Origin of the sequence: Streptomyces sp. NPDC001750, assembly GCF_042892615.1 — a bacterium.
Classification (GTDB): domain Bacteria; phylum Actinomycetota; class Actinomycetes; order Streptomycetales; family Streptomycetaceae; genus Streptomyces.
The window spans coordinates 288,358-345,233 of the sequence record NZ_JBIAUE010000005.1; the positions used below are offsets into that span (position 1 = coordinate 288,358).

Here is a 56,876-nt window from a genome sequence, read left to right on the forward strand (position 1 = left end):
TACCGGACGCGCTCCTTGACGGGCAAACGTTGCCTGGCGCGGCCCTAGTGCCGGGAGCGGACCTAGTGCCGTGACCGGCACTAGGCGCCCGCGGACTGATCAACTGACGGGAGAACAGGGCCGGGACGACCGAGGCCGTGGAAAAAAGGTGACATTGTATTCTGAGGGCCCGTACGGCGCTGGAGGAATGCATATGGCTCCCCTGACGACGCTCAACGCCCTCTCGGCGCACGAGCACTTGCGCGACCGGGTGGCCAGCGCGCTCAGGGCGGCTCTGATCGCCGGAGACCTGCGGCCGGGTGTGGTCTACTCCGCTCCGACTCTCGCCGCCCAGTTCGGAGTGTCCGCCACGCCGGTGCGCGAAGCGATGCTCGATCTGGCGCGGGAGGGGCTGGTCGAAGCGGTCCGCAACAAGGGCTTCCGTGTGACGGAGCTGACCGGGCAGGACCTCGACGACTTCACCGAACTGCGCGCCATGATCGAGGTCCCCACCGTCGGCCGGATTGCCAGAATGGGCAAGACCGCGGAGTTGAGGGCGCTGCGACCGCTGGCCGAGGCGATCGTGGCAGCCGCCGCCGAGCACGACATCATCGGGTACCTGGAGGCCGACCGGCGTTTCCATCTCGAACTGCTCGGTCTGGCGGGCAACCGCAGACTGGTGGAGGAGGTCGGCAACCTGCGCAAGCGGTCTCGGCTCTTCGGCCTCAACCGGCTGTCGGAATCGGGGCAGTTGACCGCGTCCGCCGAGGAGCACATCCAGCTGCTCGATCTCATGATCGCCGGTGACGCACAGGGTGCCGAGAAGCGCATGCTGACGCACATGTCCCATGTCAGATCGATCTGGGCCGACGACGGCGACGAGCCGGGCGCGGTCGTGCAAGCCACCGGGTCCGAAACGGCGTCCCGGCCGACGGCCGAGGGCTGATCGCCGGACGCCGTCCCCGGCGTCCGCGGCCGCTCCTCGACAGCAGGTGCGGTTCCTCCGGACCGGCCGTCCAGCAGGGCGGCCATCCACTTCTCGATCCCGTCGGCGGCGCGTGGCGGCGTGGACGACATCACCCGGGCACCGTCGGCCGCGATCAGCGGATCGTCCTCGATCCACACGTCGATCCCGCGCGGGGACGGCGGAAGCGTGCTCGTCGTCGCCCGGTCTCCCGGCGCTCCTCCAGGAGACGGAGTTCGCCGAGCACCGTTCCCATAGTGACCGCTGCCGTGTGTGCGGGCTGCGGCGGGCCCACGGATGGCAGGAGTCCACCGACAGGGGCGCGTCGCTCGGCATCCGGGTCGGCCGGCCGCGCCCCGGACAGCGGCCTCTCCCGAGCGTCCGGACGGGCTCGGCGCGAGAGGCGTGGGGCGGCGATCGTCACTCCTCGGCTTCTCGGCGGGGTACGAAGCCCCGGTCCAGGAGGCGGGGTGCGGGATCCGGCCCGGACGACTGCTCCTCGGTGAGGCGTCCGGCGGCGACCGGTGCGTACCGACGGTCGAGCGAAGTCCCTCGCACGAGCCGCGAGTTGTTCTGAAGAGCAATGTGCGCGAGAGGGGTTCCTAAGGACATGTGACATGTGCCATTGTACAGCCCGCGAAGGAAGTGGGTGTGCTCATGCCATCCCCCGTCCGCTTCCTCGCGTCCCCCCACCCGCGCAGTCGCGCGGTTGACACACCGCTGGGAGGCGGCACGTGAAGAACCGAACGGTTCGACAACGATTCACTGGATTGTCCACTGCGGTCCTGGCAGCATGCCTGGGCCTGGGCCTGCTCTCCGCGCCGAGCCAGGCCGTCGAGCAGCGCTCGACCGTATCGTCGGCGACCGGTCGCGCCCAGGCCGGCGACGCCGGTCCGGTCCGTACGGGCGGCGGGCCTGCCGCGAGGCCCGTCGGCCCCTCGGCCGAGGCGCCGACCGCACCTGCGGACGACGCCGACCACTTCGGCCGCAAGGCCCTCAAGGCCGCCGACCGCCCGCCGTTGTCCGCATCCAAGGACGCACTGCGGCGGGACTACGACGACCCCGGAGCGACGCTCCCGAGCCACCCGGCGCCGTCGATGAAGGCCGACTCCAAGGCCAAGGCCGGATCCAAGGCCCGGACCGCGGCCGAGTGCAACGTCAGCGACTTCACCAGCCGCACCGGAAGCGACCTGGTCCAGCAGATCAAGTCGTCGACGACCGACTGCGTCAACACGCTGTTCCGCGTCAAGGGCAACGACGGCAATCTGGCCTTCCGTGAGGCGCAGATGGTCACCGTCGCCAATGCCATGCGCGAGGGATCGGCCGCCTACCCCGGCGACAGCAGTACCGGCATGCCCCAGCTGGTCCTCTATCTCCGAGCCGGGTACTACGTGCAGTTCTACGACCCCGACACGGTGGGCAGCTACGGGCCGGAACTGCGTACGGCCATCCAGGGCGCGCTCGACGCGTTCTTCGCCTCCTCGCACGCCTTCGACGTCACCGACGCCAACGGGCAGACCCTGTCCGAGGCCGTCATATTGATCGACAGCGCCGTGGAGAACGCCCGCTACCTGTCCGTCGTCAAGCGGCTGCTGGCCGACTACGACTCCTCGTACAACGAGTTCTGGTACATGGTCAACGCCGTGAACAGCGTGTACACGGTGTTCTTCCGCGGTCACCAGGTGCCGGAGTTCATCGCCGCGGTGGAGGCCGACCCCAGCGTGCTGGAGGCCCTCAGCGACTTCGCGTCGCGCCATCTCGACCTGCTGGGCACCAAGCAGTCGTTCCTCGCTTCCAACGCGGGACTTGAGCTCGGTCGCTTCCTCAAGGAAGACTCCCTGCGCCCCAAGGCGAGCCCGTTGGCCGCCGGACTGCTCGGCAAGAGTTCCATCACCGGACCCACCGCCCCGCTCTGGGTCGCCGTGGCGCAGATGGTCGAGGCCTACGACAAGGCGAACTGCTCGTATTACGGCACCTGTGACCTCGCGGAGCGTCTCGAGAAGGCCGTCCTGCCGGTGAAGCACACCTGCAGCGACAGCATCACCATCCGGGCGCAGGACATGGCCGCGGAGGAACTCGAGGCCAGCTGTACCAGCCTGCGCAACCAGGACGCCTACTTCCACGAGGTGGCCCGGGACAACGGCCCGGTCGCCGACGACAACAACAAGACCATCGAGGTCGTGGTCTTCGACTCCAGCACCGACTACCAGACCTACGCCGGCGCGATCTACGGCATCAACACGAACAACGGCGGCATGTACCTGGAAGGCGACCCCGCCGCGGAAGGCAATCAGCCCCGGTTCATCGCCTACGAGGCCGAGTGGGTCCGCCCCGACTTCCAGATCTGGAACCTGAACCACGAGTACACGCACTACCTCGACGGCCGCTTCAACATGCACGGCGACTTCGAGGACGGACTGACCACGCCGACCGTCTGGTGGGTCGAGGGCTTCGCGGAGTACGTCTCCTACTCGTACCGCAAGGTCAACTACGACGACGCCGCCACCCAGGCCGCGAACCACACCTACACCCTGCGGACCCTGTTCGACACCACCTACGAGAACGCCGACCAGACCCGAGTCTACAACTGGGGCTATCTGGCCGTCCGTTACATGCTGGAGTCCCACCGCGCGGACATCGACACGCTCCTCGGCCTCTACCGCAAGGGTGACTGGGACGGTGGCCGCACCCTGCTCACATCGACCATCGGCGACCGTTACGAAGCCGACTGGAACACTTGGCTGACCGCCTGCGCGGCCGGCAGCTGCGGCGGCGGCACGCCCACCGAGCCCGGGGGCGAGTGCGCCGGGAAGGACACCAGGGAGCTGGGCAAGGACTGCAAGCGCAGCGGGCTGAAGGCGGTCAAGGACGACTACGCCTATCTGTACGTACGCATCCCGGCGGGCACCGCTCAGCTGCAGATCACCGTGACCGGCGGCACGGGCGACGCCGACCTCTACTACAACGCGGACAAGTGGGCGACCACCACCGCCTACACCAGCCGGGCCGTCGGCGCCGGGAACGAGCACACGCTGACCATCGACCACCCGGAAGCCGGAGACCGCTTCATCAGCCTGCACGCCGTTGAGGGATTCGACGGTGTGACCGTCTCCACCAAGTACTGAGACCTTCGGACACAGGACAATGGCCTGCCCGCAGAGGGATTCCCCTCCGCGGGCAGGCCGGCCGTCGCCGTCGGTTCACAGCAGTCTGAGCGCGCCGGGCCGCGTCCCGGCCGTGAGGACGTCCACGAGCAGGTCGAACAGGGTCGGCCCCCGCCCGGCCAGCGCGTCGTCGAGCCGGCGCCGCACCTCGGCCCGGTTGCTCTCGTGCACGCGTGCGAGGCTCTCCCGCAGGTAACGGGCCGTCTCCTCGTGGCCCAGGGCCTGCGCCGACCGTTCGTGGTCCCGCCATTCGATGACGAAGTCCCCGTCCTCCGGAGTGCCCATCCCGCCGCCCAGACAGTCCGCCAGGGCGTCGAAGTTGCGGCCGAAGTATCCGCCGGGGCCGTTCACGGCCTCGCCGATGACGGTCCAGAACCGCTCCAGGCCGGTGACCCGGGAGCCGTCGATCACATAGGTCACGGTCATGACCGGAGGCTACAGGTCCGAGGGCCGGGAGCGGGCCGGGCCGCCCGTGCGGACGGCGATCCGCGCCGCAGGTGGGGGGCTACGGCGCGGATCGGTTCGGGGCCGGGCTTCAGCAGCCGCGGTCGATCAGGTCGAAGGTGGCGTAGTGGTCGCTGGTGTAGTAGTCCTCCCGCACCCGATCGCCCGTGACGACGCGTCGCGCGCCGCGGGTCGGGGAGCCGGGGGTGATGACCGTGTACTCGTGGTAGTAGCCGGTGCTCTGCTTGGGCAGGACGCCTTCACGGTTCTGGAATACGGAACCGTCCTGCGAGTACGGGAAGGGCCCGCCCGCCGCGATCAGGCGGAGGGTGTCGTGCGCCTGGGTCGGCAGATCCGAGTAGCAGATGCTGCCGACCGAGGCGGGGGCGGCGGTGGCGGCCGTGACGACGGGGCCGCCGACGAGGAGCGCGGACACGAGGGCGGCGGCGCCGCCGAGTGTGGTGATCCGTGGGGGGATTCTCATGCCCTCCATGATGACGCGCGTAGACATGGACTCGTCAACGCCGATCCATGGGAATTCTGTGGAAGTTCACCGCAGGGTCGGAAAGACGACGCCGATGTGCACCCGAGGGCTCGGATTGCTCGTGCGCGCATTCACATAGGGGTGGTCCTACAAGCGTGACGGTCCTCCCCGGGGGCATGCATCCCCGTGACCGTGTTCCGAGAAGGAGTCCGACGAGACGACGAAAAGGGGGCGATTCACTGTGCGCGCGGGGGAGAAGACGCAGCGTCAGGAAGAGGCCGGTCCGAAGAGCGAGGGGGTGGGGCCGCGACGGGAGGCGTGGGGGCCGGCCCGGATGCGGAGACGGCTGGCACACACCGAACTGGCGGCCGTGAGCGAAGTCCGTCGCGCGCTGCGGGAGCTGCTCCGCCACCGCTGGCGGGCCGAGCCGGCCGAAGCGGCGGAGCTCCTGCTCAGCGAGCTGGTGACCAACGCGCTGATCCACACGAGGCACGGGGCCGTCGTCACGGCGAGCGTGGGTCCCGCCGGACTCCGGGTGGAAGTGCGGGACTTCGGGCCGTTGCCGTCCCCGCCGTACGTACCGGACGCCGACGACGGTACGCACGGCCGGGGGCTGATTCTGGTCCGGAGTCTCGCGGACGCCTGGGGAATCGACGCACGAGCCCTGGGCAAGGTCGTCTGGTTCGAGCTGGACGGCGAGAGGCCCTGAGAGCCCGGAAGCAACCGGGCCGTCAGGGCCTCTCGCGACGGAGCGTCAGCCGAACTGCTGCTCCAGATCCTTCAGTTTCCGCTCCAGCGAGTCGAGCCGGGGCAGCGCCTGGGTGTCGTCCTCGGCGGTGAGGTCGACGGTGACCGGCTCACCCGCCTTCCGGTCCTGGTCGCTCCGGGGCGCCCCCGTGACGGCCTGCAGGGACGGCCGCAAGGGCAGCTGTCCTTGTTCCGGTATCACCGGCTCCGCCGTCGATGGGGCGGCTCCGGTCGTAGGAGGGAGCTGCTGGACCTCCACCTGGGTGCCGCCCCGGCCGAGTCGGCCCCAGGCCCGGTGCTGCCGGTTCAGTGCCTTGATGTGGGCCCGGTCCAGCTTGGCCTGTTCCTTCCTGCGGAGGCGTTCCTGCTCCTTCTCCCGCCGGTCCTCGCGTACCTCCTCGACCGCTTCGTCCAGTGTGCGCACGCCCTCGAGCAGCATCAGCGACCAGGCGCCGAAGGTCTCCCGGGGGGCACGCAGCCACCGCACGATCCGGATCTGCGGCAGCGGGCGGGGCACCAGGCCCTGCTCACGCAGCGCGGCCCGGCGGGTCTGCTTCAGCGCGCGGTCGAAGAGCACGGCCGCCGAGAGCGACATCCCCGCGAAGAACTGCGGGGCGCCCGCGTGGTCCACACCCCGGGGGGCGTGCACCCAGTTGAACCAGGCCGCGGCACCGGCGAACAGCCACACGAGCAGTCGCGAACCGAGCGCCGCGTCACCGTGGCTGGCCTCGCGCACGGCGAGGACGGAACAGAACATCGCGGCCCCGTCGAGGCCGAACGGAACGAGGTACTCCCAGCCCCCGGAGAGGCCGAGGTTCTGCTTGCCGAAGCCCACGAGCCCATGGAAGGAGAGGGCGGCGGCGACGGCCGCGCAGCAGAAGAGCAGGACGTACGAGGCGATGGCGTACACCGCCTCCTTGCGCCTGCGGCGCTCCTCGCTGCGCTCCCAGCTGTCGTCGGCGGCGGACTTGTCGGCGGCGCGCTTGCCGCGTACGACCACCGCCACCGCCGCCAGGACTCCCACGAGCAGCACGGCGCCCGGAAGCAGCCAATTCAGCGATATGTCGGTCAGTCTCATGCGCGGTCCCTTGCGTCACGTAGGGCATTTCGGGCGCCATGATTGCCGAAACCTCATCACACACAGGGGGTTTCGGGACAAGAGAACGCCATTGGGTTGGCAGCGCATACGGATAGCCGGGATCTGGTCGAATACCCGTACACGGCCAGTGAACTGCGTTCGAATACTACTACCCGTTCGAGGGGTGTCGTTCAGTGAGTGGGCGTCAGTTTCCGTACCCGCTCCGCGTCACAGGTGCGGGGGCAGGTGACACAGGTGTCCTCGGGGCGCAGGGTGTAGAAGAGGCAGCAGCTCACCCGGTCCCGGGTGGGGAGCGGTTCGCCGTTCGGCCCGGTCAGTTCACGGAAGCCCGGCGTGCCCACGTACGGCTTCTCGGTGCCCGGCAGCAGCGCCTCCAGCTCGGTCATCGCGCGCCGCTCCTCGCCGAGCAGCGAGGCGATGTACCAGAGCCCCTCGACGACCTCGTCCGTCGCCATGCCCCACAGCGCCCGGCTGCCGCGCCGCATCCGCGGCCGGAAACCGTCCAGCACCGGGCCGATGTGCTCGGCCACGGCGGCGAGGACCTCGGCCCGCAGTGCCGCCTCGTCCGGGACTGGCCGGGCGCCCGGCAGTACGGCTGCCGGATCGTCCGGGAGGCAGGCGAATTCCGTGACGCGGACGGTCATGCGGCCCACTGCCCGCTGGAACGCCACGTCCTCGACGGGGATCCGGGGCACTCGGCGGTGCAGGAACCACGGCACCGTCACCAGCAGGCAGGCGGGCCAGGCATAGCGGTGCAGCCCGAAACCGGCGACCACGTCCGGACGCGGCTGCTGCCCGTAGTCCCGCACCATCTGCGCGTGGTCCCAGGAGAGGAAGAGGTCGAGCGCGTCGCCGCCCGCCGCGAGCTCGTCCGCGCGCACCCAGCCGTCGCCCCGGGGCATGTCCTCGCCGTCCGGCAGCACGTCCGCGCGCAGCCCGGGGAAGGCCTCGGCCAGGCGCGTGTACGCGTCCGCCACGGCGGACGCGGAGGTGCCGGAACACAGGGCGGGGAGTGTCATGCGGGACCGCCGAATCACGATGTTTGCAGGTAAGGCTTACCTTACCCGAGTCGATCGAGGTGTGAACTGTCACCCGTTCCGCCTATCGTGCACGGGGGCATGGCGCACGCGAGCCGCGCCCACGGCAGGCCGAGGAGGTCCGGGTGGAGCAGGTCAGAGCGTGTGGACAGGCGCGTCCGCCGTCCGTGCCCGCCTCCGTACCCGCGCGGGTGCCCGGGCAGGCGCGGGGGGAGCAGTCACGCCCCGACCGCGTGCCGGACCAGGCGCGCGGCGAGCACACCCATGCCGAGCCGGCCCGGTCGTCCGCATCGTCCGTCCCGCCCGCTCCGTCCGTCCCGGCCGCCGCACCGCCCCCGCGTCCGGCGGTGCGGCGCCACTCGGTGCGCGGCCAGGTGCTGGAGGCACTGCGGGCCGCCCTGGCCGACGGTCAGCTGGTTCCGGGGGAGGTGTACTCCGCCCCGGCCCTCGGCGCCCGCTTCGGGGTCTCCGCGACCCCGGTGCGCGAGGCGATGCAGCGACTGGCCGTCGAGGGCGCCGTCGAGGTCGTGCCGAACCGCGGCTTCCGGGTGTCGCGGCGCGGCCCCCGCGAGCTCGCCCAACTGGCCGAGGTGCGGGCCCTGATAGAGGTCCCCGTCGTGCTGCGGCTGGCCCGGACCGTCCCGCCCGCCCGCTGGCGCGCCCTGCGCCCGCTCGCCGAGGCCACCGCGACCGCCGCCGCCGTGGGGGACCTAGCGGGCTACGCGGAGTCCGACCGGGCGTTCCACGGCGCGATCCTCGCGCTCTGCGACAACGAACAGCTGGTGATGGTCGCCGACGACCTGCACCGCCGTGCCCAGTGGCCGGCCGCGAACAACCCCGCCACCCGTCGCGCCGATCTCCTGGCCGACGCCGCCGAGCACGCCGCCCTGCTCGACGCGCTCATCGCCCAGGACCTCACCGCCGTGCAGTCGTTGGTGCGCGAGCACTTCACGGGAGCCGCGGGCTGAGCCGGGTACGGATGCGAACCGCCCCGGCCCGCTCGGGCCGGACCGCTGCGGACCTGAACCGTCCCGGCCCGTACGCCCCGCCCCCGGCCCGTGCCGTGCGGCCCGGACCGCCCGGGGCCCGGTGGGGCTGCCCGGGGCGGTTCGCGCGTGGACGGTGCCGCGCTGCTCAGTTCGCCTCGGCGGTCCTCGGGGACGGCGGGTCCAGATGCGGGGCCAGCCATGTCGGTACGCCTCCGAGCAGCCGGAACAGCCGGCCCGCCTCGGCGCGCAGCCGGGTCGCCGTCTCCGGCTCCGGCTCGGCGTCGGCGAGGGCAATGAGGGCCGGAGCCGTACCGATCAGGTAGCCCAACTCCTCCCGCAGCCGCAGGGACTCGGCGAAGCCGTGTCGCGCCTCCGCCGTCTCGCCCTCCCGCAGGGCGAGCAGTGCGAGATGGCGCCAGGTGGAGGAGAGCAGTAACGCGTCGTCCTGTGCGAGGGCACCGGCGTGGGCCCTGCGGTACGCGGCACGCGCCGCCTGGGGCGAGTCGGCGATGTTGTGGGCGATCAGGCCGCGGCGGAAGTCCAGCAGCGGGCGGCCCGGCGCGGTCGGGGAGAGGAGCGCGGCGGCGCGGCTCAGGGCGACACTGGCCTCGTCCGCCCGGTCCCGCACCCCCAGGAGCGTCGACGCGTACGCCAGGTGGCCGCGCTCGCAGGCGGCGGCGCCGCGCTCGGCGTCGTCGTGGGCGAGCGCCTCCGCGGTGCGCAGGGCGTCCTCGGCGTCGGTCCAGCCCTGCCCGGTGTACAGACAGCGCTCGGTCAGCAGCGCGGTCCGCTGGAGCGCCGCGGCCGGGTCGGTGGCGGCGTCGTCTTCGAGCAACGCGGCGGCGTCCGTCCAGCAGGCGCGTGACCGCAGCCGCCATACCGCGGTCTGGAGCGGCGGATCGTCATCTGCTGTCGTGCCGGAACCAGACATGGCGGTATGCGCCACATTGCCCTCCCCTAGCGCGCCATCGAGCAGTTGAGTCTGGGCGGCATCTCAGCACGGATGGGCACGCCGGGCCAAGAGGTCGTCGCGATGTCAGGTGAAAGATTTCACAAACCACCGCATCGGCCGACGGGCCCGGCAGGGGGCGGGAATCAGCTCATACGCAGGGCGAGGAAGAAGTCGAGCTTGTCCTCCAGGCGCGAGAGGTCACGCCCCGTCAACTGCTCGATTCGCCCGACCCGGTAGCGCAGTGTGTTGACGTGGAGGTGGAGCCGGGAGGCGCAGCGGGTCCACGAACCGTCGCAGTCCAGGAACGCCTCCAGCGTCGGGATCAGCTCCGCTCGGTGGCGCCGGTCGTAGTCGCGCAACGGGTCGAGCAACCGTGCGGTGAACGCGCGGCGCACGTCGTCCGGGACGAACGGCAGCAGCAGCACGTGCGAGGCCAGTTCGTGGTGCCCGGCGGCGCAGACCCGGCCCGGACGGGCCGCCGCCACCCGGCGCGCGTGCCGGGCCTCCTCCAGCGCCCCGCGCAGGCCCTCGGGCGAGTGCACGGCCGCGCTGACACCGAGGGTGAGCCGGCCGTCTTCGGCCAGGCCCGCGGAGAGGGGCTCGCGCACGGCCCCGAGCAGCACCTCGGCGTGCAGCGAGACGTCCTCGCCGACGGGCTCCGGGCCGCCGCCCGCGCCCTGGGCGGACCCGGACGGGGCGGGCAGGGGCACGAGGGCCACCGCCTCGTCGCCCGTGTCGGCGACGGCCGTTCGGTCGGCGGACTCGGCGCCGGTGACCGCGGGGTCGACCAGGATCTCCTCCAGCAGCGCCTGGGCGGTCGTGCCGCCCGTGACGGCGGTGCCGGCTCCGGGGCCCGCCGAGGGCCCGCCCCCCGCGCCGCCCCATTCGACCCGCGCCACCACGACCTGCCAACGCGGTGCCGCCCCCAGACCCGGCAGCAGCACCGGGGCGGCGACCCGCAGCCGGGCGGCGATCTCGGCGGGCGGCGCCCCCGTCTGGACCAGCTCCACGACTTCCTGGGCGAGCCTGCGGCGTACCGTGCGGGCCGCGTCGCGCCGGTCCCGTTCGACCGCGATCAGCTGGGTGACGCCCTGGAGCAGGTCCAGCCGGGCCGCGGGCCAGTCGCCCGGGTCCGCCTCGACCGCGAGCAGCCAGTCCGACAGCACCGAGGCGCGCACGTCCCCCGGGACCTCGGCCGTGCCCCGTCCGGTGTTCCGGATCGGGAAGAGGGCGTACGCGGTGCCGTCGACCACGGTCCGGTACGGGGCCCGTCGGCCGCCGCGGGCGGCGGCCATGTGGTGCCCGGCGAGCGCCGCGCCGACCGGCGCCGGCAGCGGGTCGTCACCGGCGCCCGCGATCTGCCGCCCGGTGGGGGAGAGCACCCAGGCGCGCAGGTCGAGGTCGGAACCGAGCAGATCGAGGACCACGTCCGGACCGCCGCCCGCCGGACCCGAGGTCATCAGCCTGCGGTGCCGCTCCACGACCGCGGCCAGATCGCCCGCGCGTTCGCCCGACACCTGGCGCACCACGTGCTCGGTGATCGTCGCGAATGCGACGGTCTCGTGGACGGCGAAGAGCGGCAGACGGTGCCGGGCGCAGGCGTCGACCAGATCGGCGGGGACGGCCCCCAGCTCCGCCTCGCCCGCCGCCAGCCCGGCGACCCCGGAGCGCACCAGGATGCGTACGAACGGTTCCGAGTCCGACGCGTCGCGACGCCAGGCCAGCCCCGTCAGGACCAGCTCGCCGCCCGACAGATAGCGGCTGGGGTCGCGCAGGTCCGTGGTCATCACACCGCGTACGGGCCGGTCCAGCTCGTCCTCGCCGCCGAGCAGTCGCAGGCCCAGCGCGTCGGTCTCCAGCAGTGCGCGCAGCCGCATCTCGTCGCCGCCGATCTCTTTCGTTGGTGAGGGTGAATTCCGGGTGAAACGGTGAGACCACCGCTCCCCGCCATTCGTTCGAATCTACAAGACGACGGGAACGGCCGGCCAACGCCTTCATGGTTTCGGTGACTGCACCGGGTGGAGCACCCCTTGTGTACTGGGGCCCGTGCCGCGATAACCACACAGGGACGATCCGACGACGACCGGCCGCCCCGCCCCGCGCCTCCGGCCCCGGCTTCCGCCCGCCCCCCGGCTCCCCGCCCGGCGGACGACGACCCCGATCGAGGAGAGAGCCGCCCATGGACTTCCTTCGCCCCGCCGACTGGGAGGAGGCGCTCGCCGCCAAGGCCGCGCACCCGACGGCCGTGCCCATCGCGGGCGGCACCGATGTGATGGTCGAGATCAACTTCGACCACCGGCGCCCCGAACACCTCATGGACCTGAACCGCGTCGACGAGCTGTCCGAGTGGGAGGTGGGCGAGGAGACCGTACGGCTCGGCGCGTCCGTGCCGTACAGCCGGATCATGGAGCACCTGCGCGACGAGCTGCCGGGCCTGGCGCTCGCCGCGCACACCGTCGCCTCCCCGCAGATCCGCAACCGCGGCGGCGTCGGCGGCAACCTGGGCACCGCCTCGCCCGCCGGGGACGCCCACCCGGCGCTGCTCGCCGCGGGCGCCGAGGTGGAGGCCGCGTCCGTGCGCGGGACCAGGATGATCCCGATCGACGCCTTCTACACCGGTGTCAAGCGCAACGCCCTCGCCCCGGACGAGCTGATCCGGGCCGTGCACGTCAAAAGGGCCGACGGGCCGCAGCAGTACTCCAAGGTCGGCACCCGCAACGCCATGGTCATCGCGGTCTGCGCCTTCGGGCTGGCCCTGCACCCCGGGTCCCGCACGGTCCGCACCGGCATCGGCTCGGCCGCACCCACGCCCGTCCGGGCAAAGGCGGCCGAGGAGTTCCTGAACGCCGCGCTCGACGAGGGCGGGTTCTGGGACAGCCGCACGCCCCTCACCCCGTCCCTCGTCCGGCGCTTCGCCGACCTCGCCGCCGGCGCCTGCAACCCGATCGACGATGTGCGGGGGACCGCGCGCTACCGCAGACACGCGGTCGGGGTCATGGCCCGCCGCACCCTCGGCTGGACCTGGGACTCGTACCGCGGCGACGGCCGCAGCAGCGAAGGAGCCGCCTGATCATGCGTGTCGCATTCACCGTCAACGGCCGCCGCCACGAGGCGGACGACGTCTGGGAGGGCGAGTCCCTGCTCCACGTCCTGCGGGAGCGGATGGGCCTGCCCGGTTCGAAGAACGCCTGCGAACAAGGCGAATGCGGGTCGTGCACGGTCCGCCTGGACGGGGTGCCGGTCTGCTCCTGCCTGGTCGCGGCGGGGCAGGCCGAGGGACGTGAGATCGTCACCGTGGAGGGCCTCGCCGACCTCTCCGCCCGGCGGTCCCCGGCGCCTGCCGACGGCGAAGGCGCCCCGCCCGACGAGATCCGGCGGACGCCCGGACCGGTCGGGCAGGAGCCCCGGGACGGCGGCGCACTCGCCCCGATCCAAAAGGCGTTCATTGATGCCGGGGCCGTCCAGTGCGGCTTCTGCACCCCCGGCCTGCTGGTCGCCGCCGACGCCCTGCTCGAACGCAGCCCCCGGCCGTCCGACGCGGACATCCGCGAGGCGCTCTCCGGGAACCTCTGCCGTTGCACCGGTTACGAGAAGATCATGGACGCGGTCCGCCTCGCGGCCGCCCGCGCGGAAGGGACGGTCTGACGATGGGCGTCACCGGCGATCCCACCGGCACCGACCAGGGCACCCGTACCCGGGGCGGCATCGGGGAGTCCACCCCGCGTCCCGACGGCGTCCTGAAGGTCACCGGGGAGTTCGCGTACTCCTCCGACATGTGGCACGAGGACATGCTTTGGGGCCACACCCTGCGTTCCACGCTCGCGCACGCCGAGATCGTCTCCATCGACATCGCGGAGGCGCTCGCCACACCCGGCGTCCACGCCGTGCTCACCCACGACGACCTGCCCGCGGCCGTCAAGAACTACGGGCTGGAGATCCAGGACACCCCGGCCCTGGCCCGCGGCAAGGTCCGCCACCACGGCGAACCCGTGGCCCTCGTCGCCGCCGACCACCCCGAGACGGCCCGCCGCGCCGCCGCGAGGATCAGGATCGACTACCGCGAACTGCCCGTCGTCACCGACGAGGCGTCCGCGCTCGCCCCCGGTGCCCCGCTCGTCCACGAGCACCGCACCGACCACCACGCCGGACACGTGCCGCACCCCAACATCGTCCACCGCCAGCCCGTCGTGCGCGGCGACGCGGAGGCGGCGGCGGCCCGCGCCGACGTCGTGGTCGGCGGGGAGTACGTCTTCGGCATGCAGGACCAGGCGTTCCTCGGGCCCGAGTCCGGGCTGGCCGTGCCCGCCGAGGACGGCGGTGTCGACCTCTACGTCGCCACCCAGTGGCTCCACGCCGACCGGCGCCAGATCGCCCCCGTCCTCGGCCTGCCCGAGGACAAGGTCCGCATGACGCTTTCCGGCGTCGGCGGCGCCTTCGGCGGACGCGAGGACCTGTCGATGCAGATCCACGCCTGCCTCCTCGCCCTGCGCACCGGCAGGCCCGTCAAGATGGTCTACAACCGCTTCGAGTCCTTCTTCGGACACGTCCACCGGCACCCCGCCAGACTCCGCTACGAGCACGGGGCCACCCGCGACGGCCGGCTGACCCACGTGAAGTGCCGCATCGTGCTGGACGGCGGGGCCTACGCCTCCTCCTCCCCGGCGGTCGTCGGCAACGCCGCCTCGCTCGGCGTCGGCCCGTACGTCGTCGACGACGTCGACATCGAGGCGGTCGCGCTCTACACCAACAACCCGCCGTGCGGGGCCATGCGCGGTTTCGGAGCCGTCCAGGCGTGCTTCGCCTACGAGGCCCAGATGGACAAGCTGGCCGCCGAACTCGGCATGGACCCGGTCGAGTTCCGGCGGATCAACGCCATGGAACAGGGCAGCGTCCTGCCCACCGGCCAGGTCGTCGACTCGCCCGCCCCCGTCGCCGAACTGCTGCGCCGCGTCAAGGCCAGACCGCTGCCGCCCGAGCGCCAGTGGGAGACTGCGGGCGAGCGGCCCGATGTACGGGCCCTGCCCGGCGGACTGTCCAACACCACCCACGGCGAAGGCGTCGTACGCGGGGTCGGCTACGCGGTCGGCATCAAGAACGTCGGCTTCTCCGAGGGCTTCGACGACTACTCCACCGCCCGGGTCCGTATCGAGGTCGTCGGCGGCGAACCCGTCGCGGTCGTGCACACCGCCATGGCGGAGGTCGGCCAGGGCGGCGTCACCGTCCACGCCCAGATCGCCCGCACCGAACTCGGCGTCGCCCGGGTCACCGTCCAGCCCGCCGACACCCGGGTCGGCTCGGCGGGTTCCACGTCCGCGTCCCGGCAGACGTACGTCACCGGGGGCGCCGTGAAACACGCCTGCGAGGCCGTCCGCGAGAAGGTCCTGGAGCTGGGCCGCCGCAGGTTCGGCCCGTACCACCCCGCCTGGGCCACCGCCGAACTGCTCCTGGAGGACGGCAAGGTCGTCACCGACGGCGGCGAGGTGCTGGCCGCCCTGGCGGACGTGCTGGAGGGCGAGAGCGTCGAGACCGAACTGGAGTGGCGCCACCGCCCCACCGAACCCTTCGACCTGCGCACCGGACAGGGCAACGGGCACGTCCAGTACTCCTTCGCCGCCCACCGCGCGGTCGTCGAGGTCGACACCGAACTCGGCCTGGTCAAGGTCGTCGAACTGGCCTGCGCCCAGGACGTCGGCAAGGCCCTCAACCCGCTGTCCGTCGAAGGACAGATCCAGGGCGGCACCACCCAGGGCCTGGGCATCGCGGTCATGGAGGAGATCGTCGTCGACCCCGTCACCGCGAAGGTGCGCAACCCGTCCTTCACGGACTACCTGATCCCCACCATCCTCGACACCCCGGCCATCCCCGTCGACGTGCTCGAACTCGCCGACGACCACGCCCCGTACGGGCTGCGCGGCGTCGGCGAGGCCCCCACCCTGTCGTCGACCCCGGCCGTCCTCGCGGCGATCCGGAACGCGACGGGACTGGAGCTCGACCGGACGCCGGTGCGCCCCGAACACCTCACGGGCACCTGAGAGCCCGTCGGGTGATCCCCGACCGGGCGGCCACGCCCCGGTACGCACCCCTCCGGTGCCTCGGAGCCGCACGCACCATGCCGCGTCCGCTCTCCGGTGGGAGGTCGCCCGACAGTCCCCGGGCCACCGCGGGCCCGGGGCGGGGCGCGGGCGGATCCGCTTCCGCCGCGGGGACGGGGACCGGAGTGTTCCCGTGTACTTCGCGCCCGGCCCGGACGAGAGTTGTCCCGGTGCCCGCGGCGCCGGCCGTACGCTTCCCCCGGCCCGCCGCGACACCGCCGCCGAGCGTCCTTCGAACTCCCGCGGCTCCTTCGTCCGCCCCGCAGCCAAGGAGAAAAGCCATGCTGGACATCGCCGAGGAACTGAGCCGGTGGGCCGTTCAGGGACGCGAATTCGCCGTCGCCACCGTCGTCGAGGTCGGCGGGAGCGCGCCCCGCATGCCGGGCGCGGCCCTCGCCGTCGACCGCGACGGCACGGCCATCGGATCGGTCTCCGGCGGGTGCGTGGAGGGCGCGGTGTACGAACTGTGCGAGCGGGCGCTGGGCGACGGCACGACCGTCCGCGAGCGCTTCGGCTACAGCGACGACGAGGCCTTCGCGGTCGGCCTGACCTGCGGCGGCGTCATCGACGTCCTGGTGACCCCGGTCCGCGCGGACGATCCCGCGCGGGCGGTGTTCGCCGCCGCTCTCGACGCCGCCGCGCGGGGGGAGGCGGCGGCCGTGGCCCGGATCGCCGACGGACCCGCGCAGCTCCTCGGCCGCCCCCTGCTCGTGCGCCCCGACGGTTCGTACGAGGGCGGACTCGGCGGGCACCCGGAGCTGGACCGCACGGCGGCGGCCGAGGCCCGCGCCATGCTGGACACCGGACGCACCGGCCCCCTCACCATCGGCGCCGAGGGGTCGCGCTGCGGGCAACCGCTCACCCTGCTCGTCGAGTCGAGCGTCCCGCCGCCCCGGATGATCGTCTTCGGTGCCGTCGACTTCGCCGCGGCCCTGGTACGGGCGGGCAAGTTCCTCGGGTACCACGTCACCGTCTGCGACGCCCGTCCCGTCTTCACCACGCGCGCCCGGTTCCCGGACGCCGACGAACTGGTCGTCGACTGGCCGCACCGCTACCTCGCGGCGACCGACGTCGACGCGCGCACGGTGCTGTGCGTCCTCACCCACGACCCGAAGTTCGACGTCCCGCTGCTCGAACGGGCGCTGCGGCTGCCGGTGGCGTACGTCGGGGCGATGGGCTCGCGCCGCACGCACAGGGAACGCAACGAACGGCTGCGCGCCGTCGGTGTCGGAGAAGGAGAACTGGCCAGGCTGCGTTCTCCGATCGGCCTCGACCTGGGTGCCCGCACCCCCGAGGAGACCGCGCTGTCGATCGCCGCCGAGATCGTCGCCGTCCTGCGCGGCGGCAGCGGCGTACCGCTCCGGGGCGCGCACACCCCGATCCACCGCGAGGAAGGCCCGCCGCCGTCCGACGTGATCACCTCCGTGGCCTGAACAGTGCTCCGATCCCGGTGGACGATGTCCGCGTTCCGGACGGCTCGGGGTGATCGCGGGCGGTTTGCCGCCACGGCGGCTTCACGCCACGTCCGAACGCAGCCATGGCCGTGCATTTGGCTATTGGATCTGCGGCATGACGAACACACCCTCATCCGCCGCCGGGTCCCCCGGCCGCTCCCGCGGGACGAGACCCGTCCGTACGGGCCGCAGGGCCCTGCTCATAGCCACCTCGGGGGCCCTGGTGAGCGGCGCGCTGCTCCCCGCGGCGGGCTCCGCCACCGCTGCCGCCCAGGACGGTCCGGCGCCCGCCGGCCGTTGACCGCGTCCCGCTCAACGTCATGCTGTTCGGCAAGGGATCGACCGTCGGCGCGGACGGCCTGCGCGAGGCGGCGCTCGGCGGCGCCGGTGGCTACAAGGTCCACGAGGACTGGGGCGCCTGAAGGCGGCCGACACCTACGGACTCCAGGTCGCCCTGCACGCCGACAGCCTCAACGAAGTCGGCTACGTCGAGGCCACCCTCGACGCCATCGCCGGGCGCGGCATCCACGTCTTCCACGCCGAGGGCGCCGGGGGCGGCCACGCCCCCGACATCATCACCGTCGCCTCCCACCCCCACATCCTCCCGGCGTCCACCAACCCGACGCTCCCGCACACCGTCAACACCGTCGCGGAACACCTCGACATGCTGATGGTCTGCCACCACCTCAATCCACGCGTCCCCGAGGACCTCGCCTTCGCCGAGTCCCGCATCCGCGCCACCACCATCGCCGCCGAGGACGTCCTGCACGACATCGGAGCCCTCTCCATCACCTCCTCCGACGCCCAGGCCATGGGCCGCATCGGCGAGGTGATCTGCCGCACCTGGCAGGTCGCCCACACCATGAAGCAGCGCTTCGGCGACCGCGGCGGCGAACTCCCCGCCGACAACGAACGCGCCCGCCGCTACGTCGCCAAATACACCATCTGCCCCGCCGTCGCCCACGGCATCGACCACGTCGTCGGCTCCGTCGAACCCGGCAAGCTCGCCGACCTGGTGCTCTGGGACCCCGCCTTCTTCGGCATCCGCCCCGCCGCCGTGATCAAGGGCGGCATGGTGGTGTACGCGCCCCTCGGCGACGCCAACGCCGCCATCCCCAGCACCCAGCCCGTGCTGCTGCGCCCCACCGCCGCCGCCGACGCCGCCCCGTACCTCTCGGTCAACTTCGTCGCGCCGGCCGCCCTGGAGGACGGTCTCGCCGAACGCCTCGGCCTGGAACGGGAACTGGTCGCCGTGCGGCCGACCCGCCACCTCACCAAGGCGGACCTGCCGAACAATACGGCGCTCCCTGGTATCGACGTCGACCCGGAGACCTTCGCCATCCGGATCGACGGGGAGCTCGTCGAACCCGCACCCGCCACCGAACTGCCGCTCGCCCAGCGGTACTCCCTGTTCTGATGGCGGCCCTCGCCGCCGGGGCGCGGATGCTCTGGCGGGACACCCTGGTCCTGGGGCGCTCCGGCGAGCCCGGCGGCAGCGTACGGTCTACCACCCGCGTCACCTGCGACGGCGACGAACTGCTCGTCGAGGAACTGGATCTGGCGGAGCGACGGGTACGCGAGCTGCCCGGCATCCTGGGGCCGAACCGCGTCATCGGCTCGGTCACCGCCCTCGGCGCCCGCCCCGACGGCCCGCCGCACCCGTACCGCACGGACTTCGCGGGCCCAGGAGCGCAGGTGCGGCTGCTGGACACCGCGGCCCCCGCGATCGAGGCGGAACTCGCGGCCGTCTGGGAGGACTGGTGCCGTCAGGTCCGGTCGTCGAAGTGCCGCCTGCCGTGCGGACCGGGCATCGCGCGGTTCGGCTCTCGCTCGAACGACGGCAGTTCGACGACAGGAGCCGGCACCGGGCCCGGCCTTCAGACGGGCGAAGCCCCGTCGGCGTCGGGAGCCGGTGCCGGTTCGGCGCGACCGCAGAAGGACGCGCCGCGCGCCACCACGGCCGCGCACACCAGCGCGGGTGCCGAGGCGATCGCGAAACAGGCCGGCGGTGGCAGCCGGTCCACCAGCAGGCCCATCGTCGCGCTGCCCAGCGCGGAGCCGGCGTTGATCGCCGTGTTGACCCATGCGCCCGCCCGGGTGCGCGCACCCGGGTCCACGGACTCGTCGGCCAGGAGATACGCCGTCGTCAGGGCCGGCGCGACGAAGACCCCGGCCACCGCGACCACCGCGACCAGCACCGGAACACCGGGGGAGAGACCGGCCACGACCAGGGCCGTGCCCAGACCGGCGACCAGGACCGGCAGCCGCATCCGGTTCGGGGCGCGCCAGGGGACCGCGCCGTATGCGAGCCCGCCGACCGCGCTGCCCGCCGACAGTGCCGCCAGCGCCCACGCCACCGAGCCACCGCGGTGGTGCTGCTCGGCGAACGCCACCACCAGCAGGTCCAACGCGCCCAGACACAGTCCCACGGCGGCGGCCGCGAGCACGGCGTGCCGCAGCCCGGCGCCCTTGAGCAGCGCCCGCCGCCCGCCGCCCACCCGGTCCGGCGCGGCGGCCGGCTGTGCCGCCGGTCCCGGGGCCGCGCCGCGCACCGCGGGGGAGGACACCAGCGCGCCCGTCCCCACCAGCACCAGCGCGGCGCTGATCGCGACGCCCGCCGCGGGGACGCTGTGCCGGATCACCACGCCCACCAGCAACGGCCCGGTGACGAACAGCAGTTCCTCGGCGACGCCGTCCAGACTGTACGCACGCCGCAACAGCTCCCGGTCCGGGACGAGACGGCTCCACAGGGTCCGCATCACCGGACCCAGCGGCGGCGTGCAGGCGCCCGCCGTCACGGCGAGCACCCCCAGCAGCGGCGAGGAGACGCCCGGCCGCCAGGTGGCGTACGCCAGGACGGCGAGCAGGACCGCGTACGCACCGGCCATCGGCGGCAGGGCCCGGCGTGGCCCGTACCGGTCGACCAACGCGGCACGGGCGGGGGAGAGAAGGACACTGGTGGCCCCGAACAGGGCCATGACCACCCCGGCCGCGGTGAAGGAACCGGTGGCGTCCTTCACCGCCAGCATCAGGGAGAGGGAGATCATCCCGTACGACAGCCGCCCCACGAGAGCGGCACCGAAGGCAGGGGCGGCGTGCGGGGCACGCAGGACGGCGGCGTACGAAGGGGCGCGCGAAGGCGCGGGTGAGAGCCGGAGCATGAGGACGTTCCTCGGGAGGGCGGCGCGCGCGACGGCGCCGCGGGCGTGCGGGGACACCGGAGGACCGCACCCGGTGGGACGGGGCGCGGCCGGTACGGGGTCCTACGCACGGGGGAGGAACATGCGTATCAACGTACCAGGAGCAGGGGCGCGCGGCGGCAGCGGTGCGCCGGCCCGTCGGGCGGACGTCCGGGCGCCGCCACCGGAACCCCGGACGGTTCGACGGACCGTCGGGGCGCCTCGTACCGTGCGGAGGATGACGACGCCGCTGCTCCGGATCATCCAGGCACTCGACCGCTTCAACGCCGCCCATCCCTGGGACCACAACGCGTACTTCCACCGATGGATCCTGCGGCAGCTCCCGAGCCGGTGCGACAGAGCCCTGGACGTCGGCTGCGGCAGCGGGGACCTGGCCCGGCTCCTGACGACCCGGGCGAGGAGGGTGCACGCCATCGACGCCGACCCGGACATCGTGGCCCGGGCCCGTGAACTCACCGGCCCCGACGCCCCGGTGACCTTCACCGTCGCCGAGGCGCCGGCCGGGATGCCGGCCGGCCCGTACGACGTGATCACGTGCGTCGCCGCCGTCCACCACCTTCCGTTCACCGACGCCCTCACCGGATTCCGGGAGCGTCTGGCGCCCGGCGGAACCCTGGTGGTGGTCGGCCTCGCCCGCGAGGAGACCGCGGTCGATCACCTGCTGGCTCTCGCCTCCAGTCCGCTGAACGCCGTCACGGGCTGGATCAGGAACAGGGGCCGCAGGACGCCGCGCCCCGTCTCGATGACCGCCGTGACCCGGCCTGCCGGGATGACGTTCCGCGAGATCCTTCACGGGGCGCGGGAGGTGCTGCCCGGCGCGAAGGCGAGGCGCAGGCTGTTCTGGCGGTACACGCTGGTGTGGCGCGACGGTTCCGGTGGGCGCTGACCGCGACGGGACACACACCCTCGCCCGTCCGGCCCCCGGCCCGTGTCCCGCCGCCATGACCGACGGCGCCCCCTCCGGTCGCGGAAGGGGCGCCGTCCGCCGTCGGCCCGTCAGGCGGCCGGTACTTCCGAGGTGTCGATGATCTGGCGGATGGCCCGGCCCGAGGCCAGCTCCTCCAGCGCCTCGTTGATACCGGTCAGCGGCAACGTGCCGGTGTGCATCCGCTCCACCGGCATCAGGCCCGCCCGCCACAGGTCCAGGAACCGGGGGATGTCGCGGCGCGGCACCGCGTCGCCCATGTACGAACCGATCAGGGACTTGCCCTCGCCCGCGAACGCCAGCGCCGGGACCTCCAGCGTCCGGCCGGGGGCCGGCAGGCCCACCGAGACGACCCTGCCGCCCCGGGCCACGGCCGTCAGGCACTCGGCCATCACCTTCGGGCTGCCCACCGCCTCGACCGCCACCTCGGCGCCCCCGGAGGTGAGTTCGCGGATCGCCTCGACCGCCCCGTCGGGGGCGAACGCGTGCGACGCCCCCAGCTGGAGGGCCAGTCGGCGCTTCTCCGGAACCGGGTCGACCGCGACGACCGGGTACGCGCCCGCCGCGCGGGCCCCCAGCACGGCGGACAGGCCCACCCCGCCCAGGCCGTAGACCACCGTCGACTGCCCGGGGCGCAGGGCCGCCGTGTTGATGGCGGCCCCGGCGCCGGTCAGGACCGCGCAGCCGAACATCGACGCCACCGCGAACGGGACGTCGCGGGGTATCGGCACCACCGACTCCTGGGCCACCACCGCGTGTTCGGAGAACGCGGAGACACCCAGCTGGTGGTGGACGCGGGCGCCCGACGCGTCGGTCAGCAGCGACGGGCCGTGCAGCAGCGCCCCCGTCCCGTTCGCCGCCGCCGCGCGCTCGCACAGGGCGGGCCGCCCCGCCGCGCAGTCGGCGCAGAATCCGCAGCTCGGCACGAAGACCAGTGCCACGTGGTCGCCGGGGGAGACCCGGCCGACGCCCGGGCCGGTCTCCTCCACGACGCCCACCGCCTCGTGACCGAGCGCCATCGGCAGCGGGCGCACCCGGTCGCCGTTGACCACCGAGAGGTCCGAGTGGCAGAGCGAGGCGGCCGCGATCCGCACCAGCACCTCGCCCTCGCGCGGCGCGCCCAGTTCCAGCTCCTCCACCTCCACCGGGCGGGTCGTGGCGTAGGGGCGGGCCGTCGACACCCCGCGCAGTACCGCCGCGCGGGTCCTCATGCCTGGGTCTCCGGGCGCGGGGCGCAGCGCAGCACGTCGCGGCTCTCCAGCAGCGGGACGACCTCGCCGAGCACGATCCGCCGGAAGTGCGGGGTGGCGCAGTGGGCGGTGAAGTCGGCCTCGGAGGCGTACTCCTCGTACAGCACGATCGCCCGCGGGTCCTCGGTGCCCTGGTGGACCCGGTAGGCGAGGTTGCCCGGCTCCTGGCGGGAGGCGGCGGCCATGGTGTCGAGGAGGGGGAGGACGGTGTTCTCCTCGCCCTCCTTGGTGCGGTAGCGGGCGACGACGACGTAGGTCATGCGGGTTTCACTCCTGGGGTGGTGCGGTGGGCCTCTTCAGCGCGGCGGGCGGGACCGGCGGCAGCTGGTCCCGGCGCAGGTGCCAGAGGCGGGGGTCGGACGTGGCGGCGGCGACGGACCCGAGGGCCAGCGCCAGCGCCACGTCGGCGGGGGTCTCCACGAAGCCCGCGGCGATCGACGGGGACATCGCGCGCTGCGCCTGCGCGCTCATCCGGGCGACGATCGGGGCGGGCATGATCTCGACCAGGTCCGGCGCCCCGCGCGAGATCGCGTCGGTGGAGCGGCGCAGATTGGACCGGTCGGTGACGAACACCTTCATCATCGTCAGCAGGCCGAGCGGGCGGCCCTTCTCTATGAGCGAGAGCCGGGTGCTGACCACGCCGTGGGCGCCCATGTTCTTGATGAACTCCAGCGCGCCCCGGTCCTGGGCCAGGCCGGGGCTGCTGTCGACGTTCACGAACACGGTCTTCCCCGCCCGGCCCAGCGCCGGTACGACCTGGGGCAGTTGGCCCACCGCGAGCGACGCGACGATGCACACCCGGGACGGCGCGGTCAGGAACTGGCGCAGCGGCTGGGTGCCGACGACCGACGCGACGACCGGGACCTCGGCGAGCGCGGAGGCGAGCCGGGGGTCGAGCGCGGCGGCGGACCGGGACGGGGAAGGGTTCATGGCAAGGACCTGCCTGGGAGGGAGGGTTCGTGGCGGCTGGGCTCAGCTCAGCGGGGACGTACCGAATCGGCTGGGAAGGCCCAGTTTGCCAGGGTTGAGAATGCCCTTCGGGTCCAGGGCGTTCTTCACCGCGACGAAGGCCGCGAAGCCCGCGCCGAGGGCGTCCGGCACGTAGGGGCCGCGCAGCAGACCGCAGCCGTGGTGGTGGCTGATCGCCGCCGCGTGCTTGATGAGCACGGCGTTGGCGGCGTCCCACACCGCGCGGTACCAGTCGCGGCGTGCCTCGGGTGCCACGTCCCCGCGCAGCGAGAAGTAGACGCAGGCGCCGTCGGTGTACGCGTGCGACTGGTGGGCGGAGGCGGCCAGGGTGCCGTCCACCGCCTGGATCGCGGCGACCACCTCGTCGTAGATCACCGGCAGGTCGGTCCAGGACGCGGCCATCTCCAGGGTGTCGGCGACGAAGCCCGGACCGGGCTTGAAGCCGTCGGCCGACTTGCCGACCAGCATCCGCTCGTCCAGCCAGCGCTCGAAGACGGCCTGGCTGTCCAGCTCGGGGCCGTACTCCTCGCAGACCTCCTTGGCGACCTTGATCGAGGCGTCGACGATCGCCGGGTCGCCCTCGTCCGCGATCAGCAGGAGGTTGGTCCCCGGGTGGCCGAAGTGGGTGCCCGACTCCAGCTCGTCGTACAGACGCAGGACGGCCGGGGTGGCGCCGCGCTGCATGATCCGGCGGCAGGCGTCCAGGCCCTCCGCGAAGGTCTTGAAGCCGTACGCGGCGGCGGAGGCGTACTCGGGCAGCGGGTGGACCCGCAGCCGGGCCGAGACGATGACGCCGAGGGTGCCCTCGGAGCCGACGAACAGCTGGCGCAGGTCCGGGCCGACCGCGGCACGGGCGTAGTCGCCGTAGGTGGCGCGGGTGCCGTCCGCGTGCACGACGTCGACGCCGACGACCATGTCCTCGATCTTGCCGTAGCGGGTGGAGAGCTGGCCGGCGCCGCGGCAGGCGATCCAGCCGCCGACGGTGGAGACGGCGAACGCGGACGGCCAGTGGCCGGTGGTGACGCCGTACTCCTCCTGGAGCTGCTTCTCGAAGAGGTCCCCGAACATGCCGGACTGGACGTCCACGATGTTCGACTCGGCGTCGAAGCCGGTGATCCGGTTCAGCCCGCACAGGTCCAGGACGACACCGCCGAAGACGGGCAGCGCGGCGCCCGTGACATTGGAGCGTCCCGCCGACGGCGTGACCGGGACGCCGGCCTCGTGGCAGATCCGCAGCACGGCCGCGACCTGGTCGGCGTCGGCCGCCTCGACGACCACGGCGTCCGGGGTCGCCGGACGGCCCTCGGTCTCGCCGATCATCGAACCGGCCCACCAGTCACGGGTCCGGGTGACGACCTCCTCGCGCGAGGTGTGCACCGCGTGCGCGACCTCGCGCAGCGCCTCGACCACGGCCTCGGGGACCTCGACCGGGTCCACCTGGAGCGCGGCCCCGCCGTCGCCGATCGGGGTGTTGCGTGCCCACTTCGCGAAGCTGGGGGCGCCGACGGTGTAGTCGCCCCGGTTGAACGGATGGGTGATGGTCTGACGGCTGATCATGCTGCTGCCCCTTCGAGGAGTACGGACTTTTCGTGACGGACGGCTGCGAGGTACTCGGCGACCGAGCGCTCGACCTCCGCCTCGGTGAGGTTGAGTTCGCGGCCGAGGATCGCGCCGACGGCCTCGGCGGCGTCCACGGACGCGTCCCGGGCGAACAGCCGGGCGCGGGTGCGGCGCGAGAGGACGTCGTCGACCGAGCGGGCCAGCTCGGCGCGGGCCGCGTACACGACCTCCGCCTTCGTGTAGGGGAGTCCCGCGACGACCGGTTCGGCCAGCGACGGGTCGTCCTGGATGAGGTCGCCGACGAACCGGGCCTCGGTGCCGAAGCGTTCGCCCAGGTGCGCGGCGATGCCGCCGGACGCGGCGACGGCCTCGGAGTCGTAACCGGCGCCGCCCAGGAGCGGGAGGTCGGTGGTGCGGCTCTTCGCCCTGCGGCCGAGGACGGTCATCACCTTGTCGATGACGAGTTCGCCCATGTGCCGGCTGGTGGTGAGCTTGCCGCCGGTCACCGTCACCATGCCGGTGCGGCCGACGGTGATGTGGTGGTCGCGGCGCATGTCGAGGGTGGCGCCCTCCTTGCCGCCGACCAGCGGACGCAGACCGCCGATGGAACCGACCACGTCGTCCGGGGTGAGCTTCCCCTCGAAGGCGGTGTTGGCGCCCTCCAGCAGGAAGTCCATCTCCCGGCGGGTGCAGTGCACGTCGTCCGGGGAACCCTGGTAGTCCTCGTCGGTGGTGCCCAGGACGACGCTGTTGCCCCAGCGGGTGCAGGTCGCGCGGCGGGCCCGGCCGGGGATCGGCACGGTGACCGTGCAGTTGATCCGCACCTTGTCCCACGGGACCACGATGTGGACGCCCTTGGCGGGCCGGACCTGCGGCCTGTGGCCCTCGTCGGCCTTCGCGTCCAGTTCGTCGGTCCACACTCCGGTGGCGTTGACGACGGCCCGCGCGCGGATGTCGAAGGTGTCGCCGTCCGCCGACACCCGGGCCCCGGACACCCGGCCCGCCTGCGTCAGCAGACCCTCGGCCTTCGCCCCGTTGAGGACCGTCGCCCCGAGCGCGGCGGCGGTGCGGACGATGGTGAGGACGAGCCGGGCGTCGTCGGTGCGGGCGTCGAAGTACAGCAGCCCGCCCTTCAGGCCGTCGGCACGCAGCGTCGGCGCCTGCGCGAGCACCTCGGGCACGGAGAGCCGCTGGTGGAGCTTGCCGATCCGCCAGCCGCCGACCAGGTCGTACGTCCACAGCAGGCCCTCGAAGCCCTTGGCGAGGCGGGCGTCGAAGACCCCCTCCTTCTCCAGGACCGGGAACAGGAACGGCAGCCGGTGCACCAGGTGCGGGGCGTTCTTCCGGAAGCGGTGGCGCTCCAGGAGCGAGTGGCGGACCAGGTTGACGTTCCCCTGCTCGATGTAGCGCAGGCCGCCGTGCACCATCTTCGACGACTTCGACGACGTGCCGGAGGCGAAGTCGTCCTTCTCGATCAGCGCCGCGCGCAGTCCGCGCGAGACCGCGTCCAGCACGGCGTACGCCCCGGTGATACCGCCGCCGACGACGAGCACGTCGTACGTGTCGTCGGCCAGCCGGCGCTTGAGGGCCGCCCGGTCGAGCAGCAGGGGCGTTCGGCGGGTCGCCGCGGCGTTCCGCCGCGGTTTCCGGGCGGGCATGGTGATCACGACATCAACTCCTGGTGTTTCGGTACGGCGGCCGCGTCGTCGGGGGACGGGCCGCCGGTGCGACGGCCGGGGCCGTCAGTGGGGGGTGGACGTGTTGAGGGGGCGCAGCGCCGGGTCGCCGAGATGCGCGATCAGCACCTCGCGCCAGGCGGCCCGCTGCTCGGCGCGCTCGGCCGCCGGGAGCGACGGCTCGAAGACACGGCCGTGCGGCTGCGCCTCGACGATCTCTTCGAGGGAGGACCACAGGCCGCGGGCGACCCCGGCCAGATAGGCGGTGCCGCGCAGGCTGGCGGTCGCGGAGTCGGAGACCCGTTCCAGCGGCAGACCGGTCAGGTCGGCCTGGATCCGCATCAGCGGGTCGCTGCCGGAGACGCCGCCGCCGACCCGGAGCCGGGTGAACGGGGTGCCCATGGTGTCGGCGACCCCGTCGATCAGGTCGCACACCGAGTGCGCGATCCCGTCGAGCACGGCGCGGGCGAGGTCGGCGCGGGTGGTGGCGAGGGTGAGCCCGGTGAGGGCGGCGGTGGCCTCCGGGTGCCAGACCGGCGTACGGACCCCGGCGAGCGCCGGGACGAAACGCGGGGTGCGGCCCGGCCGGGTGGGGACCCGGCCCGCCTCCTCACCGAGCTCCTTCGGCGACGCGAACAGGCCCAGGTCGTCGCAGAGCCAGCGCAGTGCCGAACCCGCCGTGGAGGTGTACGCCTCCAGGCTGTAATGGCTGGTGTCGCCCTGCCGCCGGCCGGGCTGGGCGAGCACCCCGGAGATGTCCGGCCGGGGCAGGGCGGGCGTGGTGCCGGTCGCCGCGTCGACGAATGCGCCGGTCCCGTACACGCACATGCCCTGCCCCGCGGCGAGCCCGCCGAGCGCGACGAGCGCGGCGTGCTGGTCGCCCATGGAGGCGGCCAGCGGAACGGCGACGCCGAGGGCGGCCGGGTCGGTGGTGCCGAAACCGGCGTCGTCGGAGCGGAGCTCCGGCAACAGGTCGAGGGGGAAGCCGAGCCGGCCGATCCACTCCTCGTCCCAGGCGTGCCGCTCCAGCAGGTAGCCGCCGGTGGACGCGGCGTTGGTCGGGGTGGTGGCGTGCACGGCACCGCCGGTCAGCCGCCAGATCAGCCAGGTGTCGACGGTGCCGAAGAGCAGCCGTCCGGCCCGGAGCGTCTCGGCCACCTCCGGGTGCTCGGCGATCTGCCGGGCGGCCCAGAGGAACGGTGAGCGGGCGCCGACCGGACGGCCCTGCCGGGCCAGCAGGGCGGCGTCCCACTCCGCCTCGTACGCGGTGAGCTCCTGCGCGTACCTCCGGTCCTGCCACACCACCGCGGGCAGCAACGGCCGGCCGGTGACCCGGTCCCAGAGCATCGCGGTGGCCCGCTGCGTGGACAGCGCGACCGCGGTGACCTCGATGCCCTCCTCACGGGCCCGGTCGACGGCCCGGCGCGCCACCTCGACGGTGGCGGTCCAGATCTCCATCGGATCCTGCTCGACGGAGAGGTCGTCGGGGTGGCCGACCGCGATCGACCGGTAGAACACCTCGTGGGCGGCGCCCGAGTCGAGGACGACTCCGGCCCGGGTGCCCGTGGTGCCCTCGTCGATGGACAGCACACCGCGCCGTGGGGCGGCGCCGGGGAACGTCTGCGTCATTGCAGCCCTTTCGTTGCGGGCATCGCGAGCGAGCCGTGCGGAGGAGAGGAGGGGAGGGGAGGGGAGGGGAGGGGAGGGGAGGGGAGGGTGTGTGGCGGATCAGCGCGCGGCCATGGACCGGGCCGGTCGCGCGGCGGTGTCGTGGTCCTGTCCGGCGACCTCGTCGGGCGAGGCGGCCTTCGTCGGGTCCCACTTGATCATCAGACAGGTGATCAGTCCGAGCAGCGGCACGACGGACAGCGCCAGGAAGGTGTCGGCGAGCCCGAGCGATTCCTTGATCTGCGGGAACACGTACAGCCCGACCACACTGCCGAAGCTGCCGACCATGCCGGTGACACCGGTGCCCAGGGCGCGCACGTCACTGCTGTACGAGAGCGCCGCGATGGACTTGCCGTTGGCGCCGGGGCCCGCCGAGTGGCACAGGATGAACAGGACCGGCAGCAGGAACGCCACGGCCGTGGGCACCTTCTCGAAGGTCAGCCCCATCGCCACCAGGGCCACGAAGACCCCGGCGAAACCGGCGGCGGAGCTGAGCCGCAGTCCGAGGCGGCGGCCGAAGTACGCGGACAGCAGGCCACCTGCGATGCCGAAGGCATTGAACACCATCGACCCGATGGTGGCCTTCTCGAAGCTCTCGCCGAAGATCGCCAGGCTGATCAGCGGGAGGTACCAGCCGACCGCGAAGTACTGCATCGACTGCCCGAGCGAGATCACCGAGGAGAGGATCGTGCGCGGCAGGTACGCGCCCTTGAACAGCAGCCCGGCCTGCCGGAAGCCGATGGCGGGCGCCTCGGCGGCGGTGCGGGTCGCCGCGTCGGGCTCACCGGCGACGGCCTCGATCCCGTAGATCCGGTCCAGGTTGGCGACCGACTCCTCCAGCCGTCCCTTGCTGGCCAGCCAGGTGGGGCTCTCCTTGAGCATCAGCGCCTGGCCCAGCAGCAGCACGGCGGCGACGAGCGCGGCCGAGCCGACCGACCAGCGCCAGATGTCCGCGCCGACGTCCAGATGGAAGAAGAGCAGGGCCAGCGCCAGGTTGCTGGTGGTGGCGACGTACCAGACGGCCTGCCACAGGTTGAGCCGGCCGCCCAGCTTCGCGGGCGTGTACTCGGCGAGCAGCGCCATGGCCACCGCGAAGTCGATGCCGTACGCGACACCCACCAGGACCCGGCCGAGCCAGACGACGGTGAAGTCACCGGCGAACGCGGCGAGCAGGGCCCCCGCGATCGCGAACACCTTGGCGATGAGCAGCGGAGGGACGCGGCCGATCCGGGTGGCGAGCCAGCCCCCCACCGGATTGAAGATGATCGCCAGGGCCGGAGCGGTGGCCGTGAGGATCGAGACCTGGGTGCTCGTCAGCTCCATCTGGGTCGTCATCGGCCCCAGGCCCGCGCTCAGCGCGGCGTTGGAGTAGGCGTCGAGGAACAGCCCGCCGAACACCAGGAACCAGATGATCTGCGCCCGGCCGGTGATCTTTCCCAGCCCATCGATGAGCGCAACGACGTCGGCGACGCCTTTGACGCTCGGACGTTGTGCCATGAGTCCGCCTTCGAGGAAGACCCGCCGGCGGCACGGGGAGCACAGAAACAGGCATGACGAAGCCACCGACAGGTGGTCTGTGTCTGTGCCTGTCAAAACACTGCGGAAAGCGCCGCAGCACGTGAACTGCTGGAACCAGTGCTGCGGCCGGAAAGGTTTGCCGGGAAGCCCGCGGCGTCCGGTGCGGTGCGTCGCGAGGCGGAGGATCGCCCTCGTACGGGGTACGTACTCGGGTGATGCGACAACGCGGCGAGGTGCCGTGCCGGGCGTCGCGATCCGGTGAACCTTTCCGGTCGCAGCACTAGCTACTAGGCAGTGAGGTTAAGAACGTGCCGGGAGAAACGTCAAGGGTTTCGGCCAGGTTACCGAAAAGTGACGGTGGCCCGGGGGCCTCGGCCGGTGGCCGGAAGCGGAGGCCGGTGCCCCCCGACCGGACCGGTCCGGGGGCGCACCGGGAACCGGCCGCACCGGAGTTCGTCAGCGCCCGGACTGCAGCGCCGCCCAGGTGGCGGGGCCCACGACGCCGTCGGCCGCCAGGCCCCGGCTCGTCTGGTACGCGCGCACCGCCGTCGCCGTCGCCGGGCCGAAGCTCCCGTCGACGCCGACCGGCGAGCCCAGCGCCGCGGTCAGCGCGCGCTGGAGCCGCTTCACCGCGTCGCCCGAGGCGCCCTGTCCGATCGTGGGCGTCTCACCCGCCGACAGCAGCGCGGTCCAGGTCATCGCCCCCACGACACCGTCGGCGTCCAGTCCCAGGGCCGTCTGGTACGCCCGGACCGCCTGGAGCGTGGCCGGGCCGAAGACGCCGTCCACCGCCCCCGCGGGATGGCCCTGCTCGCCCAGCAGCCGCTGCGCCGCCGCGACCTGCGGTCCGGTCGAACCGCTGCGCAGGGCGGCGTACGAGGTGAAGCTCAGCCCGTCGGCCGGGGTGCCGGCGTCCCCGCCGACCAGTTCCATGTACCGCGCCCAGTCCCAGTTCGGGCCGGGGTCGGTGTGGTCGTTGCCCGGCACCTCGTTGTGCCCGACGATGTGCGCCCGGTCCTTGGGGATGCCGTACCGGTCGCACAGGTGCCTGGTCAGCGCGGCGGACGAGCGGTACATCGAGTCCGTGAACCAGGACGGGTCGTCGATGAACCCCTCGTGCTCGACGCCGAGCGTCGAGGAGTTGGCGCTGCGCGCGTGGTACGCGGTGTCGGAGTCGCGGACCGTCTGGGTGATCTCGCCGTCGGAGGAACGCACCACGTAGTGCGCGCTCACCCCCGAGGCCGGGTCGCGGAACCAGTTGATCGAGCCCGCGTACGAGCCCTGCGTGACGTGGACGACCACCTTGTCGATCGCCGCCGTGCGCCCGGCGGCGTAGTTCTCCTCGTGGGCCGGGACCCACAGCGCCGACGGGTAGTCCGGACTCTGCGTCCGCACGTCGGCGGAGGCCGACGGGCCCTTTCGCGGAGCGACCGGGCGGCTCGTCACCGAGATCCGCTCGCCACCGGGGACGACGGTGTCGAGACCGTCGGCCAGGACGTCGTACACGGCGTCGGCGTACAGGGCGCCGGCCGGCCCGTCCGTACCGGCGTACCGGGCGACGACCGGGTACCAGGCGTCGATGTCGTCGCGGTCCCGGGCGTCGAGGCCGAGCGTGTCGGCGTAGGCCCGGAGCACCGCCGCGCCGCCCAGTACGTTCGCGGCGGTGTCGGTGCGCAGTTCGGCGGGGGACGCGCCGGTGAGCGTGGCGGCCCGTTCCAGCGTCCGGTTCACGGGGTTGCTCACCAGGTGCATCACCCCGTACCCGCCGTCCTGGCTGGGACGCCCGGCGTGGCCGTCGAGGCGGGTCTCGCCGTACCCGACGGCGGTGAGCAGATCGCGCGGTACGCCGAACTCCTCGGCCGCCCGCGCGAACGCCCGGTTCATGGGGCGGTCGCCCTCGGACGAGGCGAGGGCCGGGGTGCCGGTCGCGGCCAGGACGGTGGCGGTGAGGGCCGCCAGGACGGAGGTACGGGCCCTCGCGTGGAGGCCGTCTCGTCGGGGCATACCTGCTCCTGCTCTGTGTGTGGGGGGAAGGCGCGCCCGGGCCCGGACGGGCGGGAGGGGCGCGGAGCCGCTCAGCGTAGCGACGTGTTCAGGTCATGACAATCACCTGCCCGCGCGTCCAACTCCCTTTCACTCGAATGGGGTTGACGCGGCGTCCGGAAACCGTGCGCGAGCCGGGGCGGTGTGCGGTTGGGGGCCGGGCCGGGGACGACGGCAGGCCCGGCCCCCGCCGGGCGAACGGGGCCGGGCGGGCGCCGCTACCAGTGGTCGCGGTGGATGACGTCCGCCACCGGACGCCGCCGGACCGGACCGAAGGAGCCCTGCGGCAGGCCGACCGGCACGACCGCGAAGGTGTGCATGTCCTCCGGGATGCCGAGCGCCGCCTTCCACTCCCGCTCCAGCATCAGGTGCCAGATGGTGATGTTCGCCGCGAGTCCCAGTGCCCGCGCGGCCAGCAGCAGGTTCTGCACCCCCGGGTAGACGCACGAACCCTCGGCGAGCGCCTGGAACCGGTCCTGGGTGTTCATCATGTGCTCGGTCGCGGCCGGGCCGAGCGCCCGCGCGGACTCCCGCAGCCCGTCCTCGTCCACCCGCGGCTCCGGGAACCGGTAGCACGGAACGATCAGCGCGGGAGTGTCCGCGAAGTGGTCGCGCTGGTACTCGATCGCGGCGATCATTCGCCCGTACGCCGCGTCGTCCATGCCCGCCGGAGCGTGCTTCCCGGTGGTCGCCAGGTACGCGTCCACGCACCGCTTCCACAGAGGTGCGAGACGGGCCATCACCTCACGGTCCGTCACCACCACGTACTCGTAGCACTGCATGTTGCCGCCGCTCGGGCCCCAGACCGCGGCCTGCACGAGCCGCTCCAGCGTCTCGTCGGGCACCGGGTCGGGCTTGAGGCGGCGCATGGCGCGCATCGTGGACATGATGGTGAACAGCGCCGGTCCGTCCGCTCCGGAGGCGCCGTTCGGCGCACCGTCCGTCGTGATCGCACCGTCCGTCGCGGCCGTGTCGGCCAGCATGTTCGCGTCGGTTGTCATGATCGCGGAGTCTAGGGTCGCGATCACGGGGACGGGAGGGGCCGTCCGGCCCCCCGGGTCCCGGGATCTGCCGATGGCGGGCGCCCGGTCCGCGCCCCCGCCGCCACCGGCGGCGATGCCCGGGACGGACCGGCGACGCGCGTCCGTCCCGGCGCCCCGACACCCCGGACGGGCCGAGAGGGTGAGAGGCGTGCCCGGGCGCCGCGGGGGCGACCCGGGCACGGCTCTCACGGGACGTCGGCGTGACCCGGGCGGGGACGCTCGCACCCCGCCCGTACGCACCGGAGGTCAGTGTCCGTCGTGGCCGTGGTCGTGCTTGGGCCCGTGCCCGTGGGCGTTCCCGTGGGCGTTGACGTCGACCCGTACGATCTGCGGATCGTGGTCGCTGGCCTGGTCGGCGAACTCCGCGTTGATGTGCACCACGTCATAGTCGAAACGGCGGATGCCGGGGCTGGTCAGGATGTGGTCCAGCGTCTGCGAGTTGCCGTCGTACACGTAGCTGTACCGCTCGTCCGCGGGCAGTGTGTCGATCAGCGGCTTCAGCACCTTGCCGTCGGTCAGCGCGTCCATCGTCGGGGAGAACGAGAAGTCGTTCAGGTCCCCGAGCGTGATGACGCGGGCCGAGTCGTCGGCCGCCAGCAGCGACTTGACGAAGGTGTTGACCTCCGTCGCCTGTCGCACGCGCTTGGCCTCCGAAGTGCGCCTCGGCTCCTGGTACTTGCCGTGCAGGGGCTGGTCGCCGCCCTTGGACGCGAAGTGGTTGCCGATGACGAACACCGGCTTCCCGTGGAAGCGGAACTCGCCGACGAGGGGCTTGCGGCTGTCGGCCCAGGCGTCACTGGCCGGGGCGATCCGGCCGGGCGAGACCGAGAGCGCGACCCCCTTCTTCGTGCGCACCGCGGCCACGGGTGTCGTTGCGTCGCCGCCCGCGCGGTCCACGAAGTCGACCCTCTCGGGGTCGAAGAGGAAGACGTTGCGGATGTTGCCGCCGGGCTCGCCGCCGTCCTTGTTGTTCTCGGGGGCGATGTACCGCCACGCGTACCGGGGCCCGCCCGCGGCGACGATCGCGTCGGTGAACCGCTTCAGGGTGGCCTCGGAGCCGACCGTGCCGTCGTTCACCGCGCCGTTGTCGTCCTGGATCTCCTCCAGCGACACGATGTCGGGGGAGGAGAGGTTGACGGCGATCCCCTCGGCGAGGGTGTCGAACTTGGCCTGCTCGTCCAGCGCGTCGAGGTTCTCCACGTTGTACGTGGCGACGGCGAGCTCCTTGCCCTTCTGCTTCCGGGTCACCTCGCGCCGCAGGTGGTGGTCGGTGAGCGTGCCCAGCTCGGTGGCCTGGAGGGTGTAGCCGCCGTACGAGGCGTAGTCCATGACCCCGGTGGTGGCCCCGGACAGCTCGTCGCCCACGTTCGCGACGGGGACCGGACGGTTCGCGTCGAGCGACATCACCTTGACGCGGCCGGTGTTCTGGTCGGTGTACGAGGAGTAGAGGGTGCCGCCGCGCGTGGTCCGGCTCTCCTGCGGCTTCACGGTCACCCAGACCTCGCCGTACGCGTTCGTGGCGCCCGTCACCCGGGTGTCGGTGATCCGGACGCGAGTGCCTTCGAGCGACTCGTACAGGTCGAGGGCGTACGCCGACGGCTCAAGCCGCAGCCCGTCGATGGAACCACCGGCCGCCGAGGGCACGTACGCGTCCGGCACCGACGCCGCGTCGAGCACCACCGGGGCGGGCAGCGGGTTGCCCGAGGACAGGACCGTCGTCTTCGGCGCGGTGATCTCGGTGACCGACTGGCTGGTCGTCGACGGGTAGTACTCGTCCACCTTGCCGCTGACCAGCACCGAGTCGCCCACCGCGACCCCCGGCGCGGCGGACCCGGTGAAGACGAACACGCCCTCGGCGGTACGGGGGTCCGCGTCCGGAGCGGTGTCCTGGATCCAGAAGCCGCGCGAGCCGGTGGCGCGCACGCCGGTGACGACGCCGGGCACCCCGGTCACCTGGCGGCCGTTCAGCGGCGACACCCGGGTGGTGCCCTGGATGTCGTGGATCCGGACGCCGCCGGGCTCCGTCGGGCCGCCGGGATCGACCGGTCCGGACCCGCCGGACGTCTCGCCGGCCGCGTTGACCGGCGTCGGGGTGCCCGCGGTGAGGTCCGCGGCATTGTGGTCGGTGTCGGCGAGGGAGGCCGCGCGGGCCACCGAGGCGGTGTTCGACGCCCCGGCGGCCGGGCCGGAGCCCTCCCGTACGACGGCGGAGCCGTAGCCGACGAGGTCCACGATCCGGGTGTCGGCCGCGCAGTCGGCGGCCGTCCTGCAGGTCAGCGGGGTGGTGCCGGAGACCAGCGCGACGGTGCCGCCGGTGGCCGACATCGCGATGGTGCCGGTGGCGTCCGGCGTCGGCAGGGCCTCGGTGCCGCCGGTCCCCGCCGCCTCGGCGACGAGGTAGCGGCCGCCGGGGGCGAGGGAACCGGACAGGGCGGACACCTGCCACAGCGAACCGGCCGAAGGGGCGGCGGGCAGGTACTGCACGCTGAACCCGGACAGGTCGTACGCGGCGGTTCCGGCATTGCCCAGCTCGATGAAGTCGCGGGTGAGCTGCGCGCCCGAGTTGCCTCCGCCGCCGTACACCTCGGAGATCACGGCGGTCGAGGACGGAGCCGCGAAGGCGGCGGGCAGCGCGGTGGCCGACAGCGTCACGGCGACGGCGCCGGCCAGCAGGACGGAACGGGGTCTGGATATGTGCACGGTGGGCTGCTCCCGAAGTCTGGTGAGGGCAAAAGCTATGCGCGTAGAACCAGCCTTGACAAGACATCAGAAGTGAATTCCGTACATCCTCACGGCGTCATGGCGACGCGGGGGCGGGTCGCGCCCGGCATGCGACGGGGCGGTTGCCTACGGTGGGAGGGCAGGGGGTCGGAAGGAGCAGCCATGGACAAGCCGGAGTTCGTCTACGTCATCTACATCCAGACCACGGCCGAGCAGCTCTACCAGGCGCTGACCGACCCCGAGTCCATCAAGATCTACATGGGCGGATACGGCCCCGAATCGACCTGGGAGGTCGGCGCGCCGGTCCGCTGGAAGATGGACCCGGACGGCGAGTTCGAGGAGGTCGGGCAGCGCGTCCTGGCGGCGGAGCCCGGCAGGCGGCTCTCCTACACCTGGCACACCCTGCAGCCCATGCACCGTCAGATGTTCGACTTCGCCTCGGACGAGGAGTGGGAGAAGGCCGTCCGTGAACGGTCGAAGGTCGCCTTCGCCATCGAGCCCGCCGAGGAGCCCGAGATGGGCATCAAGCTGACGCTCACCCACGACGGCTTCGACAGTCCGGACAGCAGGATGCTGGAGGGCGTCAGCAGCGGCTGGGTCATGATCCTCTCGACGCTCAAGACCCTGCTGGAGGGCGGGAGGTTCCTCGACGAGCCGGAGTGAGGACCCGGAGTGAGGACGACGAGGGTGCTCGGGACAGGTTCCGGCCGAAGCGCACGACGGGGTGGCTGTGCGCGATGTGGGGATGCCGCGAGTGCGACGCGGTGCCGTGGCCGTGCGCGTCGTGGGACGCCGCGGGCGCGACGCGGTGCTGCGACCGTGCGCGATGCTGTGACCGTGAGGGCCGTCCGGGCTCCCGTCCGCCTCCGGGCATCCGGGGGCGGCCCGGAGCCGGACTCCGCTCGGAGCTCAGAGCTGGTTGTCCGGCACCACGTGCACGGCCGCTTCCTCGGCCGATGCCCCGGCGCCGTCGATCCCGACGTCCTCGGCCGCCAGGGTGTCCGGCTCGTCGATGTCCAGCTCCCGGGTGAGACGCCCGGCGCGTACCGCGCCGACCTCCCCGTCCCAGAGCTCGCCGTCACTGTCGGAGAGATCCCCCATGCCGTCGCCGTCGAGCGCGGTGATGTCGGGGAGCTCCCGGGCCAGACGGCTCTCCAGGGGCTCGCCGCTGTGCTGCTCGGCGGCCGTGGTGCCCAGGTCCTCCACCGCCCACGGTCGCTCGGGCGGGGAGTAGCCCTCGTCGAGCAGGTCGGTCAGCCCGCGGTTGTCGAGGGTGTCCTCGATGTCGAGCTGCTCGGGGAGGTCGGATGCCTCCGGCTGCTGGGGCTGGTAGACATCGTCCCCCATCTCGGCGTCCTTCATGGTCTGTCCCTTCCCGGTTCCGGGACCCCGGTCCTGCGCGCCGGACACATGACTCGGGCGGAACGGGTCGTACGCGCTGAAACGTGCGCGTCTACGGCATATACGCAATGAGTGCCTCAAGACCGCCGAAGCGTCCTTATGGGTACAGGATAAGTGGCCCCGGCAGGAGTCCGCAGCCGTTCGTCCCCTGGGCGCGGACGGCCGGTCCGAGGGACCATGGACGTGTGGCCGGCGGGCCATGTCCTGCCCCCATCGGTGTCGGGAGAGCTGCCATGGATTACCCGGAGAGTTACGAGCTGGTGTTTCAGTCCTCCGCCGTGGAGGACGACACGGTGACCGTCCGGCGCACCGAGCGCTCGGGCGCGGGTGGGTACCCGATCTACGAAGACGAGACCGGGATCGTACGCGCGGAGATCAGTGACCGGGGAGAGGTGCGCATGCTGGCCAGTGGCGGACACCAGGTCCTCGGCACGCCGCTGGTGGTGCGCGAACCGAGCGCCTGACCCGCCTACGGACCCGCCCGGGGACCGTTCCCCGGGCGGGTCCGTGCGGCACGGGACGGGTCACCGGACGCGGGCCCGGGTCCGGCACGCGGGTCCGGTCAGCCCTCGGTCCAGCCGTGGTTCTTGGCGAACTGGAGCAACGCGCCCCGGACCTGGAGGATCTGGGCACCCGTCAGCGTCGGTGCCGACTCCAGCAGGATGTCGGTCACCTCCCTGGTGAACGCGGCCGAGCTGAGCACGTCGCACAGAGCGTCGTCGTCCGTCGACCCCGCGTGAGAGGCGGTCGGCCTCGGAGGGGTCAGCGGCTTGCCGTCGGGCCCCTCGGCGAGCCGGACGGACGACGCCTTCAGCCCGCGGTCACCGTCCTCGATCTCGAACTCGACCAGAGTGCCCGTGTGCACATAGGACTCCGGGATCAACATGTCGTTCACATGCAGGAAGACGTCCTCACCGCCGTGATCGGGCGCGATGAAGCCGTATCCCCGAGCGCTGTCGAATCGCACCACGCGACCAGAAACCACACCAACCCCCAAAGAAGAACCGGGCCCCTCGCCCGTCGCCACACATGGCTCGACGGGAGAATAGCCCCGGCGGTCGCGCGGCGCGACCCGGCCCGGGAATCGCGCCGCCCGCTCACCGGAGCCGGCGCGGTTCCGGCGGCGCGGCCCCGGAGGCCAGCGGGGAGCGGGCCAGCACGATGCTGCCCACCGTGATCATCCCGAGTGCGACCAGTTCCGGCACCAGCCACCACCCGGTGCGCAGCCGCTCGTCGAACAGCGTCACCCCGTACAGCACGCTGATCAGTGCGTCACCCAGGGTCAGCGGCGGCTGGACCGCGACCAGCATGCCCGCCTGGAGGGCGTTCTGGAGCAGGAACAGTGCGGCCACCCCCGCCGCGGCGGTGGCGTACAGCTGCCAGGACGCCAGCAGCGCCACCGCCCCGCCCCCGCCCCGGAGCCGCGCCGTGGCGTCCTTCATGAGCGCAGCCGTGAGGGCGTACCCGCACGCGGCGGCGAGACCGAGCAGCGCGCCCCGGGCGTTGCCGCGGACACCGAGCGCCGTACCGATCAGCGCCGCCTCGAAGAGTCCGGTCAGGATCAGCGCCGGAATCCAGACCGCTCCCCGCACCGCGGCGCCGTCGCCCTGCGGAGCCGCCGAGATCATGCCCAGGGCCAGCCCCAGGGTCATGGCCGCCACCGCGTACCAGAGCGAGGCGGGCAGCCGGACCCGCATGACGAATCCCGCCATCAGCAGCGTGGCGGGCAGCTCGATCACGAAGATCGGCTGAACCACGGCGATCGGCCCGGTGGCCAGGGCCACGGCCTGGCAGACGGCCGCGACGATCACCAGAGCGATGCCGGCGAGCCAGGTCCGACGGCGCAGCAGGTGCCCGATCAGCGACAGCCGCATCGCCTCGCTGTCGGGGACGGTGCGCGCGGCCCGGCGCTGGAGGACGGAGGCCGCGCCGTTGGTGAGTGCGGTCAGGACGGCGAACAGGACACTGATCACCCGCTCATGATGCGGGCGGCCGACCCGCGATCCCCGGTCCCGCGCCCCTCCGGGATGGCGGGCCGCACGGAGCGGGGCAGACCCCGGCCCCGGGCGTGTCTCCCGCGTCCGGTTCCGGCGGCGTACCGCTCATCCTGCCCCGGCGGGGCCCGTCCTCCGCCCGCCCGGACGAGGTGCCGCCCCGGTCACGCGGACCGGGCGGACCTCACGGCAGCAGCCCCGCGCGCCGCGCCGCCACCACAGCCTCCAGACGCGTGTGCGCCCCCAGCTTGCGCATCGCCGAACGCAGATACCCCTTCACCGTCTCCGGGCGCAGCCCCAGCCGCTCCGCCGCCACCGCGTTCGTCGTGCCCGCTGCCACGCAGGCCAGTACGTCCAGTTCGCGCGGCGCCAGCCGCACCTCGCACCGCCGCGGATTCCCGGCGCCCGCCCCCGGCCCCGATCCGGACCCGGCCGCCGAGGCGAGCCGCCCGCACACCGCGAGCAACTGCTCGCGCAGCGCGGGGTCGACGACCTTCGGGACCAGGATGCGCAGCTCGCGATGGGCCTCGCGGACGTCCTCCCACGCCCCCGGGGGCGCGGACCCGGCGTCGGTGAGCTGCTCCCGCGTGACGGCCAGGAGCCGCTGCACCTCGTCCCGGACGACCAGGGCCTGCTCCACGTCGCGGGCCGCGGCCACCGCCGCGTCGAACGTGCGGTCCCCGAGCGTGACCGGCTCGCGCAGCGCCCCGTACAGCAGACCGCGTACCTTGCGCCGTACGACGACGGGCACCGCGACCACGGAGTGCAGCCCCTCCGCCGCGACCGCCATGTCGTACTCGTGGCTGATGTGGCGGGAGGCGCGGTAGTCGGTGACCGCGCACGGCCGGGACAGGGCGATCGACTTCCCGCCCAGGCCGCTGCCCGCCGAGATGACGAGCCCGCGCAGGGCGCCGGTCTGCGCCCCGTTCAGCTCCGCGATCCGGGCATGGCGGGCGTCCGAGAGCAGCCCGCCGAAGGCGATGGGCAGCCCACTGGTCCGGCGCAGCCGCAGCAGGGCCGCCCCCATGTCGACGGCATTGTCGGGTTCCGGCACGCTGACGCCTCTCTGCCCGGCCGACGGCCGGACACCGCCGGTTCGAAGACACGGCCCAGGTGGCCCGCTCGGCGCACCCCCGTTCGGGGGTGGTGAGATCTGGGTCACTGTTTACATGATGTTAAGCGACCGGTCCGGTCCGCAATGAGGAGGGCACATGTCGGCAACCAGCGCGACGGAGACGTTCCGGGCCGCCCGGGACTTTCTGCTGCGTCACCGCGAGGACTACCAGGCGGCCTACGAGGGTTTCCGCTGGCCCAGGACCGATCACTTCAACTGGGCGCTCGACTGGTTCGATGTGATCGCGGAGAACAACGACCGGACCGCCCTGCACATCGTGGAGGAGGACGGCGACCGCACCGAGGTGTCCTTCGCGCGGATGTCCGCGCGCTCCAACCGGGTCGCGAACTGGCTGCGCGCCCAGGGCGTCCGGGCCGGGGACCGGATCCTCGTCATGCTCGGCAACCAGGTCGAACTGTGGGAGACGGCCCTCGCCGCGATGAAGCTGCGCGCCGTCGTCATTCCCGCCACCCCGCTCCTCGGCCCGGCCGACCTGCGGGACCGGGTGGAGCGCGGCCGGGTCCGGCACGTGCTGGTGCGGGACACCGACACCCCCAAGTTCGACGAGGTGCCCGGCGACTACACCCGGATCGCCGTGGGCGCGGACGTGCCGGGCTGGCTGCCGTACACGGGGGCCGACGGTCACCCGGAGACGTACCGGGCGGACCGGGAGACGGACGCCGACGAGCCACTGATGCTCTACTTCACCTCCGGCACCACCGCCAGCCCCAAGCTCGTCGAGCACACCCACGCGTCCTACCCCGTGGGCCACTTGTCGACGATGTACTGGATCGGTCTCAAGCCGGGGGACGTCCACCTCAACATCTCCTCGCCCGGCTGGGCCAAGCACGCCTGGTCGAACCTCTTCGCGCCCTGGACCGCCGAGGCGACCGTCTTCATCTTCAACTACACCCGCTTCGACGCGGCACGGCTGATGGCCGAGATGGACCGCTCAGGGGTCACCAGCTTCTGCGCCCCGCCCACCGTCTGGCGGATGCTGATCCAGGCCGACCTCGCCCAGCTGAAGAACCCGCCGCGCGAGGTCGTGGCGGCCGGGGAGCCGCTGAACCCGGAGGTCATCGAGACGGTGCGGCGCGTCTGGGGCGTGACCATCCGGGACGGCTTCGGCCAGACCGAGACCTCCGTGCAGGTCGCCAACACCCCCGGCCAGCTGCTGAAGGCCGGGTCGATGGGGCGGCCCAGCCCGGGATTCCGGGTCGAGCTCCTCGACCCGGTGACCGGTGAGCCCGGCGCGCTCGAGGGCGAGATCTCGCTGGACCTGTCGGACCGCCCGGTGGGCCTGATGACCGGCTACCACGGCGACCCGGAGCGGACCGCGCAGGCGATGGCGGGCGGCTACTACCGCACCGGGGACATCGGCTCCCGGGACCTGGACGGCTACATCACCTACGTCGGCCGGGCCGACGACGTCTTCAAGGCGTCCGACTACAAAATCTCGCCGTTCGAGCTGGAGAGCGCGCTGCTGGAGCACGAGGCGGTCGCCGAGGCCGCGGTCGTGCCGGCCCCCGACCCGATGCGCCTCGCCGTGCCGAAGGCGTACATCGTGCTCGCGGAGGGCTGGGAGCCCGGACCGGACACCGCGAAGATCCTCTTCGAGCACTCCCGTTCGGTCCTCGCCCCGTACAAGCGCGTGCGCCGACTGGAGTTCGCCGATCTGCCCAAGACCGTCTCCGGCAAGATCCGCCGCATCGAACTGCGCGAGCGCACGGCCCGGGGAACCGGCGCCGGCGCCGAGTACGCCGAGGGGGACTTCCGATGAACGGGCCGTCCCGCGCGCACGTCAACGCAACCGAGTACGTCGAGGGGGACCTGGCATGAGCGAACTGTCCTACGCGCACGGCACCGGCACCACGCCGCTGCTCGGCGACACCATCGGACGCAGTCTCGACCGCGCCGTCGAGGCGTTCGGCGACCGCGAGGCGCTGGTCGACGTCGCCTCCGGGCGGCGCTGGACGTACGCCGAGTTCGGCGCGGAGGTCGACGAGCTGGCCCGCGCGCTGATGGGGGCGGGCGTGGCCAAGGGCGACCGGGTCGGGATCTGGGCGGTCAACTGCCCGGAGTGGGTGCTCACGCAGTACGCCACGGCCCGGATCGGCGCCGTCATGGTCAACATCAACCCGGCCTACCGGGCGCACGAGCTGAAGTACGTGCTGGAACAGGCCGGGATATCCCTCCTGATCTCCTCGCTCGCGCACCGCACCAGCGACTACCGCGCCCTCGTCGGCCGGGTCCGCGCCGACTGCCCCGATCTGCGCGCCGTGCACTACATCGGCGATCCCTCGTGGGACGAACTCCTGGCTTCGGCGGCATCGGTGACGAGTGATCAGCTCGCCGCCCGCGAGGCCGGGCTGTCCTGCGACGACCCGATCAACATCCAGTACACCTCCGGCACCACCGGATTCCCCAAGGGCGCCACGCTCTCCCACCACAGCATCCTCAACAACGGGTATTTCGTGGGGGAGATGATCGCCTACACCGAACAGGACCGGGTCTGCCTGCCGGTCCCGTTCTACCACTGCTTCGGCATGGTGATGGGTAATCTCGCCACCACCTCGCACGGCGCCTGCATCGTGATCCCGGCCCCCGCCTTCGAGCCCGCGGCGGTGCTCGCCGCCGTGGAGCAGGAACGCTGCACCTCGCTCTACGGCGTGCCCACGATGTTCATCGCGGAGCTGAACCTCCCCGATTTCGCCTCGTACGACCTGTCCTCGCTGCGCACCGGGATCATGGCCGGATCGCCGTGTCCGGTCGAGGTGATGAAGCGAGTCGTCGCCGAGATGCACATGGAGGAGGTGTCCATCTGCTACGGGATGACGGAGACCTCGCCGGTCTCCACCCAGACCCGCCGGGACGACGACCTGGAGCGGCGCACTGGCACGGTCGGCCGGGTCATGCCGCATCTGGAGGTCAAGGTCGTCGACCCGGTGACGGGGGTGACCCTGGAGCGCGGCACGGCGGGCGAGCTGTGCACCCGCGGCTACAGCGTGATGCTCGGCTACTGGCAGGACCCCGAGCGCACCGCCCAGGTCATCGACCCCGGCCGGTGGATGCACACCGGGGACCTCGCGGTGATGCGCGAGGACGGCTATGTGGAGATCGTCGGCCGGATCAAGGACGTGATCATCCGGGGCGGCGAGAACGTGTACCCGCGGGAGGTCGAGGAGTTTCTCTACGGCCATCCGAAGATCGCGGACGTGCAGGTGGTGGGCGTGCCGGACGACACCTACGGCGAGGAGGTCCTCGCCTGCGTCATCCCGAGGGACCCGGCGGACCCGCCGACCCTGGACGAGGTGACGGAGTTCTGCCGCGAGCAGCTGGCGCACTACAAGATCCCGCGGGGCCTGCGGATCATGGAGTCCTTCCCGATGACGGTCAGCGGGAAGGTCCGGAAGATCGAACTGCGCGAGGGCTACGGCGCGTAGGAGCAGCGGTCCCGGTCGCGACCGGGGGCGGTCAGGCGGCCTCGATGATGTCGCCGGCCGAACCCCGGGTGGCGGCCGCCCACTCGATCAGCAGCACCTCGTAGGCGGCGGACTCCACGGGGGACCACTCCTGCCCGGCCCGCGCGTCGACCAGCGCCCGTATCGCCTGGTTCGCCTCGGCGGCGGACGTAAGGGATGAACGGGCCGGGCGCGAGGGGTCGGTGGACGGTACGTGTCGTGGAGTTAATGCCATGTACCCCACCTTAAGGCCCGCCACCGACAATCCCCCGAACATTTGTGGCCCATGGCCCGAACGTGACCGATTGCACTCAGCGTTGCCGCTCGACTCCGGCGGGTCGAGGGGTGCCGGTGTGCGGTGCGTCGCGCCGCATGCAGACCCTCGGCCACCGGTCCAGACCGTGTTCCGCCTCCGCCGCCCTGATCTTCCGCAGCCCGTCGGTGAGTTCGGCATCGTCCAGCACGCGGAAGCCGAGCCGTGCGTAGTAAGGGGCGTTCCACGGCACGTGACGGAACGTCGTCAGCGTGAGCGCGTCCAGGCCCCGTCCCGCCGCCCAGTGGGCGAGATGGTCGATGAGCCCGCTGCCCAGCCGGCGCCGGGCGGCGGACGGGTGGACGGTGACCTGTTCGATGTGGGCCGCGCCGTCGACCTCGTCGGCGATCAGATAGCCGACCGGGCGGTCGGCGACGTCCACCGCCACCCAGGCGCGCCCCGCGCGCCGGTAGTCCTCCAGCAGGTCGAGCGGCAGGGGATCGTCGTCCGCGATCGCGGCCATGCCGAGCGCGCGGAACGGTTCGCCTGCGGCCCGTTCCATGTCCTGGAGCAGTGGCAGATCGGAGGGGCGGGCGGTACGGATGAGCATGCGCCCAGTATGGCGCCCGGGGCGACGGGCGCACCGGCCGGTGCCCCGGGGCGTGCGCCGGGCGTTCCTCGGGAAGGCGTACCGGGCGGTGTCCGGACACCGCGGTCTCAGGCGCCGGGGCCGATCAGGTCCTCCGCCGGGCCGTTGACCGGCCGCGGCGTTCCCATGCGGCCCCGGGTCCGGACCGCGCCGCGCCCCGGGTCCGGACCGCGCCGCGCCCCGGGTCCGGACCGCGTCACCTCACGTTCCATCCGGGCGGGCGGTTCGCCCACCTGGCCTGCGAACTCGACGGCACCACCGTCGTCTGCGGCTTCGACCCCGCCACGGGCGTCCTCTCCCCGGCCGCCCCGCAGTCCACCGGCGCCGGCGGCGGACGGGCGGACGGCGCTGCTTTCGAAACACGTCCTCGTCGGGGACACGTTAGGGTCGGGCGCCGGACGGCCGGTCCCCCCGGGCACGGCGAACGCGAGTGGAGGCACAGTGCGCCTGAGAGTGGAGTTCACCACGGAGCCCTTCGATCTCGACGAGGCGCCCGCCCACGCGGTCGTGGCCCGCGAGGTCATCCGGGCGGCCGAACTGGACGCCGTGGACGTCGGCCCCTTCGGCAACACGGCGGAGGGCGGCGCCGACCAGGTGCTCGGCACGGTGGACACCCTGCTGCGCAGCGTCCTCGCCTCGGGCGCGACCCGGGTTTCGCTCCAGGTCAACGTCATCGGGGAGGACGCCAAGTGACCACCCGCGCGGACCACCCCCTCGTCGCGGCGGTCAAGCCGCTCGTCGACGCCATGGGCGCCGAACTGCTCGGGCCCGACCAGGCCCAGGCCGACGACGTGGTGCTGGCCTGGGAGGGCGAGGACGTCGTCGCGGTCCGGCTGCCCCAGCTGTCGGAGTCGCTCGACCACATCCTGGCCGCGCTGGAACGCCGGTACGGGATGCCGCTGTCGGAGCTGGACCGCAGGGCCAAGCAGGCGGTGGTGCGCAGCCTGGAGGTGCGCGGCGCGTTCTCCGTGCGCCATGGTGTGGAGACGGTCGCGAGTGCGCTGGGCGTCAGCCGCTTCACCGTCTACAACTACCTGAACCGGGAAAACGCTTCCAGGGAGGGATAGTGGGAGACCTCGGCGGCCGGGAGCCGTCGGGCGTGGGTGGGGCCGTCGTCCGGATCCTCGGACGTCGGCCCCACGCATTCGCGTAATTTCAACAAAGTGTTGACGTTGTGTTGCGGAGGGCGTTAGCTATGCGCAGCCCGACCGACGCGGAGCGACGAGTCGCACCGCGAGAACAGCCACGGAGGCTCCCGTGACTTCGAGCTCCACACCGGGCCTGGCCCGGTTCAACACCCTGGCGGAAGACGAGGCCACCGCCGCTCTGCACGAGGTGTGCGCCAGTAGGACATGGGGGAGAGCGATCCTCTCCCGACGCCCCTACGCCGACGTCGAAGTCCTTCTTCGCTCCAGTGACGCCGCCACGGCCGCGCTGACCGCGGGGGACCTGGCCGAGGCGATGGCCGGTCACCCGCCGATCGGCCGCCCGAGGCCCGGCGACCCGGTCTCCTCCCGCGAACAGCGGGGGATGGCCGGGGCCCCGGAGGAACTCAGGGCCGAGATGCTCGAACTGAACCTGGCCTACCAGGAACGGTTCGGACACGTCTTCCTGATCTGCGCCACCGGAGCCACCGGTGAACAGATGCGCGACGCCGTGAAGTCCCGGATCGGGAACTCGCCGGAGGAGGAACGCGAACACGTGCGCACCGAGCTCGGCAGGATCAACCGCATCCGGCTCACCCGCCTCGTCACGGAAGACACGTAAAACGGAAGACAGGTAACACGCCGTCACGGAAAGAGAGTGAAGGTCTTGAGCACCTCCGCCACCGCATCGGTGTCCACCCACATCCTGGACACCAGCGTCGGCCGCCCCGCCGCGGCCGTCGCCATCCGGCTCGCCGCCCGTGGCGGGAGGGACGCCGCGTGGACCGCGCTCGGCGGCTCCGCCACCGACGCGGACGGCCGCTGCAAGGACCTGCCGGCACTGCCGGAGGGCACCACCCACGTACGGCTCGACTTCGGCACCGAGGCGTACTTCGCGTCGCACACCGCCGACAAGAGGCCGGCCGAGGCACAGCAGGACGCCCCCCGCGCAAGGGACAGCGGCGTGTTCTTCCCCGAGGTGGCGATCACCTTCGCCGTCGTCCCGGGCGAGCACTATCACGTACCGCTGCTGCTCAACCCGTTCGGCTACTCCGTCTACCGAGGGAGCTAGCACCGACATGACCACCGATTCCCCCCGCACCCGCCCTGTGATCCTCGGCCAGAACCAGTACGGCAAGGCGGAGAACCGCGTCGTCAGGATCACTCGGGACGGCGACACCCACCACATCAAGGACCTGAACGTCTCCGTCGCCCTCTCCGGCGACATGGAGGACGTCCACTACTCCGGCTCCAACGCCCACGTCCTGCCGACCGACACCACCAAGAACACGGTGTACGCGTTCGCCAAGAAGCACGGCATCGAATCCGCCGAGCAGTTCGGCATCCACCTCGCCCGCCACTTCGTGACGTCCCAGGAGCCGATCAAGGTCGCCCGGATCCGGATCGAGGAGTACTCCTGGGAGCGCATCGCCACCTCGGACGCGAGCGCGCGGTTCATCGGAGCCGACGAGGTCAAGCACTCCTTCGTCCGCCGGGGCCAGGAGACGCGCACGGCCCAGATCACCTACGACGGCGAGAAGTGGCAGATCATCTCGGGGCTCAAGGACCTCGTGGTGATGAACTCCACGCACTCCGAGTTCTGGGGCTATGTCAAGGACGAGTACACCACGCTCGAGGAGGCGCACGACCGCATCCTCGCCACCGAGGTCTCCGCCCGGTGGCGGTTCAACTGGACGGACGACGGGACGCGGATGCCCAACTGGGAGAAGTCCTACGAGCAGACCCGCAAGCACATGCTCCAGGCGTTCGCCGAGACGTACTCCCTCTCCCTCCAGCAGACCCTCTATCAAATGGGTTCGCGCGTCATCAACCACCGTGGCGAGATCGACGAGATCCGCTTCTCGCTGCCGAACAAGCACCACTTCCTCGTGGACCTGGAACCGTTCGGTCTCCAGAACGACAACGAGGTCTACTTCGCGGCGGACCGCCCGTACGGCCTCATCGAGGCCACCGTGCTGCGGGACGGCACCGAGCCGCGGATCCCGGTCGACATGACCAATCTCTGAGCCGATCTCCGGCGCGGCGCCGCGCCGGTCCCTCCGGGCGTCATCACCCCAGCGCTCATCGTCCACCATCCCGGAGCCCGCGGCCGCCCGGCCGTGGCACTCGAATCCTCCTGGACCGTGTCTTCGAAGTGCCGTCGGTCGGCCGGACGCCGCACGGCGGGCGGCACTTCGAAGACACGGCCCAGGACCTGTTCCCGAACCGCCGTCGCACGGCAGGCTCCGGTTCGAAGACAGACCCCAGGGTCCCGCCGCGCCCGTACCGCCGGACAGAGAGGGAAGCGCCATGGCCGCAACAGCAGTCCCCGAGCACGTGGAACGCATCGTCGTCGAGCACTGCGCGATCGCGACCGTCGACGCCGACGACACCGAGTACGCCTCCGGGCACGTCGTCGTCGCGGGCAATCGCATCGAGAGCGTCGGGGCCGGGCGGGCCCCCGGGGGCCTGGCGAACGTGGTACGCCGCATTGACGGCACCGGGCACCTGGTCACCCCCGGCCTGGTCAACACGCACCACCACTTCTACCAGTGGATCACCCGCGGCCTCGCCACCGACCACAACCTGTTCGACTGGCTCGTCGCCCTCTACCCGACATGGGCGCGCATCGACGAACCGATGGTCCGCGCGGCGGCGCGAGGCTCGCTCGCCATGATGGCCCGGGGCGGGGTCACCACCGCCATGGACCACCACTACGTCTACCCGCGGGGCGCCGGTGACCTGTCCGGTGCCATCATCGGGGCCGCCCGTGACATGGGCGTACGGTTCACCCTCGCCCGGGGCTCCATGGACCGGGGCGAGACGGACGGGGGACTGCCCCCGGACTTCGCCGTGGAGACCCTCGACGGCGCGCTCGCCGCCACCGAGGCGACCGTCGACGCCCACCACGACCCCTCGTTCGACGCGATGACCCGGATCGCCGTCGCCCCCTGCTCCCCGTTCTCCATCTCCACCGAACTCCTCCGCGAGGGCGCCGAACTGGCCCGCCGCAAGGGGGTGCGCCTGCACACCCACGGCTCGGAGACCGTGGAGGAGGAGAAGTTCTGCCATGAACTCTTCGGCATGGGACCGACCGACTACTTCGCGTCGACCGGCTGGCTCGGCGACGACGTGTGGATGGCGCACTGCGTCCACATGAACGACTCCGACATCGCCGCCTTCGCCCGCACCGGCACCGGCGTCGCGCACTGCCCCTCGTCCAACGCCCGGCTCGCCGCGGGCATCGCGCGCGTCCCCGACATGCTCGCGGCCGGTGTCCCGGTCGGCCTCGGCGTCGACGGCACCGCCTCCAACGAGTCCGGCGAACTCCACACCGAACTGCGCAACGCCCTCCTCGTCAACCGCCTCGGGACCCATCGGGAGAAGGCCCTGAACGCCCGTCAGGCCCTGCGTCTGGCCACGCACGGCGGCGCCCGGGTGCTGGGCCGCGCCGACGAGATCGGCTCCCTGGAACCCGGCAAGCTCGCCGACCTGGTGCTCTGGAACATGGACACCCTCGCCCACGCCTCCATCGCCGACCCGGTCACCGCGCTCGTCCTCGGCGCCGCCGCCCCGGTCACCCTCTCCCTCGTCGACGGCAGACCGGTCGTCGAGGACGGCCGCCTGATCACCGCGGACGAGGACGCGGTCGCACGTGCCACCCGCGACGAGGCCCGCCGCCTCGCGCGGATCGCCGCCGGGGCCTGACGCCCCGGAACACCCCCGTACCGGACGGCCGAGGGGGACGGCCCTCGGCCGGTACGCACCCCGGACGGCCGGGAGGCCGGGGAGGACGGTTCGGCCCCGGCGAGCCCGTCCGCCCCGGCGTCCGCGCACTGGCCAGCCGCCCCCGGGCGCACTGCCGTGCCCGGACACGAGCGCGGTCCGTACGGCGGCGCGCCGCGCACGCCGCGGTACGAGGATTCGGTGGCCGGTGCATCGGTACGACGAAGGCCGCCGGAACGTCACGAGGCCCCGCACCGCGTGGTGAGCGCGGTGCGGGGCCCGGCGGGGACGGGGCAGGGACGCTCGGACCTCAGCGGCCGAGGGTCCCGGGGCGCGGCGGCCTCAGCAGTTGAGGTAGGCCTTGTGGATCCAGACGCCGGTGCGCCCGCCCCACAGGTCGCCCATGACCCAGTTGCCCTGCGTGCCGCGCTTCTCGAGGTTCTGGCCCTTGTTCACCTGGCCCAGGACCGGATAGTCCGTGCCCGGTCCGCCGCGGAAGTTCACCCCGTTGTCGTTGACGGTGCAGACCGCGGCCGGCGCCTTCGCCGCGTGCGCGGCGACCGGGCTCTGCACGGCCTGGGCGGCGGGGCTGAAGGCCAGGCCCAGACCGGCGGTCAGGGCCGCCGCGGCCAGCGTCATCCTCTTGGTCATACGGTTCTCTCCTCCGTTCTCCGGCCCACTCCGCGTGAGCCGTTCGCCAGCCCCAACGGAGCCGCCGATCGACGGGTCACGGGCCCGGACGATCTCCGGGGGAGGAATGAAAGCGCAGGTCATATGACGTGCGCACCGGCGTACGCGGCCTACGGCGCGTACGCTCCTCGCGCCGGGCGACCGGAGGTTTGCCGGGCGGCCGGGGACACCACGGCCGCCCGGCTCAGGACGATCACGGTGCCGGTCCCAGGGGCGGCGCGCTCACCGCACCACGCGCCCCCGCAGCACGATCCGGCTCGGGTCCTCCAGAACGGCCGGTTCCCGTGTCGGATCGGCCGCGTACGCGACGACGTCGGCGGGCGCACCGTCCACGAGGCCCGGCAGCCCGAGCCAGGCCCGCGCGGTCCAGGACGCCGCCCCGAGCGCCGCCGTGGCCGACATCCCGGCCCGTACCAGCCAGGACATCTCGCCCGCGACCGTTCCGCACGGGAAGGAGTCGGTGCCCGCCAGGACCGTGACGCCCGCCTCGTGAGCCGCCCGCACGGTGCCGGGCATGACGTCCCAGCCCGCCAGCCACAGATCGCGGCGCACGCCCGGCTCCCGCGCCCGCATCTCGCCCGCCCGCGCCCCGAAGACGCTCAGCGTCGGGACGAACGCCGTGCCCTGCGCGGCCATCCGGTCGAGCAGCGCCGGGTCCAGATGCATCCCGTGCTCCAGGCTGTCGGCGCCCGCCAGCACGGCGTTGCGCGAGCCCTCGGTGGTCTGGCAGTGCACGGCGACCTTCCCGCCCACCGCGTGCACCGCCTCCACGACCGAGGTCAACAGCGGCAGCGGCACGGCCGGTTCGTCCTGCGCCCAGTCGCCGATCACCTTGCACCAGCCGGACGAGGCGGTGGCCTCCTCCACGGCGGCCCGCACCAGGTCGTCCTCGGTCACATCGCGCCCGAAGCCGGGGAAGAACCGGCCGGGAGTGGCCAGCCACCGCCCCGCCGACGTCACACGCGGCAGCTCCGGGTCCTCGTCCACCCACGCGGGCATCCGCGCCGCGGTGCCCGGGGTACGCACCGCCAACACCCCGGCGTCCCGGTGCTCACCCAACTGCTCGCGCAGCAGTTCCTCGTCGAACGGTTCGTCCGTCGACCGTGCCCCCGGATGGGTGTGCACGTCGACGAGTCCGGGCAGCAGCCAGCCGCCGTCGACGACCAACTCCGTGTCCCGCCGAGCGAGTCCGCCCGGCGGTGCGCCCTCGCGCAGCACCCCTCCGTCGATCCGGAACACCCGCTCCTCACGTTCCGGCAGCACGATTCCTCGTATGCACAACATCGGCCGACCGTACGTCACTTCCCTCGCCGCGCCCACGGATCACGCGGACGACCACACGCACACACCGGCACATTGCGGAACGTTCCGATCCGCCCTCTTGTCCGCGACCCCCGCACCGTGCGATACAGGTCTGGACCATTGCTGCCGGACGGAAGGCACGACCGTGCAACGCCCCCACACCACCGCCGCGCCGGCCTGCACCGCCGCCCTGCTCCTCGCCGCGCTCACCGCCTGCGGCTCCGCCCCGGAGGCGGACACCAGCGCGCCCACGGTGCCGAGCCATGTGACGGCCCAGGCCGGCAGCGCCACCTCCGTGCACGTCATGTGGGAGCGGGCGTCCGACGACAAGGCGGTCACCGGCTACGAGGTCTACCGCAGGACGGGGGAGGGCGGACCCGAGAAGGTGAAGTCCCTTCCCGCGGCCAGGGTCATGACCGACATCGACGGCCTGACCGCCTCGACCTCCTACACGTTCACCGTGCGCGCCCGCGACGCCGCCGGGAACCTCTCCGCGCCGAGCGCCGCCGCGACCGTCACCACCCCGGCCGCGACCCCCGCCGACCACGGGCCCCCGACCCGCCCGTCGAAGGTGCGCGGCACCGTGGACGGCGGCCGGGCGGTCGACCTGTCCTGGCAGCGCTCCACGGACGACGTCGGCGTCACCGCGTACGACATCTACCAGGAGGACGCACGGATCCACAGCGTGCCGGGCACCGAGACCACGGCCCATGTGACCGGGCTGCGCCCCGGCACCGTCTACACCTTCACCGTGCGCGCCCGCGACGCCGCCGACAACTCCTCGCCGGACAGCGAGGCCGTCGACCTCGCCACCGCGTCCGCGCCGGGCGCGCCCGCCAGCACAGCCCCCACCGACCTGCGGATCGCCATCCGGGCACAGGGCAAGGAGTACGCCATCGACCTGGACTGGGAGCAGCCGGAGACGGGCGGCGAGATCCCGGCGTACCAACTCTTCATGGACGGTAGACCGACCACCACGATCGTGTGGGGTTCGACCCCGCCCGCCGGCCGGGCGCACTACCGGCTCACCGTCACGGACCCGCGCGGCACCCGCTACTCCCTCAAGATCCGCGCCAAGCTGCCGGACGGGAAATGGGGTGACTTCTCCGCCCAGCGCACCGTCGTGCTGGGCGAGTGAGCCGGGCACGCAGGACACGTGGCGGCCGTCTTCGGGCGCCACCGGGGAGAACGACGGCGAGTCAGCCGGGGACGCGCACCGTCTCCACCCACTGCGGCGGCTGCGGGGCCTCCGCGCCGATGAGCGCCGCGACGAGCCGGCACGAGGGTGCCTCGTCCGGCCAGGGGGTGAAGCCGTCGGTGAGGACGACGACGATGTTCGGCCGGTCCCGGGCCGCGAGCGCGGCGGCGATGCCCACTCGCATGTCGGTGCCGCCGCCCCCGCCCAGGGTGACCTGCTCGGCGGAGGTCACCCGTGACACGCTCTGCACGTCCGCGTCGCAGGCCAGTACCGTGACCCGGTTGCCCCGGACGCCCACCTCCCGCAGCACACCGGTGACCTCGCCCAGCGCCGCGCCGAGTTCGTCGTCCCCCATCGACCCCGAGGTGTCGATGACCACGGCGACCCGGGGCAGTGGGCGGCGCAGGCTGGGCAGGACCACGCCGCGCAGCGCCGCACTGCGCCGGGAGGGACGCCGGTACGTGTAGTCCATCGCCCCGGCCGCCCAGGCCGCGGCCTCGCGGACGGCGCCCGCGAGCGCCTGCCGCCAGTCGATGCTGGGCTCCAGGATCTCGTCCGCCCAGCGCTCCCAGCCCGCCGGGAGCGTGCCCCGGGTGCGCCGATGGGCGCGCATGGCCTCCGCGGTGTGCCGCCGCAACGCCTGCGCCTCCACCGGGCCCAGGCTCGTCGGCCCCTCGCTCCCGGGCAGTTCCCAGGGCGTGGGCTGCCCGTGCGCGCCCGAACCGCAGTCGTGGGCGGGCGGCCCCGGCGGAATCGACGGCAGGTACTCCTCGAAGATCCGCCCGGTCGGCAGGCCGAAGAGACGGGGTTCCAACCGGCCCGCCGGCAGCGGCAGCCCGTCCGCGATCAGGTCGTCGTTGATCTCGCAGTCCTGCGCCACGTTGAGGCGGTGGTGGTCGCGCTGGTCGGCGGCGGACAGCCGTTCCGCGCGTCCGTGGTGGTCGCGCAGCAGATGCGCCACCTCGTGCAGCCACACCCCGGCCAGCTCCGTCACCGGCGTCGCCGCCACGAAGGCGGGGGACACGTAGCACCGCCAGTGCCGGTCCACGCCCATCGTCGGCACCCCGGTGCTCGGCACCACCGACAGCGCGTACAGCGCCGAGGCCAGATACGGCCGGTCGGTCGCCGCCCGGTAGCGGGCGGCGAGCAGCTTGGTCATGTCCAACTGGGCCCGCCCCGGGGCGGCTTCCGGCTTCGCCACCGCCGTACCCGCCTCAGCCGCTCTGGGGCAGCGCGCCGGACAGCTGGAGCAGTTCCACGAACGCGTCGATGCCCTCGGGCACCGGCCAGTCGGTGTCCCGCATCGACGCCAGGTCCACCGCCGCCCGCGCCGCCACGTCGGGCACGCCCGCGTCCACGGCCTTCGCCAGCACCGCCCAGCCCGCCTCCCAGCGCTTTTGGGTGAGATCGCCCTGGACGGCCGCCACGATCGCGATGAGGAACGCCAGTTGGCGGTCGCCGCGCTCCGGCAGGGCGAACGCGTCGGGGTTGGCCAGCACCCGGTCCGGGTCGGGCAGATCGAGGTTCTCCAGGTACGACAGCAGCTCGATGCCCGCGCCGTCGCCCACCGCCCCTGCCAGCGCGGCGGCGAGCGCCTCCCGCCCGACGCCCGTCGCGTACCCGGTGGCGAGCAGCCGCAGCGCCATGTCCCAGGTGCGCGGCGACGGCCAGGCCCGGCCCCGGCTCTCCGCGTCGGCGGGGATGTGGTGGACGAGACCGGGGCGCGCGGTGAGGAAGCCGGAGACCGCGCCGCGGGCCCGTGCCGCCGAACCCGGGACGCGGACGGCGTCGACGACCGGGACCGTCACCTCGGGCCAGGTACCGGCCATGCCGCGCGCCACCGTGCGCGGGTCGTGCGTCCAGTGCAGATGCACGAAGCGATTGGCGAGCGGCGGGCTGAGGTGCCACCCGTCCGCCGCACTCGACGGCGGGTTCGCCGCGGCCACGATACGCACCGACTCGGGCAACGTCAGGCTGCCCACCCGCCGTTCCAGCACGACACGCAGCAACGCCGCCTGCACCGCGGGGGGAGCGGACGACAACTCGTCGAAGAACAGCAGCCCCCGGCCCGCGCGCGCCAGCCGCACCGCCCAGTCCGGCGGGGCCATCGGCACCCCGGTCACGGCCGGGTCGTCGCCGACGACGGGCAGCCCGGCGAAGTCGGACGGCTCGTGCACGCTGGCGATGACCGTCTCCAGTCCGAGACCGAGCCCGGCGGCGAGCTGTTCCATGCCGGCCGACTTGCCGATCCCCGGCTCGCCCCACAGCAGGACGGGCTGATTGGCCGTCACGGCAAGTGCCAGGGCTTCGAGTTGAGGGTTGGTGGCGGCTTCCGTACGGGACGAGCGGAGCCGGCGGTTGAGCTCGTCGGCGGCGTCCAGCGGCCCCGGCGCGGCGGCCGGTGACGGTGTCACGGGTGGACGCCCCGCCGGGGCGGCGGGGGAGGGCGTCGCGGGCGGCTGCCCCGCGGTGTCATGGGCGACGGTGCTCACTCGTCCTCGTCCTCGCTCTCGTATTCCTCCCGCTCCTCCTGCCACTCGTCCCACCACTCGGCACCGATGCCTGGGTGCTCCTTCTCCACCCGTTCCCGGAGGAACTGAAGGTCCGTCCGGCGGTACATGCGGATCAGCTGGGCCAGCGAGAGCTCCATCTGGTCGGTGACGTCGATCCGTGCCCCGGCCTCGACCAGCGCCCGCACCAGCTCCGCCGAGCCCCGGTCGGCAACCGCCACGCAGAGCGGGGTGCGCTCCCGGTGGTCCGGCGCCTCCAGATCGAGACCGGCGTCCAGCAGCCGGGGCAGGAGCGGCTCGTGGTCCAGGAGGTGCAGCACATGGAGCAGGCTGCGCCGCCCGGCGTCCCGCACCCGGGGATCCACGCCCGCGTCCAGCAGCTCCAGCACCCCCGGGGTGTCGCCGTGCTGGGCGCGCAGGAAGAGGTCCCGCCGCTGGGCCCGCAGGGCCTTGGGGAGCCGGCCGGTGCCGGTGGTGCAGGAGTGCTCCACCGCGAAGCATCCGGTGACCGCGCCGCCGAAGGCACGCAGCGCGTTCTCGCGCTGCTGCTCCTGCACGCTGTGCGGGGTGGCGAGCCTTCCGTCCCGGAAGGCGACCTGGTGCCATTCCCCGCGGCACCGCACGCGTACCGGCGCGGGTGGCGTCGGCCCCGGTGGACCGGCCGGCTCCGTACCGGGGAACAGGGCCTTCGTGACCAGCGGGTGCAGCTGAGCGGGGGTCAGCGCACCGGTCCGCAACAGGTCGAGATCAGGCAGCCGCCGCCAGTACGCCGGAGGGAGGAAGGGCACGTCGGCGGCCGCGTCCCGTCCGACGAGCCTGATCCGCAGTCGTCCGTCGCCGTGGTCCCCCGCGAGCTCCAGCAGGATGCGGGCGTACCAGTCGCCGCTGATCTGGAGGCGGTCCGTCCCGTACAGATCGGCGAACCGTCGGGCCTCCGTCTCCAGACGGGCGACGTCCAGGGCCAGCCGTCCCAGGACCGATTCCGGCTCCGCCCGGTGCCACGACGGCGTGTCCGGCTCGGTCGTGTCCAGCTCGATCCCGGCCGCCGCGAGGGAGTCGGTGACCCGCCCCCGTTGGTGGAGCAACGTCACCCATTCGGCGTGGGCCACCGGGTCGGCCGTACCGGGGTCCGTGCCGGGCAGTTCGTCCGCCCCGAGCGGTGTGCCGTCGGCGCGGAGGAACGGCAATCGGTCCACACCGCCGACACGCGCGCGCAGTTCACCGGTGTGCCGCGCGTCCCACAGATACCGGCAGGCACGCCAGTCCATGGCCCCCGGGTGGAAGGCGTGCGAGGAGCCGTCGAGCCGCACCGATCCGAACCTCAGCGAGATCCGCTGCGGACCCTCGACCATCGGGGGAGTACGCAGGTACAGGTACGGGACGTCCGATTCGAGCGCGCCCTCCACGGCGCCGTAGCCCGCCAGGACCACGGTCAGGTCGGCGGCGAACGTGGAG

General features: G+C 72.8%; 49 protein-coding genes and 2 pseudogenes (1 of these 51 running past the window's edge). 23 read left to right on the plus strand and 28 right to left on the minus strand.

Features of this window, described 5'->3' with window-relative positions:
• Positions 1-193 precede the first annotated feature (193 nt).
• Complete coding sequence (locus ACFYY6_RS11515) at positions 194-925, plus strand: GntR family transcriptional regulator (protein WP_386608953.1); 732 nt, start codon at positions 194-196, stop codon at positions 923-925.
• Between the two features lie 752 nt (positions 926-1,677).
• Positions 1,678-4,068, plus strand: a complete 2,391-nt coding sequence (locus ACFYY6_RS11520) for a M9 family metallopeptidase (RefSeq protein ID WP_389192818.1) — start codon at positions 1,678-1,680, stop codon at positions 4,066-4,068.
• Between the two features lie 75 nt (positions 4,069-4,143).
• Here the strand turns inward: ACFYY6_RS11520 and ACFYY6_RS11525 are convergent, their stop codons facing one another.
• Positions 4,144-4,533 (minus strand): barstar family protein, encoded by a 390-nt coding sequence (locus ACFYY6_RS11525; RefSeq protein WP_351628740.1) that lies wholly within the window; start codon positions 4,531-4,533, stop codon positions 4,144-4,146.
• A gap of 109 nt (positions 4,534-4,642) precedes the next feature.
• On the minus strand, positions 4,643-5,035 hold the full coding sequence (locus ACFYY6_RS11530; RefSeq protein WP_351524446.1) for a ribonuclease domain-containing protein: 393 nt from the start codon (positions 5,033-5,035) through the stop codon (positions 4,643-4,645).
• A gap of 334 nt (positions 5,036-5,369) precedes the next feature.
• Between ACFYY6_RS11530 and ACFYY6_RS11535 the strand changes: the two genes are divergently transcribed.
• Positions 5,370-5,744 (plus strand): ATP-binding protein, encoded by a 375-nt coding sequence (locus ACFYY6_RS11535; protein WP_389192895.1) that lies wholly within the window; start codon positions 5,370-5,372, stop codon positions 5,742-5,744.
• A 45-nt stretch (positions 5,745-5,789) separates the two neighbouring features.
• Here the strand turns inward: ACFYY6_RS11535 and ACFYY6_RS11540 are convergent, their stop codons facing one another.
• Both ACFYY6_RS11540 and ACFYY6_RS11545 read right to left on the minus strand, forming a co-directional pair.
• Positions 5,790-6,860 carry a DUF2637 domain-containing protein gene (locus tag ACFYY6_RS11540; RefSeq protein ID WP_351524447.1) on the minus strand — a complete coding sequence of 357 codons (1,071 nt, stop codon included), beginning with the start codon at positions 6,858-6,860 and terminating at the stop codon, positions 5,790-5,792.
• 191 nt (positions 6,861-7,051) lie between these two features.
• Positions 7,052-7,900 (minus strand): (2Fe-2S)-binding protein, encoded by an 849-nt coding sequence (locus ACFYY6_RS11545; RefSeq protein ID WP_389192821.1) that lies wholly within the window; start codon positions 7,898-7,900, stop codon positions 7,052-7,054.
• A gap of 143 nt (positions 7,901-8,043) precedes the next feature.
• On the opposite strand from ACFYY6_RS11545, the gene ACFYY6_RS11550 reads away from it, so the two are divergent.
• A complete protein-coding gene (locus ACFYY6_RS11550) occupies positions 8,044-8,886 on the plus strand; it encodes a GntR family transcriptional regulator (RefSeq protein WP_386608951.1) in 843 nt (280 codons plus the stop codon).
• Between the two features lie 166 nt (positions 8,887-9,052).
• On the opposite strand, the gene ACFYY6_RS11555 is transcribed toward ACFYY6_RS11550, so the two are convergent.
• Positions 9,053-9,838 carry a hypothetical protein gene (locus ACFYY6_RS11555; RefSeq protein ID WP_351523763.1) on the minus strand — a complete coding sequence of 262 codons (786 nt, stop codon included), beginning with the start codon at positions 9,836-9,838 and terminating at the stop codon, positions 9,053-9,055.
• Between the two features lie 164 nt (positions 9,839-10,002).
• A complete protein-coding gene (locus ACFYY6_RS11560; RefSeq protein ID WP_389192824.1) occupies positions 10,003-11,736 on the minus strand; it encodes a PucR family transcriptional regulator in 1,734 nt (577 codons plus the stop codon).
• 302 nt (positions 11,737-12,038) lie between these two features.
• On the opposite strand from ACFYY6_RS11560, the gene ACFYY6_RS11565 reads away from it, so the two are divergent.
• The 6 genes and pseudogenes from ACFYY6_RS11565 to ACFYY6_RS11590 form a co-directional block, all read left to right on the plus strand.
• Positions 12,039-12,929 carry a xanthine dehydrogenase family protein subunit M gene (locus ACFYY6_RS11565; RefSeq protein WP_360104601.1) on the plus strand — a complete coding sequence of 297 codons (891 nt, stop codon included), beginning with the start codon at positions 12,039-12,041 and terminating at the stop codon, positions 12,927-12,929.
• Positions 12,930-12,931: 2 nt separating this feature from the next.
• Positions 12,932-13,504, plus strand: a complete 573-nt coding sequence (locus ACFYY6_RS11570; protein WP_351523758.1) for a (2Fe-2S)-binding protein — start codon at positions 12,932-12,934, stop codon at positions 13,502-13,504.
• Positions 13,505-13,506: 2 nt separating this feature from the next.
• Positions 13,507-15,891 (plus strand): molybdopterin cofactor-binding domain-containing protein, encoded by a 2,385-nt coding sequence (locus tag ACFYY6_RS11575; RefSeq protein WP_351523756.1) that lies wholly within the window; start codon positions 13,507-13,509, stop codon positions 15,889-15,891.
• Between the two features lie 341 nt (positions 15,892-16,232).
• On the plus strand, positions 16,233-17,384 hold the full coding sequence (locus tag ACFYY6_RS11580; protein WP_351523754.1) for an XdhC/CoxI family protein: 1,152 nt from the start codon (positions 16,233-16,235) through the stop codon (positions 17,382-17,384).
• A gap of 136 nt (positions 17,385-17,520) precedes the next feature.
• On the plus strand, positions 17,521-17,706 hold the full coding sequence (locus ACFYY6_RS11585) for a hypothetical protein (protein WP_351523752.1): 186 nt from the start codon (positions 17,521-17,523) through the stop codon (positions 17,704-17,706).
• A pseudogene (locus ACFYY6_RS11590) lies at positions 17,699-18,822 on the plus strand (urease subunit alpha); the annotation flags it as partial. The gene ACFYY6_RS11585 and the pseudogene ACFYY6_RS11590, both read left to right, overlap by 8 nt.
• Positions 18,823-19,282: 460 nt before the next feature.
• On the opposite strand, the gene ACFYY6_RS11595 reads toward ACFYY6_RS11590, so the two are convergent.
• A complete protein-coding gene (locus ACFYY6_RS11595; RefSeq protein ID WP_389192828.1) occupies positions 19,283-20,566 on the minus strand; it encodes an MFS transporter in 1,284 nt (427 codons plus the stop codon).
• A gap of 256 nt (positions 20,567-20,822) precedes the next feature.
• Between ACFYY6_RS11595 and ACFYY6_RS11600 the strand changes: the two genes are divergently transcribed.
• A complete protein-coding gene (locus ACFYY6_RS11600; protein WP_389192831.1) occupies positions 20,823-21,491 on the plus strand; it encodes a class I SAM-dependent methyltransferase in 669 nt (222 codons plus the stop codon).
• 110 nt (positions 21,492-21,601) lie between these two features.
• On the opposite strand, the gene ACFYY6_RS11605 is transcribed toward ACFYY6_RS11600, so the two are convergent.
• The 10 genes from ACFYY6_RS11605 to ACFYY6_RS11650 all read right to left on the minus strand — a co-directional run bounded on the left by ACFYY6_RS11605 (position 21,602) and on the right by ACFYY6_RS11650 (position 35,957).
• Positions 21,602-22,741, minus strand: coding sequence for a zinc-binding dehydrogenase (locus tag ACFYY6_RS11605; protein WP_351523750.1), 1,140 nt, complete (start codon positions 22,739-22,741; stop codon positions 21,602-21,604).
• Positions 22,738-23,040, minus strand: coding sequence for a putative quinol monooxygenase (locus tag ACFYY6_RS11610; RefSeq protein WP_351523748.1), 303 nt, complete (start codon positions 23,038-23,040; stop codon positions 22,738-22,740). Before ACFYY6_RS11610 ends, ACFYY6_RS11605 begins: the two co-directional genes overlap by 4 nt.
• 7 nt (positions 23,041-23,047) lie before the next feature.
• Positions 23,048-23,710 carry a glycerol-3-phosphate responsive antiterminator gene (locus ACFYY6_RS11615; protein WP_351523746.1) on the minus strand — a complete coding sequence of 221 codons (663 nt, stop codon included), beginning with the start codon at positions 23,708-23,710 and terminating at the stop codon, positions 23,048-23,050.
• A gap of 42 nt (positions 23,711-23,752) precedes the next feature.
• Entirely contained in the window at positions 23,753-25,306 is a 1,554-nt protein-coding gene (locus tag ACFYY6_RS11620; RefSeq protein WP_351523744.1) for an FAD-binding oxidoreductase, read from the minus strand.
• Positions 25,303-26,976, minus strand: a complete 1,674-nt coding sequence (locus ACFYY6_RS11625; RefSeq protein ID WP_351523742.1) for a glycerol-3-phosphate dehydrogenase/oxidase — start codon at positions 26,974-26,976, stop codon at positions 25,303-25,305. Before ACFYY6_RS11625 ends, ACFYY6_RS11620 begins: the two co-directional genes overlap by 4 nt.
• A 75-nt stretch (positions 26,977-27,051) precedes the next feature.
• A complete protein-coding gene (locus ACFYY6_RS11630; RefSeq protein WP_386608947.1) occupies positions 27,052-28,614 on the minus strand; it encodes an FGGY family carbohydrate kinase in 1,563 nt (520 codons plus the stop codon).
• Between the two features lie 99 nt (positions 28,615-28,713).
• The gene (locus ACFYY6_RS11635) at positions 28,714-30,150 is read right to left on the minus strand and encodes an MFS transporter (RefSeq protein WP_351523739.1); all 1,437 of its coding nucleotides are present in this window, start codon (positions 30,148-30,150) and stop codon (positions 28,714-28,716) included.
• A 477-nt stretch (positions 30,151-30,627) separates the two neighbouring features.
• Positions 30,628-32,175 (minus strand): peptidoglycan-binding protein, encoded by a 1,548-nt coding sequence (locus ACFYY6_RS11640; protein WP_351523738.1) that lies wholly within the window; start codon positions 32,173-32,175, stop codon positions 30,628-30,630.
• Between the two features lie 257 nt (positions 32,176-32,432).
• Complete coding sequence (locus tag ACFYY6_RS11645; RefSeq protein ID WP_389192898.1) at positions 32,433-33,101, minus strand: nitroreductase family protein; 669 nt, start codon at positions 33,099-33,101, stop codon at positions 32,433-32,435.
• 402 nt (positions 33,102-33,503) lie between these two features.
• On the minus strand, positions 33,504-35,957 hold the full coding sequence (locus ACFYY6_RS11650; RefSeq protein WP_351628766.1) for an endonuclease/exonuclease/phosphatase family protein: 2,454 nt from the start codon (positions 35,955-35,957) through the stop codon (positions 33,504-33,506).
• A gap of 183 nt (positions 35,958-36,140) precedes the next feature.
• On the opposite strand from ACFYY6_RS11650, the gene ACFYY6_RS11655 reads away from it, so the two are divergent.
• Positions 36,141-36,641 carry an SRPBCC family protein gene (locus tag ACFYY6_RS11655; protein ID WP_351518545.1) on the plus strand — a complete coding sequence of 167 codons (501 nt, stop codon included), beginning with the start codon at positions 36,141-36,143 and terminating at the stop codon, positions 36,639-36,641.
• Between the two features lie 246 nt (positions 36,642-36,887).
• Here the strand turns inward: ACFYY6_RS11655 and ACFYY6_RS11660 are convergent, their stop codons facing one another.
• Complete coding sequence (locus ACFYY6_RS11660) at positions 36,888-37,340, minus strand: DUF5709 domain-containing protein (RefSeq protein WP_073782285.1); 453 nt, start codon at positions 37,338-37,340, stop codon at positions 36,888-36,890.
• A gap of 272 nt (positions 37,341-37,612) precedes the next feature.
• Between ACFYY6_RS11660 and ACFYY6_RS11665 the strand changes: the two genes are divergently transcribed.
• Positions 37,613-37,843, plus strand: coding sequence for a DUF6296 family protein (locus ACFYY6_RS11665; RefSeq protein WP_073782286.1), 231 nt, complete (start codon positions 37,613-37,615; stop codon positions 37,841-37,843).
• A gap of 98 nt (positions 37,844-37,941) precedes the next feature.
• On the opposite strand, the gene ACFYY6_RS11670 is transcribed toward ACFYY6_RS11665, so the two are convergent.
• From ACFYY6_RS11670 to ACFYY6_RS11680, 3 genes are all read right to left on the minus strand, one after another.
• A complete protein-coding gene (locus ACFYY6_RS11670) occupies positions 37,942-38,364 on the minus strand; it encodes a cold-shock protein (RefSeq protein ID WP_386609222.1) in 423 nt (140 codons plus the stop codon).
• Between the two features lie 112 nt (positions 38,365-38,476).
• Positions 38,477-39,352, minus strand: coding sequence for a DMT family transporter (locus tag ACFYY6_RS11675; RefSeq protein ID WP_386609221.1), 876 nt, complete (start codon positions 39,350-39,352; stop codon positions 38,477-38,479).
• Between the two features lie 205 nt (positions 39,353-39,557).
• Complete coding sequence (locus ACFYY6_RS11680; protein ID WP_351518552.1) at positions 39,558-40,427, minus strand: helix-turn-helix transcriptional regulator; 870 nt, start codon at positions 40,425-40,427, stop codon at positions 39,558-39,560.
• Positions 40,428-40,584: 157 nt separating this feature from the next.
• On the opposite strand from ACFYY6_RS11680, the gene ACFYY6_RS11685 reads away from it, so the two are divergent.
• Both ACFYY6_RS11685 and ACFYY6_RS11690 read left to right on the plus strand, forming a co-directional pair.
• On the plus strand, positions 40,585-42,267 hold the full coding sequence (locus ACFYY6_RS11685) for an AMP-binding protein (RefSeq protein WP_351628774.1): 1,683 nt from the start codon (positions 40,585-40,587) through the stop codon (positions 42,265-42,267).
• Between the two features lie 55 nt (positions 42,268-42,322).
• Positions 42,323-43,930: an AMP-binding protein gene (locus tag ACFYY6_RS11690; protein WP_351628777.1), complete on the plus strand. Its 1,608-nt coding sequence runs from the start codon at positions 42,323-42,325 to the stop codon at positions 43,928-43,930.
• A 31-nt stretch (positions 43,931-43,961) separates the two neighbouring features.
• On the opposite strand, the gene ACFYY6_RS11695 is transcribed toward ACFYY6_RS11690, so the two are convergent.
• Both ACFYY6_RS11695 and ACFYY6_RS11700 read right to left on the minus strand, forming a co-directional pair.
• The gene (locus ACFYY6_RS11695; protein ID WP_351628780.1) at positions 43,962-44,183 is read right to left on the minus strand and encodes a hypothetical protein; all 222 of its coding nucleotides are present in this window, start codon (positions 44,181-44,183) and stop codon (positions 43,962-43,964) included.
• A 76-nt stretch (positions 44,184-44,259) separates the two neighbouring features.
• The gene (locus tag ACFYY6_RS11700; RefSeq protein WP_389192836.1) at positions 44,260-44,811 is read right to left on the minus strand and encodes a GNAT family N-acetyltransferase; all 552 of its coding nucleotides are present in this window, start codon (positions 44,809-44,811) and stop codon (positions 44,260-44,262) included.
• A 209-nt stretch (positions 44,812-45,020) separates the two neighbouring features.
• Between ACFYY6_RS11700 and ACFYY6_RS11705 the strand changes: the two are divergent.
• From ACFYY6_RS11705 to ACFYY6_RS11735, 7 genes and pseudogenes are all read left to right on the plus strand, one after another.
• A pseudogene (locus ACFYY6_RS11705) lies at positions 45,021-45,206 on the plus strand (beta-propeller fold lactonase family protein); the annotation flags it as partial.
• Positions 45,207-45,303: 97 nt separating this feature from the next.
• Entirely contained in the window at positions 45,304-45,543 is a 240-nt protein-coding gene (locus ACFYY6_RS11710; RefSeq protein WP_351518630.1) for a hypothetical protein, read from the plus strand.
• Positions 45,540-45,917 carry a helix-turn-helix domain-containing protein gene (locus ACFYY6_RS11715; protein ID WP_351518562.1) on the plus strand — a complete coding sequence of 126 codons (378 nt, stop codon included), beginning with the start codon at positions 45,540-45,542 and terminating at the stop codon, positions 45,915-45,917. The genes ACFYY6_RS11710 and ACFYY6_RS11715 overlap by 4 nt, the downstream gene beginning before the upstream one ends.
• Positions 45,918-46,107: 190 nt before the next feature.
• Positions 46,108-46,617 carry a 2-oxo-4-hydroxy-4-carboxy-5-ureidoimidazoline decarboxylase gene (uraD, locus tag ACFYY6_RS11720; RefSeq protein WP_386609216.1) on the plus strand — a complete coding sequence of 170 codons (510 nt, stop codon included), beginning with the start codon at positions 46,108-46,110 and terminating at the stop codon, positions 46,615-46,617.
• A gap of 45 nt (positions 46,618-46,662) precedes the next feature.
• Positions 46,663-47,067, plus strand: a complete 405-nt coding sequence (gene uraH, locus ACFYY6_RS11725) for a hydroxyisourate hydrolase (RefSeq protein WP_351628787.1) — start codon at positions 46,663-46,665, stop codon at positions 47,065-47,067.
• Positions 47,068-47,074: 7 nt separating this feature from the next.
• Positions 47,075-48,022, plus strand: coding sequence for a factor-independent urate hydroxylase (gene pucL / locus ACFYY6_RS11730; RefSeq protein ID WP_351518568.1), 948 nt, complete (start codon positions 47,075-47,077; stop codon positions 48,020-48,022).
• A gap of 283 nt (positions 48,023-48,305) precedes the next feature.
• Entirely contained in the window at positions 48,306-49,703 is a 1,398-nt protein-coding gene (locus tag ACFYY6_RS11735; RefSeq protein ID WP_351628789.1) for an 8-oxoguanine deaminase, read from the plus strand.
• Positions 49,704-50,063: 360 nt separating this feature from the next.
• Here ACFYY6_RS11735 and ACFYY6_RS11740 read toward each other — a convergent pair whose 3' ends face one another.
• Both ACFYY6_RS11740 and ACFYY6_RS11745 read right to left on the minus strand, forming a co-directional pair.
• Positions 50,064-50,372 (minus strand): SH3 domain-containing protein, encoded by a 309-nt coding sequence (locus ACFYY6_RS11740; protein ID WP_351518572.1) that lies wholly within the window; start codon positions 50,370-50,372, stop codon positions 50,064-50,066.
• A 261-nt stretch (positions 50,373-50,633) separates the two neighbouring features.
• A complete protein-coding gene (locus ACFYY6_RS11745) occupies positions 50,634-51,695 on the minus strand; it encodes an amidohydrolase family protein (protein ID WP_388652157.1) in 1,062 nt (353 codons plus the stop codon).
• Between the two features lie 163 nt (positions 51,696-51,858).
• Here ACFYY6_RS11745 and ACFYY6_RS11750 point away from each other — a divergent pair, with 163 nt between their 5' ends.
• On the plus strand, positions 51,859-52,851 hold the full coding sequence (locus ACFYY6_RS11750) for a fibronectin type III domain-containing protein (RefSeq protein WP_389192841.1): 993 nt from the start codon (positions 51,859-51,861) through the stop codon (positions 52,849-52,851).
• Positions 52,852-52,912: 61 nt separating this feature from the next.
• Here ACFYY6_RS11750 and ACFYY6_RS11755 read toward each other — a convergent pair whose 3' ends face one another.
• From ACFYY6_RS11755 to ACFYY6_RS11765, 3 genes are all read right to left on the minus strand, one after another.
• Complete coding sequence (locus tag ACFYY6_RS11755) at positions 52,913-54,070, minus strand: VWA-like domain-containing protein (RefSeq protein ID WP_389192901.1); 1,158 nt, start codon at positions 54,068-54,070, stop codon at positions 52,913-52,915.
• Between the two features lie 55 nt (positions 54,071-54,125).
• A complete protein-coding gene (locus ACFYY6_RS11760; RefSeq protein ID WP_389192903.1) occupies positions 54,126-55,325 on the minus strand; it encodes a sigma 54-interacting transcriptional regulator in 1,200 nt (399 codons plus the stop codon).
• Positions 55,326-55,399: 74 nt separating this feature from the next.
• Positions 55,400-56,876, minus strand: partial view of an ankyrin repeat domain-containing protein gene (locus ACFYY6_RS11765; RefSeq protein WP_351628799.1) — the 3' portion only. 299 nt of this gene lie beyond the right edge of the window; only the last 1,477 of its 1,776 coding nucleotides appear in the window; its start codon lies off the right edge, out of view — the gene reads right to left on this strand; it ends in the stop codon at positions 55,400-55,402.

Bases quoted from the DNA above. Each gene is read 5' to 3' on its own strand.
- ACFYY6_RS11755 (WP_389192901.1), bottom strand. From the start codon at position 54,070: ATGACCAAGCTGCTCGCCGCCCGCTACCGGGCGGCGACCGACCGGCCG.
- ACFYY6_RS11600 (WP_389192831.1), top strand. From the start codon at position 20,823: ATGACGACGCCGCTGCTCCGGATCATCCAGGCACTCGACCGCTTCAAC.
- ACFYY6_RS11645 (WP_389192898.1), bottom strand. From the start codon at position 33,101: ATGTCCACGATGCGCGCCATGCGCCGCCTCAAGCCCGACCCGGTGCCC.
- ACFYY6_RS11585 (WP_351523752.1), top strand. From the start codon at position 17,521: ATGACGAACACACCCTCATCCGCCGCCGGGTCCCCCGGCCGCTCCCGC.
- ACFYY6_RS11660 (WP_073782285.1), bottom strand. From the start codon at position 37,340: ATGAAGGACGCCGAGATGGGGGACGATGTCTACCAGCCCCAGCAGCCG.
- ACFYY6_RS11605 (WP_351523750.1), bottom strand. From the start codon at position 22,741: ATGAGGACCCGCGCGGCGGTACTGCGCGGGGTGTCGACGGCCCGCCCC.
- ACFYY6_RS11630 (WP_386608947.1), bottom strand. From the start codon at position 28,614: ATGACGCAGACGTTCCCCGGCGCCGCCCCACGGCGCGGTGTGCTGTCC.
- ACFYY6_RS11570 (WP_351523758.1), top strand. From the start codon at position 12,932: ATGCGTGTCGCATTCACCGTCAACGGCCGCCGCCACGAGGCGGACGAC.
- ACFYY6_RS11640 (WP_351523738.1), bottom strand. From the start codon at position 32,175: ATGCCCCGACGAGACGGCCTCCACGCGAGGGCCCGTACCTCCGTCCTG.
- ACFYY6_RS11545 (WP_389192821.1), bottom strand. From the start codon at position 7,900: ATGACACTCCCCGCCCTGTGTTCCGGCACCTCCGCGTCCGCCGTGGCG.
- ACFYY6_RS11745 (WP_388652157.1), bottom strand. From the start codon at position 51,695: ATGTTGTGCATACGAGGAATCGTGCTGCCGGAACGTGAGGAGCGGGTG.
- ACFYY6_RS11595 (WP_389192828.1), bottom strand. From the start codon at position 20,566: ATGCTCCGGCTCTCACCCGCGCCTTCGCGCGCCCCTTCGTACGCCGCC.
- ACFYY6_RS11580 (WP_351523754.1), top strand. From the start codon at position 16,233: ATGCTGGACATCGCCGAGGAACTGAGCCGGTGGGCCGTTCAGGGACGC.
- ACFYY6_RS11610 (WP_351523748.1), bottom strand. From the start codon at position 23,040: ATGACCTACGTCGTCGTCGCCCGCTACCGCACCAAGGAGGGCGAGGAG.
- ACFYY6_RS11635 (WP_351523739.1), bottom strand. From the start codon at position 30,150: ATGGCACAACGTCCGAGCGTCAAAGGCGTCGCCGACGTCGTTGCGCTC.
- ACFYY6_RS11615 (WP_351523746.1), bottom strand. From the start codon at position 23,710: ATGAACCCTTCCCCGTCCCGGTCCGCCGCCGCGCTCGACCCCCGGCTC.
- ACFYY6_RS11535 (WP_389192895.1), top strand. From the start codon at position 5,370: ATGCGGAGACGGCTGGCACACACCGAACTGGCGGCCGTGAGCGAAGTC.
- ACFYY6_RS11565 (WP_360104601.1), top strand. From the start codon at position 12,039: ATGGACTTCCTTCGCCCCGCCGACTGGGAGGAGGCGCTCGCCGCCAAG.
- ACFYY6_RS11695 (WP_351628780.1), bottom strand. From the start codon at position 44,183: ATGGCATTAACTCCACGACACGTACCGTCCACCGACCCCTCGCGCCCG.
- ACFYY6_RS11560 (WP_389192824.1), bottom strand. From the start codon at position 11,736: ATGCGGCTGCGCGCACTGCTGGAGACCGACGCGCTGGGCCTGCGACTG.
- ACFYY6_RS11540 (WP_351524447.1), bottom strand. From the start codon at position 6,860: ATGAGACTGACCGACATATCGCTGAATTGGCTGCTTCCGGGCGCCGTG.
- pucL (WP_351518568.1), top strand. From the start codon at position 47,075: ATGACCACCGATTCCCCCCGCACCCGCCCTGTGATCCTCGGCCAGAAC.
- ACFYY6_RS11665 (WP_073782286.1), top strand. From the start codon at position 37,613: ATGGATTACCCGGAGAGTTACGAGCTGGTGTTTCAGTCCTCCGCCGTG.
- ACFYY6_RS11685 (WP_351628774.1), top strand. From the start codon at position 40,585: ATGTCGGCAACCAGCGCGACGGAGACGTTCCGGGCCGCCCGGGACTTT.
- ACFYY6_RS11620 (WP_351523744.1), bottom strand. From the start codon at position 25,306: ATGATCAGCCGTCAGACCATCACCCATCCGTTCAACCGGGGCGACTAC.
- ACFYY6_RS11575 (WP_351523756.1), top strand. From the start codon at position 13,507: ATGGGCGTCACCGGCGATCCCACCGGCACCGACCAGGGCACCCGTACC.
- ACFYY6_RS11555 (WP_351523763.1), bottom strand. From the start codon at position 9,838: ATGTCTGGTTCCGGCACGACAGCAGATGACGATCCGCCGCTCCAGACC.
- ACFYY6_RS11700 (WP_389192836.1), bottom strand. From the start codon at position 44,811: ATGCTCATCCGTACCGCCCGCCCCTCCGATCTGCCACTGCTCCAGGAC.
- ACFYY6_RS11525 (WP_351628740.1), bottom strand. From the start codon at position 4,533: ATGACCGTGACCTATGTGATCGACGGCTCCCGGGTCACCGGCCTGGAG.
- ACFYY6_RS11515 (WP_386608953.1), top strand. From the start codon at position 194: ATGGCTCCCCTGACGACGCTCAACGCCCTCTCGGCGCACGAGCACTTG.
- ACFYY6_RS11655 (WP_351518545.1), top strand. From the start codon at position 36,141: ATGGACAAGCCGGAGTTCGTCTACGTCATCTACATCCAGACCACGGCC.
- ACFYY6_RS11740 (WP_351518572.1), bottom strand. From the start codon at position 50,372: ATGACCAAGAGGATGACGCTGGCCGCGGCGGCCCTGACCGCCGGTCTG.
- ACFYY6_RS11735 (WP_351628789.1), top strand. From the start codon at position 48,306: ATGGCCGCAACAGCAGTCCCCGAGCACGTGGAACGCATCGTCGTCGAG.
- ACFYY6_RS11690 (WP_351628777.1), top strand. From the start codon at position 42,323: ATGAGCGAACTGTCCTACGCGCACGGCACCGGCACCACGCCGCTGCTC.
- ACFYY6_RS11530 (WP_351524446.1), bottom strand. From the start codon at position 5,035: ATGAGAATCCCCCCACGGATCACCACACTCGGCGGCGCCGCCGCCCTC.